General features: G+C 60.8%; 49 protein-coding genes (2 of these 49 only partly in view). 23 read left to right on the forward strand and 26 right to left on the reverse strand.

The window, feature by feature from the left end; translation table 11 throughout:
• Window positions 1-101, forward strand: the final stretch of a protein-coding gene (locus BLW21_RS13255; RefSeq protein ID WP_092740794.1) for a matrixin family metalloprotease. The gene continues 1,999 nt to the left of window position 1, outside the view; the window shows 101 of its 2,100 coding nt (coding positions 2,000-2,100); its start codon lies beyond the left edge, outside the window; it ends in the stop codon at window positions 99-101.
• A 73-nt stretch (window positions 102-174) separates the two neighbouring features.
• Here BLW21_RS13255 and BLW21_RS13260 read toward each other — a convergent pair whose 3' ends face one another.
• Window positions 175-1,122 carry a 3-oxoacyl-ACP synthase III family protein gene (locus BLW21_RS13260; protein WP_092740796.1) on the reverse strand — a complete coding sequence of 316 codons (948 nt, stop codon included), beginning with the start codon at window positions 1,120-1,122 and terminating at the stop codon, window positions 175-177.
• A gap of 160 nt (window positions 1,123-1,282) precedes the next feature.
• Between BLW21_RS13260 and BLW21_RS13265 the strand changes: the two genes are divergently transcribed.
• Window positions 1,283-1,870, forward strand: a complete 588-nt coding sequence (locus tag BLW21_RS13265; protein ID WP_092740798.1) for a hypothetical protein — start codon at window positions 1,283-1,285, stop codon at window positions 1,868-1,870.
• 8 nt (window positions 1,871-1,878) lie between these two features.
• Here BLW21_RS13265 and BLW21_RS13270 read toward each other — a convergent pair whose 3' ends face one another.
• The 3 genes from BLW21_RS13270 to BLW21_RS13280 form a co-directional block, all read right to left on the reverse strand.
• Window positions 1,879-3,069, reverse strand: a complete 1,191-nt coding sequence (locus tag BLW21_RS13270; RefSeq protein WP_092740800.1) for a hypothetical protein — start codon at window positions 3,067-3,069, stop codon at window positions 1,879-1,881.
• Window positions 3,070-3,185: 116 nt separating this feature from the next.
• A complete protein-coding gene (locus BLW21_RS13275; RefSeq protein ID WP_092740802.1) occupies window positions 3,186-3,902 on the reverse strand; it encodes a head GIN domain-containing protein in 717 nt (238 codons plus the stop codon).
• Window positions 3,903-4,000: 98 nt separating this feature from the next.
• Window positions 4,001-6,055, reverse strand: a complete 2,055-nt coding sequence (locus BLW21_RS13280) for a M13 family metallopeptidase (protein WP_092740804.1) — start codon at window positions 6,053-6,055, stop codon at window positions 4,001-4,003.
• A gap of 114 nt (window positions 6,056-6,169) precedes the next feature.
• Between BLW21_RS13280 and BLW21_RS13285 the strand changes: the two genes are divergently transcribed.
• On the forward strand, window positions 6,170-6,592 hold the full coding sequence (locus BLW21_RS13285; protein WP_092740806.1) for a hypothetical protein: 423 nt from the start codon (window positions 6,170-6,172) through the stop codon (window positions 6,590-6,592).
• A 66-nt stretch (window positions 6,593-6,658) separates the two neighbouring features.
• Entirely contained in the window at window positions 6,659-7,066 is a 408-nt protein-coding gene (arfB, locus tag BLW21_RS13290) for an alternative ribosome rescue aminoacyl-tRNA hydrolase ArfB (protein WP_092740808.1), read from the forward strand.
• 95 nt (window positions 7,067-7,161) lie between these two features.
• Here the strand turns inward: arfB and BLW21_RS13295 are convergent, their stop codons facing one another.
• Both BLW21_RS13295 and mgtE read right to left on the reverse strand, forming a co-directional pair.
• The gene (locus tag BLW21_RS13295) at window positions 7,162-7,524 is read right to left on the reverse strand and encodes a hypothetical protein (RefSeq protein WP_092740810.1); all 363 of its coding nucleotides are present in this window, start codon (window positions 7,522-7,524) and stop codon (window positions 7,162-7,164) included.
• A gap of 165 nt (window positions 7,525-7,689) precedes the next feature.
• On the reverse strand, window positions 7,690-9,075 hold the full coding sequence (mgtE, locus tag BLW21_RS13300; RefSeq protein ID WP_092740812.1) for a magnesium transporter: 1,386 nt from the start codon (window positions 9,073-9,075) through the stop codon (window positions 7,690-7,692).
• A gap of 269 nt (window positions 9,076-9,344) precedes the next feature.
• Between mgtE and BLW21_RS13305 the strand changes: the two genes are divergently transcribed.
• The 3 genes from BLW21_RS13305 to BLW21_RS13315 all read left to right on the forward strand — a co-directional run bounded on the left by BLW21_RS13305 (window position 9,345) and on the right by BLW21_RS13315 (window position 13,044).
• A complete protein-coding gene (locus tag BLW21_RS13305) occupies window positions 9,345-10,157 on the forward strand; it encodes a cyanophycinase (RefSeq protein WP_092740814.1) in 813 nt (270 codons plus the stop codon).
• Window positions 10,158-10,326: 169 nt separating this feature from the next.
• Window positions 10,327-11,592: an OmpP1/FadL family transporter gene (locus BLW21_RS13310; protein WP_092740816.1), complete on the forward strand. Its 1,266-nt coding sequence runs from the start codon at window positions 10,327-10,329 to the stop codon at window positions 11,590-11,592.
• Window positions 11,593-11,619: 27 nt separating this feature from the next.
• Entirely contained in the window at window positions 11,620-13,044 is a 1,425-nt protein-coding gene (locus tag BLW21_RS13315) for an SGNH/GDSL hydrolase family protein (RefSeq protein ID WP_217633870.1), read from the forward strand.
• 83 nt (window positions 13,045-13,127) lie between these two features.
• On the opposite strand, the gene BLW21_RS13320 is transcribed toward BLW21_RS13315, so the two are convergent.
• The 6 genes from BLW21_RS13320 to polA form a co-directional block, all read right to left on the reverse strand.
• Window positions 13,128-14,150: a YpdA family putative bacillithiol disulfide reductase gene (locus tag BLW21_RS13320; protein WP_092740820.1), complete on the reverse strand. Its 1,023-nt coding sequence runs from the start codon at window positions 14,148-14,150 to the stop codon at window positions 13,128-13,130.
• A gap of 31 nt (window positions 14,151-14,181) precedes the next feature.
• Complete coding sequence (locus BLW21_RS13325; RefSeq protein WP_092740822.1) at window positions 14,182-14,610, reverse strand: DoxX family protein; 429 nt, start codon at window positions 14,608-14,610, stop codon at window positions 14,182-14,184.
• 145 nt (window positions 14,611-14,755) lie between these two features.
• Entirely contained in the window at window positions 14,756-15,235 is a 480-nt protein-coding gene (locus BLW21_RS13330) for a DinB family protein (protein WP_092740824.1), read from the reverse strand.
• Window positions 15,236-15,358: 123 nt separating this feature from the next.
• Window positions 15,359-16,036: a DUF3226 domain-containing protein gene (locus tag BLW21_RS13335; protein ID WP_092740826.1), complete on the reverse strand. Its 678-nt coding sequence runs from the start codon at window positions 16,034-16,036 to the stop codon at window positions 15,359-15,361.
• Window positions 16,037-16,048: 12 nt separating this feature from the next.
• Window positions 16,049-17,161: an AAA family ATPase gene (locus BLW21_RS13340; RefSeq protein ID WP_175470968.1), complete on the reverse strand. Its 1,113-nt coding sequence runs from the start codon at window positions 17,159-17,161 to the stop codon at window positions 16,049-16,051.
• A 72-nt stretch (window positions 17,162-17,233) separates the two neighbouring features.
• Window positions 17,234-20,140, reverse strand: coding sequence for a DNA polymerase I (gene polA, locus BLW21_RS13345; protein ID WP_092740831.1), 2,907 nt, complete (start codon window positions 20,138-20,140; stop codon window positions 17,234-17,236).
• A gap of 91 nt (window positions 20,141-20,231) precedes the next feature.
• On the opposite strand from polA, the gene BLW21_RS13350 reads away from it, so the two are divergent.
• Complete coding sequence (locus tag BLW21_RS13350) at window positions 20,232-22,769, forward strand: T9SS type A sorting domain-containing protein (RefSeq protein WP_092740833.1); 2,538 nt, start codon at window positions 20,232-20,234, stop codon at window positions 22,767-22,769.
• 175 nt (window positions 22,770-22,944) lie between these two features.
• Here BLW21_RS13350 and BLW21_RS13355 read toward each other — a convergent pair whose 3' ends face one another.
• Both BLW21_RS13355 and BLW21_RS13360 read right to left on the reverse strand, forming a co-directional pair.
• Window positions 22,945-23,502 (reverse strand): carboxymuconolactone decarboxylase family protein, encoded by a 558-nt coding sequence (locus tag BLW21_RS13355; RefSeq protein ID WP_092740835.1) that lies wholly within the window; start codon window positions 23,500-23,502, stop codon window positions 22,945-22,947.
• 177 nt (window positions 23,503-23,679) lie between these two features.
• On the reverse strand, window positions 23,680-24,540 hold the full coding sequence (locus BLW21_RS13360) for a helix-turn-helix domain-containing protein (protein WP_092740837.1): 861 nt from the start codon (window positions 24,538-24,540) through the stop codon (window positions 23,680-23,682).
• Between the two features lie 236 nt (window positions 24,541-24,776).
• Between BLW21_RS13360 and BLW21_RS13365 the strand changes: the two genes are divergently transcribed.
• The gene (locus BLW21_RS13365) at window positions 24,777-25,352 is read left to right on the forward strand and encodes a ferritin-like domain-containing protein (protein WP_092740839.1); all 576 of its coding nucleotides are present in this window, start codon (window positions 24,777-24,779) and stop codon (window positions 25,350-25,352) included.
• A gap of 90 nt (window positions 25,353-25,442) precedes the next feature.
• On the opposite strand, the gene BLW21_RS13370 is transcribed toward BLW21_RS13365, so the two are convergent.
• The 5 genes from BLW21_RS13370 to BLW21_RS13390 form a co-directional block, all read right to left on the reverse strand.
• Entirely contained in the window at window positions 25,443-27,878 is a 2,436-nt protein-coding gene (locus BLW21_RS13370) for a hypothetical protein (protein ID WP_092740841.1), read from the reverse strand.
• A 31-nt stretch (window positions 27,879-27,909) separates the two neighbouring features.
• Window positions 27,910-29,091: a DUF4249 domain-containing protein gene (locus BLW21_RS13375; RefSeq protein ID WP_092740843.1), complete on the reverse strand. Its 1,182-nt coding sequence runs from the start codon at window positions 29,089-29,091 to the stop codon at window positions 27,910-27,912.
• 43 nt (window positions 29,092-29,134) lie between these two features.
• On the reverse strand, window positions 29,135-30,343 hold the full coding sequence (locus BLW21_RS13380) for a DUF4249 domain-containing protein (RefSeq protein WP_092740845.1): 1,209 nt from the start codon (window positions 30,341-30,343) through the stop codon (window positions 29,135-29,137).
• Complete coding sequence (locus BLW21_RS13385) at window positions 30,344-33,136, reverse strand: TonB-dependent receptor (protein WP_092740847.1); 2,793 nt, start codon at window positions 33,134-33,136, stop codon at window positions 30,344-30,346. It abuts the gene before it with no gap.
• Window positions 33,137-33,245: 109 nt separating this feature from the next.
• Window positions 33,246-34,013 (reverse strand): hypothetical protein, encoded by a 768-nt coding sequence (locus BLW21_RS13390; protein ID WP_092740849.1) that lies wholly within the window; start codon window positions 34,011-34,013, stop codon window positions 33,246-33,248.
• 169 nt (window positions 34,014-34,182) lie between these two features.
• Here BLW21_RS13390 and BLW21_RS13395 point away from each other — a divergent pair, with 169 nt between their 5' ends.
• On the forward strand, window positions 34,183-34,779 hold the full coding sequence (locus tag BLW21_RS13395) for a 3'-5' exonuclease family protein (protein ID WP_092740851.1): 597 nt from the start codon (window positions 34,183-34,185) through the stop codon (window positions 34,777-34,779).
• Between the two features lie 148 nt (window positions 34,780-34,927).
• On the opposite strand, the gene BLW21_RS13400 is transcribed toward BLW21_RS13395, so the two are convergent.
• From BLW21_RS13400 to BLW21_RS13410, 3 genes are all read right to left on the reverse strand, one after another.
• Complete coding sequence (locus BLW21_RS13400) at window positions 34,928-35,743, reverse strand: TPM domain-containing protein (protein ID WP_092740853.1); 816 nt, start codon at window positions 35,741-35,743, stop codon at window positions 34,928-34,930.
• On the reverse strand, window positions 35,740-36,195 hold the full coding sequence (locus BLW21_RS13405) for a TPM domain-containing protein (RefSeq protein WP_092740855.1): 456 nt from the start codon (window positions 36,193-36,195) through the stop codon (window positions 35,740-35,742). Before BLW21_RS13405 ends, BLW21_RS13400 begins: the two co-directional genes overlap by 4 nt.
• Before the next feature lie 169 nt (window positions 36,196-36,364).
• On the reverse strand, window positions 36,365-36,943 hold the full coding sequence (locus BLW21_RS13410; protein ID WP_092740857.1) for a LemA family protein: 579 nt from the start codon (window positions 36,941-36,943) through the stop codon (window positions 36,365-36,367).
• A 186-nt stretch (window positions 36,944-37,129) separates the two neighbouring features.
• Between BLW21_RS13410 and BLW21_RS13415 the strand changes: the two genes are divergently transcribed.
• The 13 genes from BLW21_RS13415 to BLW21_RS13475 all read left to right on the forward strand — a co-directional run bounded on the left by BLW21_RS13415 (window position 37,130) and on the right by BLW21_RS13475 (window position 53,596).
• Complete coding sequence (locus tag BLW21_RS13415; RefSeq protein ID WP_092740859.1) at window positions 37,130-38,131, forward strand: sugar phosphate nucleotidyltransferase; 1,002 nt, start codon at window positions 37,130-37,132, stop codon at window positions 38,129-38,131.
• 71 nt (window positions 38,132-38,202) lie between these two features.
• Entirely contained in the window at window positions 38,203-39,549 is a 1,347-nt protein-coding gene (locus BLW21_RS13420; protein ID WP_092740861.1) for a hypothetical protein, read from the forward strand.
• Between the two features lie 136 nt (window positions 39,550-39,685).
• Window positions 39,686-40,078 carry a hypothetical protein gene (locus BLW21_RS13425; RefSeq protein ID WP_092740863.1) on the forward strand — a complete coding sequence of 131 codons (393 nt, stop codon included), beginning with the start codon at window positions 39,686-39,688 and terminating at the stop codon, window positions 40,076-40,078.
• A gap of 221 nt (window positions 40,079-40,299) precedes the next feature.
• Window positions 40,300-41,748 (forward strand): hypothetical protein, encoded by a 1,449-nt coding sequence (locus BLW21_RS13430; RefSeq protein WP_092740865.1) that lies wholly within the window; start codon window positions 40,300-40,302, stop codon window positions 41,746-41,748.
• Window positions 41,749-41,871: 123 nt separating this feature from the next.
• Window positions 41,872-42,300 (forward strand): IS200/IS605 family transposase, encoded by a 429-nt coding sequence (gene tnpA / locus BLW21_RS13435; RefSeq protein ID WP_092740867.1) that lies wholly within the window; start codon window positions 41,872-41,874, stop codon window positions 42,298-42,300.
• Window positions 42,301-42,480: 180 nt separating this feature from the next.
• Window positions 42,481-45,948, forward strand: a complete 3,468-nt coding sequence (locus BLW21_RS13440; protein WP_092740869.1) for a hypothetical protein — start codon at window positions 42,481-42,483, stop codon at window positions 45,946-45,948.
• 66 nt (window positions 45,949-46,014) lie between these two features.
• Window positions 46,015-46,392 carry a hypothetical protein gene (locus BLW21_RS13445; RefSeq protein ID WP_139255208.1) on the forward strand — a complete coding sequence of 126 codons (378 nt, stop codon included), beginning with the start codon at window positions 46,015-46,017 and terminating at the stop codon, window positions 46,390-46,392.
• 33 nt (window positions 46,393-46,425) lie between these two features.
• Window positions 46,426-47,856, forward strand: coding sequence for a hypothetical protein (locus BLW21_RS13450; protein ID WP_092740873.1), 1,431 nt, complete (start codon window positions 46,426-46,428; stop codon window positions 47,854-47,856).
• Window positions 47,857-47,928: 72 nt separating this feature from the next.
• Window positions 47,929-49,389: a hypothetical protein gene (locus BLW21_RS13455; protein ID WP_092740875.1), complete on the forward strand. Its 1,461-nt coding sequence runs from the start codon at window positions 47,929-47,931 to the stop codon at window positions 49,387-49,389.
• Window positions 49,390-49,503: 114 nt separating this feature from the next.
• Window positions 49,504-50,181 (forward strand): hypothetical protein, encoded by a 678-nt coding sequence (locus BLW21_RS13460; RefSeq protein WP_092740877.1) that lies wholly within the window; start codon window positions 49,504-49,506, stop codon window positions 50,179-50,181.
• Between the two features lie 205 nt (window positions 50,182-50,386).
• A complete protein-coding gene (locus tag BLW21_RS13465) occupies window positions 50,387-52,579 on the forward strand; it encodes a prolyl oligopeptidase family serine peptidase (protein ID WP_092740879.1) in 2,193 nt (730 codons plus the stop codon).
• 141 nt (window positions 52,580-52,720) lie between these two features.
• On the forward strand, window positions 52,721-52,936 hold the full coding sequence (locus BLW21_RS13470; RefSeq protein WP_092740881.1) for a hypothetical protein: 216 nt from the start codon (window positions 52,721-52,723) through the stop codon (window positions 52,934-52,936).
• A gap of 150 nt (window positions 52,937-53,086) precedes the next feature.
• On the forward strand, window positions 53,087-53,596 hold the full coding sequence (locus tag BLW21_RS13475; RefSeq protein WP_092741065.1) for a GNAT family N-acetyltransferase: 510 nt from the start codon (window positions 53,087-53,089) through the stop codon (window positions 53,594-53,596).
• 70 nt (window positions 53,597-53,666) lie between these two features.
• On the opposite strand, the gene BLW21_RS13480 is transcribed toward BLW21_RS13475, so the two are convergent.
• The 4 genes from BLW21_RS13480 to BLW21_RS13495 all read right to left on the reverse strand — a co-directional run.
• Window positions 53,667-53,969: a DUF4286 family protein gene (locus BLW21_RS13480; protein ID WP_092740883.1), complete on the reverse strand. Its 303-nt coding sequence runs from the start codon at window positions 53,967-53,969 to the stop codon at window positions 53,667-53,669.
• A 156-nt stretch (window positions 53,970-54,125) separates the two neighbouring features.
• Complete coding sequence (locus tag BLW21_RS13485; protein ID WP_092740885.1) at window positions 54,126-54,575, reverse strand: DUF6526 family protein; 450 nt, start codon at window positions 54,573-54,575, stop codon at window positions 54,126-54,128.
• A gap of 102 nt (window positions 54,576-54,677) precedes the next feature.
• Window positions 54,678-55,058: a hypothetical protein gene (locus BLW21_RS13490; protein ID WP_092740887.1), complete on the reverse strand. Its 381-nt coding sequence runs from the start codon at window positions 55,056-55,058 to the stop codon at window positions 54,678-54,680.
• Between the two features lie 108 nt (window positions 55,059-55,166).
• Window positions 55,167-57,174, reverse strand: the 3' portion of a protein-coding gene (locus tag BLW21_RS13495; RefSeq protein WP_092740889.1) for a TonB-dependent receptor. It continues 446 nt past the right edge of the window; the window shows 2,008 of its 2,454 coding nt (coding positions 447-2,454); its start codon lies off the right edge, out of view; the stop codon is at window positions 55,167-55,169.

The following is a 57,174-nucleotide window of genomic DNA, read 5'->3' on the forward strand; positions in this document are numbered from 1 at the left end:
CGCTCAGCCCCGTGCTGCCCGACCTGCGCCCCGGCCTCTACCTACTCCGCTGGACCGACTCGAACGGTCCCAGCGGCACCACCCGCCTGGTAGTACAGTGAATGAGTGACCCGGTGAGTGAGCGGAATGCCATGCCGGCATTCCGCTCACTCACCGGGTCACTCATTCACCGTTTCACCGCTCCAGCAGCATGGCCCCGTAGGAGTAGCCGCCACCGAAAACCGTGACTACCACCTGGTTGCCGGGCTGCAGCGCCGGCCAGGTGCTGCCCAGGGCAATGGCCGCGCCGGCGCAGCCGGTGTTGCCCAGTTCCTCAATATTCGATACGGCCCGCTCGTTGGGCAGGCCCAGCTGCTGCAGCACGTTTTTGGTGATGCGCAGGTTAGCCTGGTGCGGAATCAGGTAAGTCAGCTCCTCTACCGGTACCTCATTGCGGGCCAGAATTTCCTGGGTTACCCGCGTCATGTAGGTGCAGGCGTGGATGAATACGTCTTTGCCATAGGGCATCACGATGCCGCGTTCCACAGGCTTAAGGGTCACCGATTCGTCGGCTTTGCCGATGTTGCCGGCCCCGCCAGTGCGGATGTCGCGCACCCGCAGGTCGGCGGGGGCGAGGCGGTCCTTGGAAATCAGCAGTGCCGCCGCGCCGTCGCCCCACAGGTGGCCGGCTACGGTGTCGTCTTCGTTGTTGTAGGCCGTGTTGTGCTCACTTACAATAACCAGCGCCCGGCGGGCTTTGCCCAGGGCAAAGTAGCCCTCCACAATTTCAATAGCGTTCAGCAGCGACGAACAGGCCGACGAAATACTGACTACCGGAATATCCGATACGTTGATTTCGCGCTGCACGGCGTGGGCCACGGTGTAAATCGTGTCGTGGGGCGTGTAGGTGCCAGCCACAATCAGATCCACATCAGCGGCCGCAAAATCGGTGGTCTGGGCCAGCACCCGGCGGGTGGCCTCAATGGCCATGGTGTTGGTGTTTTCGCCGGGGGCTGCTTTACGGCGCGTCCGGATACCGGTGCGCTCAGTAATCCACTCGCTCGAGAGGCCGTTGAGACGGGTGAAGTGGGCGTTGTCGATGACGTCGGCGGGCAGGTAGGCCGCGACCTGATGGATATACACGGGTGAGTGGAGCGGTAGGGGGCGGGCGAAAAATAAAGTCCGCAAGGTACGCGGTTTGGACAGAGCGCGACGTTATTGCACCCTACCGACGTACTTTGTACCTCGTTGGTTGCCTCAACGCGCAGCCTCACGCCGGGTTCAACTACCCCTTTATAAGATTATGACCTTTCCCTTTTTTGTTGGTTCGGCCGGGCCCCGCGCCGGTCTGCTGGCCGCTGCGCTGCTAACGGCCGCGGCCCTGGCGCCGGCAACGGCCCACGCCCAGAAATACATTACCGCCGCCGGCCTACGGGTGGGCGGGGGGCAGTACGGCCTCACGGTGCAGCAGAAATTTCTGCCCAAAGCCACGCTGGAGGGCCTGGCGCTGGTTAGTTCGCGCGAAGTAAGCGGCACGGTGCTGGCCGAGCGCCACTTCGGTATTCTGGGGCCCAGCCTCAACTACTACCTCGGCGCGGGCGGCCACCTCGGCCACCACAAAGACGACGGCACCTTCGGCGGCTTCGATGCCATTATCGGGGCCGAATATAAAATAGCCTTCATCCCGCTCGTGGTCAGCGTCGATTTCAAGCCCACCGTCGAAATAAACTCCGCCGACTGGGCCCGCTTTCCCACCGCCTTCTCGGTGCGCTACATTATCATCAAAGAGAAAACCAGCTTCCTGGGTGGCGTTTTTGATGGCAAGGACAAGAAGAAATCCAAGAACAAAAAGAAGGACAAGAACAAAGGCGGCGGGCTGTTCGACTTTTAAATGCGCGCCTACTTCTGCGTTGGTGTCGGGTAGAAAACCAGTTGGTTTTCGCCCTGCAGCCAGGTAATTCCGCGCTGCCAGGGATGCAGCTTCCGGATGGCCCTGCTCCCCGCCAGCAGGTGCCACTCGGTGCCATTGGTGCGGGTTTCCAGTACTTCGCCGGTTGCGGCCAAAAGGTAGCCGGTGGAAGTTCCGGGCACAAAGGCTATTTGCTCGAAGCTGGTGTAAGGAGGGACAGTGACGGGCTGCCACTTCCCGGCCGTAAAGCGGAGCAGCCGTTTGGTGGGCAACGGGGCGTACACTAAGTTTCTGTCGCGAAGCTGCGGTTTGCGGTCGGCCATGGTCACCCAAAGCTCGCCCGTTTGCGCCTGCGAGAGCGAGTGCACATCCACCGTATCGGGCGTGTCGATGAGCCGGGAGGGCGCCTGCAAGGTGGCCGGTAGCACGTATATGTTGCCGGGCGTCCCGCTCATCACGCTGTTGGGCAGGGTGGGCATTCGGTCGCTGCCAAATACGTAGAGGGCCGAATCCAGCGCCGACACCAGCAGACCGGTTATGCCCCGGCTCATGCTAATTCCGTAGGGCCGCTGATTGGAATTGTTGGCCAGCCGGGGCGTGTGCCTGGCATCGGTGCCGTAAATAAAAAGGTCGCCGTCGCCGTGCAATGCAATGGGGCCTTCCTGCGCGTTGGCGTAGGTGCCAACCAAAAAATTACGGCCCATGCTGGTTAGCGCCGTTGGGTAGAAGTTGGTGGGCAGTTGCTGCGTTTCCCAGCTACCGCCCTGGTTGTCGGTAAGGGCTACAAAGGACTTTTGGCCCTTGTTAGGGCTATATATATGGGAGAAGGGGCCCAAGGCAGAGTAGCTCAGCAGCGATGCGTGGGGCGAGGTGGGGTCGGGGGTGCGGTACTGCTGCCAGCCGGTACACGAAACCAGCAGGCCCCCGCCCAGCAATAGCCCGCTCAACCCAGAAAATAGCGACCGAACCAGCGGCCGGTGCCGATGCTGCCAGGCCAGCCACAGCAGTAAAAGCAGCGGCAGGGCCGCTACCCCAATCGAGCCTTGTCGGAGCGACGGCTCCGGGGTTTGCGCAACGCCCACCACCGCGCCGTGGGTCTGGTCGCGGAAATAGAAGTGCGAAATGGTGAACTCCGGGGGCGTGGCTATCAGCGTCGTGCGCTCACCCGTAAAGCGGTGCAATTGCCCCGTTTGGGTAAGAACGTAGCCGGAAGAATCGGTTAAAAACTGAAAATCCCTGAGCGGAGGAAGGGTGCTGAATGTGAACGTTCGGGTGGTGGCCATACTTCGCTAAGCGCTTACAGCTTGTGCACCCGGCCGCTGCCGGCCGTGGAGCTGTTCACGCGAGGGTTGCCGCGCACGTACACGCTGCCCGAGCCGGCAATGCGGGCGTCGAGCGTTTCGGTGGCCTGCACCCGGCAGCTGCCCGAGCCGGCCACGCGCACGTCGCAGGTTTTAGCGGCCAGCGCCTCGGCTTGCACGCCGCCCGAGCCGCTGATGCTGATTTCCTGACTTGTGACCGAGCCGCTGCTGATTTTGAGGCTGCCCGAACCCGCCACCGACGAATCGATGCTTTCGGCCGTTACGCCGGCCAGCACCAGGCTGCCCGAGCCGCCCACGGCCAACTTCAGCTTGTTGGCCCGGATGGGCTCGGCGGCCCGCAGGCTGCCCGAGCCGCCTACGCTCAGGGCCGTAACGGTGGGCGCCGTCACGTAAATCACCACTTTGCTTCTGAAATTGTAACCGCTGAACAAGCCGCTTTCCCGCACGGTGTTGATGCGGAGCTTGCCGTTTTCGACTGTGGTTTCGATATGGGTTAAATCTTCCGTGTCGCCCTGCACCTCCACTTTCTGGGGGCTGCCCTGGCGGAAAACGACCTGCATCGAGCCGCCCAGGCTTACGGCGGTAAAGGGCGCCACGGTGCGGGTTTCGCGGGTGTCGGCGGCGAAGGTCTGGAAGGCGGTCAGCAGCAGGGCAAGCAGCAAACCGGGCAGCAGAAGACGAAGCTTTTTCATGGCGTAAAGAGGTAGGGTACGTGGCGGTAGATGCGGGCCGGCTCGCTGCCGTTGCCCGGGGCCGAAAATAATCCGGGCGGAACAACGGCGCAGGCGGCTTACCAGATTTTCACCCGGGCCGAATCGGGCCGGTAAAACTTGTCGCCGGGCGTTACATGGAAGGCCTCGTAGAAGGCGGGCACGTCGGCGAAGGGGCCATTGATGCGGTACTGGGCCGGTGAGTGCACATCGGTGAGCAGGGCCTGGGCCAGCCGCTCGGGGCGCTGGTGGGTTTGCCAGCCCAGCGCGTAACCTAGAAAGTAGCGTTGCACCGGCGTCAGGCCGCCAATTTTCTCGCCCTTCTTATACTGTTCAGTTTTCTTGAACGCATCGAGCCCAATGATGATACCGCCCAAATCGGCAATGTTTTCGCCGGCCGTTGCCTTGCCGTTGATGTGCAGCGAATCGAGCACTTTGTAGCCGTTGAACTGGCGCACGATGCCGCCTACGCGCTGGTCGAAGGCTTTACGGTCGGCCTTGGTCCACCAGCTGCGCAGGTTGCCCTTGTCGTCGAACTGGCTGCCTTCGTCGTCGAAGCCGTGGGTGAGCTCGTGGCCGATGGTGCTGGCCCCGGCATAACCATAAATAATGGCATCATCGGCATCGGCATCCAGCAAACCCGGGATGGAGAAGATGGCGGCCGGCAACACAATTTCGTTGTTGCTGGGGTTATAGTAGGCGTTGTACGTCTGCGGCGTCATGCCCCACTCGGTGCGGTCGACGGGCTGGCCGAGCTTGCGCGCCTCGTAGCGGTAGCGCCACTGGTTGGCCCGCATCACGTTGGCCGCGTACGAGTCGCGCTTGATTTCCAGCGACGAGTAGTCCTTCCACTTGTCGGGGTAGCCCACCTTGCGCGTAATTTTGCTCAGCTTCACCAGCGCCTTCTGCTTGGTCGAGTCGCCCATCCAGTCCAGCGCCTCCATATGCTCGCGGAACGAGGCCGTAATGTTTTCGGTGAGCTGCTCGTAGCGCTGCTTGGTTTCGGGCGTAAAGTACTCCTTCACGAACTGCTGCCCCAGCACCTGGCCGAGAGCCTCTTCTTCGGTGTCGAGCACCCGTTTCCAGCGCGGCCGCTGCTCGGTAGCGCCCTGCAGCACGGTGCCATAAAAGCGAAAATTTTCCTGGTCGAAATCCTGGCTTAACGTAGCGGCGTAGGCGTGCACCAGTTGCCACTGCAGGTAGGCCTGCCAGTCGGCGAGCGGGGCGGTGCGCAGCAGGCGGCTGGCTTCCTGGTAGAACTCGGGCTGGCCCACAATCACCGTGTCGGCTTTAGCAAAGCCCATTTCGGCCAGCCAGGGCTTCCAGTTAAGGCCGGGCGTGAGGCCATCGAGCTTGGCCAGGCTCATCTTGTTGTAGTTGGCGTAGGGGTCGCGCAGGGCTTCGAGCTTGCGCGAGGCGCCGGCTAGCTTGGTTTCCAGCGCCAGCACGCGCTTGGTGCTGGCCTGGGCCGTGGCCGCATCCTGGCCCAGCAGCGTAAACATCTTGTTCAGGTGCTGCTCGTACGCTTGGCGGATGTTAGCCGTGCGGGCATCTTTATTGAAGTAATAGTCGCGGTTGGGCAGCCCCAGGCCCGCCTGCCAGAGCTGCAGGGCCATCTTTTCGCTGTTCTTGGCATCCTGGCCCACGTAGCCGCCAATCAGCGCATTTACGCCCAGCTGCTGCAGCCGCGCAATGGCTGCCTGCACGCCCGTTACAGTGCTGATGTTTTGGATGCGCGTGAGTTCGGCCTGCAGCGGCGCCAGGCCCTGCCGGTTTACGGCGGCGCTGTCCATACCCGTGGCCCAGAAGTCGCCGAGCTTCTGCTCCGTCGAGCCAAGGGCGGCGCTGGCTTTGGCCGCGTCCTCGTTCAGTTTGCGCAGGCGGCTGTAGATTTCGTTCTGGACTTCCTTACCGATGCCCCAGTTGCTTTCGGAGGCCGGAATCGGATGCTGCCTGAACCAGGCGCCGTTGGCGTAGTTGTAGAAGTCGTCGCCGGGCCGCACGGTGGTATCGAGGTTGGCGCTGAGCAGATCGGGCTTGGCGGCGCCGGCTTTATTGTTGGGGCCGCAGGCCGCTACGGCCAGCCCCAGCAGCGGTACTGCCAGTAGCAGGCCCGGACGAAAGAAATGATGCATGGCTTGTTTCCGGTTGGTTGTTGCGCGTTGGTTACTTTCCGCTGAAAGGTAGCAGTAAGCGCCGGCTAATCAACCGCTACTGAAAAACGATTAATCAAAAACAAACAACGAAAAGTGAATCACCTGCTCCTGCTCAATTTCGGCCTGGCCGCCTACCTCACCGGCCTTATCTGGACGGTCCAGCTCGTGCATTACCCCGGCTTTGCCCGCGTGGCGCCCGCGCAGTTCGCCCAGTTTCACCGCGAGCATTCCACCCGCATGGGCTGGGTAGTGATGGGGCCGATGCTGCTGGAGCTGGGCGCCGCCGGGTGGCTGGCGTGGCAGGGCACAGAATTGAGCCCGGCCGCCCGCTGGAGCCAGCTGGCGCTGGTACTGGTGGCCTGGGCCAGCACCTTCCTGCTCAGCGTGCCCTTCCATAACCGCCTCGGCCGCGACGGCTACAGCTACGTGGCCATCGACGGCCTCGTGCGCACCAACTGGCCCCGCACCCTGGCCTGGACTGCCCGCCTGGCGCTGCTGGGCTACCTGCTGTGGTAGAGGCAAAACCACCGGCCCGGCAGCACAGTATAGTTACCTTCCCCATTCATCCCCAGTTTCACTTCCATGCTTCCTGCCGCCGCCGATTTCCTGCCCGAACTGCAGTTCCAGACCAGCCGTAGCAGCGGGCCGGGTGGCCAGAACGTCAACAAAGTAGAAAGCCGCGTGGAACTGCGCTTCCGCATCGCCGACTCGCAGCTACTCACCGACGAGCAGAAGCAGACGCTGCTCCAGAAGCTAGCCTCGCGCCTCACTCAGGAAGGCGAGCTGCTGGTAACCGCCCAGGAAGACCGCAGCCAGCTGCGCAACCGCGAAACGGCGCTGCTCAAGTTTCATCAGCTGCTCACCAAAACCCTGCACCGCCCCAAAACCCGCCGCCCCACCAAGCCCGGCAAAGGCGCCGTGCGCAAGCGTCTGGAATCCAAAAAAAAGCACGGTGACAAAAAGGTGAACCGCGGCCGGGTGGATTTTTGAACCGGCTCTTGTCAGCACGCAAAAGCCCCAGCTTTTCCGAAACGGAAATGGCTAGGGCTTTTATCACAATGGGGAACCGGTAAACCGGCAATAGGCTACACCCGCTGGAAGTGCGAGGCCTGGCGCAGCGTCCGCTCGGAGCCTGAGTTGGGGTCGTTGTAGGTGTAGTCGCCCACTTCTACCGACAGCTTTTTGCCAATGAGCTGCTTGGTGTCGAGGTCGTGGCCGGCTTTCGGCTCGATGCCGACCATTTCGTAGAGGCCCATAATAACGGGCCGGCCGGCATCGGAGAGGTAGAAGCGCTGGAGCACGAAGCCCTCCTCGTTTTCCATGCGAGCGGCGAAGTACGGAATGCCCTGGTTTTCGCTTTTGCCCTCTTCAATACCCGTAATTTCGACCGTGTGGCGGCCGTCGGACAGGAAGCCTTTCTCCTGACCTTCTTCAACTGAAATTTTCATGAGTTCAATGCTAAGTGGATACCTGCATTGCTAACGAAAATAGTCGCGCCAAAGTTGGCTAAATTTTATAGTAGCACCGGATTTAAGCCGTTCTCTTTTAGCTGTTGGCTTCCACCTGAACAAAAGCTAACAGCCAGCAGCTAAAAGCTAACGGCTCAATAAAAGCTACAGCAACGTGCCGCGCAATACCGTGGTAGCTACCGTAAAGTAGATAATCAGGCCCGTCACGTCGACCAGCGTGGCCACGAAGGGGGCTGAGGAGGTGGCGGGGTCGAGGCCCAGGCGCTTGAGCAACATGGGCAGCATGGCCCCGGCCAGTGCCCCCCACAGCACAATGCCCAGCAGCGAGAAGCCGACCGTTACGGCAATCAGCAACCAGAAGGGGCCGAAATAGCCGGGGTCGATGTACTTGGCCCACAGCACGATGCGCAACGAGCCCACCACGCCCAGAATCAAACCCAGCAACAGGCCCGAGAGCAACTCCCGCCGCAGAATCATCCACCAGTCTGATACCGTGAACTCGCCCAGGCTCATGGCTCGGATGATGAGTGAAGTAGCCTGCGAGCCGGCGTTGCCACCTGCCGAAATGATGAGCGGAATAAACAGGCCCAGCACCGCGGCCCGTTGCAAATCGTCTTCGAAATGGTGCATGGCCGACGTGGTCAGCATCTCGCCCAGCAGCAGAATCACGAGCCAGCCGGCCCGCTTTTTCACCATGTTCCAGATGGAGGTGGCCAGATAAGGCTCATCGAGGGCCTCCGAACCGCCCAGCTTCTGAATGTCCTCGGTGTCCTCTTCCTCCCGAATGTCGAGGATGTCATCAATCGTAACGATGCCGAACAGGATGCCTTCGCTGTTGATAACCGGCAGGGCCACCCGGTCGTTGCGCCGGAACTCGTCGATGGCCTCCTCCTGGTCCTGCATGCTGCTCAGCGAAACGAAGCGGCGGTCCATCAGCTCACTAACCCGCACTTCGGGCCCGGCCAGTAGAAACTCGCGGATGCGGATGTCGTCAATCAGCCGGCCCCGCTCGTCGGTTACGTACAGCACGTTCAGCGTTTCGGAGTGCCCGCCGTGGCGGCGGATATAGTCGAGTACCTGCTGCACCGTCCAGGTTTCGCGGATGGCAATGTAGTCGGGCGTCATCAGCCGGCCCACCGAGTACTCGGGGTAGCCCAGCAGCTCCAGCGTTACCTTGCGCTCGGGCTCCGAGAGGGTCTGAATCAGCTCGCGCACCAAATCATCGGGCAGAAACTCCAGCAGCGCCGTGCGGTCGTCGGGCGACATTTCGTTGAGAATGTCGGCCATCTTATCCTGGCTGAGGTTGGCCAGGAAATGCTTCTGAATATCAATGTTCAGGTACTCGAACACCTCGGTGGCCAACTGCAGCGGCAGCAGCCGGAAGATGATGAGCTGCTCGCGCTCTTCCTCTTCCTCCAGCAACTCCACCACCTCAGCGGGCTCAAAATTCTTGAGGGCTTCCTTGAGCTTGAAAAACTCGCCTTCCTGAATCAGGGACGTAATGTGTTCGAGGGTCGGGTGCTGATTCATGAAGCTGAAGGGAAAGAAGCAGTTTCTCGCTAGGCAGAAAGCATTGGTGATGTGGGCCAAACCGGCGCGCAAAAGTACGGCTTTCCGCTAAGGTTGGGATGTAGCGATGGGGAAATAATGAAATGAGGGTGGTGGCTGTGCCGGGATGCGCCCGCCCCTGACACGCCGCCCGCGCCTGCCGCGGCCCCGCCCCGCTTCTTCTGCCTGCGGGCCGGCCGGCCGAATCCGGCGGCGGGGTGTACTTTTGGCCCGTACCTCCGTCACCCGCCATGCCCTACCCGTCCGCCGCCCTGCCGCTTGGCACGCTTGTCGCCCTCGGCGGCGGCTCCGACGATGCCCTGCTGGCGCTGCTGGCCGGCCTGCTGCCCGCGCCCACCACGCCCGTTGAAATTGTTACGGCCGCTTCGTGGCGCAATGCCAAGTCCACTGGGGCGGCCTACGAAAAGTCGTTGCGGGCACTGGGTTGCCGGGCCGCCCGCCACCTGCCCATCAGCGAGCAGCAACCGGCCGATTCGCCCGCCACACTGGCGCGCTTGGCGCGGGCGGGCCTCGTTTTCTTTTCGGGCGGCGACCAAGAGCGGCTGGTGGATTTGCTGGCCGGCACCGAGTTTGCCCGGCTGCTGGGGCAGCGGTTCAGCGAAGAGGAAAGCTTTATGGTCGCCGGCACCAGCGCCGGAGCTGCCGCGCTGCCCGCCCATATGGTTATCGACGGCTACGGCTGGCGGGCCCTGCGCAAGGGCGGCATCCAGACCGGCCCGGCCCTGGGCTTGCTGCCCGACCTGCTTATCGACCAGCACTTTGCCGAGCGCGGCCGCTTCGGGCGGCTGGCCCACGCCCTGCTGGCCCACCCCGAGTGCCTGGGCCTGGGCCTGGCCGAAGAAACCGGCCTGATAGTACGCGGTGGGCGCCACGCCACCGTATTCGGCGACGGGGCCGTAATGGTGCTCGACGCCCGGGAGTTGGCCGGCAGTAACCTGCGTCGCATTAAAAAAGGCCAGCCGGTAAGCGCCCAAAACCTGCGGGTGCACCTGCTCGTGGCCGGGCAGCAGCTCGATTTAATTTCCCGCGAAATCGGGGATTAGGCCTGAATCAGGCCCCCAGCCAGACTCTGGACCCCCGGCCGGGAAGTGGGCCCGCCGGCCCCGGCTACGATGGTTCCGGAAATTTGTTCGGCTTGCCTACTACAACTTGTGTTTTTACTTTACATTTAGGGGCGCTAAGCCCCCAAATTCTCACTTTTTCACTCTTTGTATGAAATTTAAGTCTCTACTTCTAGCAGGAGGTGCGCTGCTCTCGGCAACCGCGGCTTCGGCAGGCGGCTACCAGGTAACGCTGGCCGGCATCAAAAACAACGGCATGGGTGGTGTCGGCGTGGGCCTGTCCCTCGACCAGGCGGCCATGTTTTACAACCCCGGTGCCCTGGCTATGGTGCGCGACCGAGGCGTGCAGATTGGCGCCAACTTCACGTTTGCCCGCAACTCTTTTGTGGCCGAAGGCAGCAGCACGCAGCGCGAACTGCGCAACAGCGTGGTGACGCCGGTAAGCCTGTTTGCCGGTTTCGGCCCCCAAGAGGGTAAGTTTCGGGCGGGTATTGCCGTGTACACGCCTTTCGGTAGCAAGCTGCAGTACGCCGACGGCTGGGAAGGCCGCACCTCGCTCACCGATATCGACCTGAAGTCGGTGTTCGTGCAGCCCACCGTCAGCTACGCCATCACCGACCAGTTGAGCATCGGAGCCGGCCTGGTAGTGCTGGCTTACGGCGCCGTAAACCTGCAACGCGACATTCCGTTGCCCGACTCGTTCGGCCACATTGAGCTCGATGGCAAGGCGGAAACCAAGTTCGGCGTCAACGCTGGCATTTTCTTCAAGCCTTCCGAAAAACTGAGCGTGGGCGTGAGCTACCGCTCGAAAATTGATGCCCGGGTAAAGGACGGCGACGTAACCTTCAGCGGCCTCTCGCCCGCTTTCGCCCCAAATTTCCAAGCTACCAAGTTCTCGGCTACGCTGCCCCTTATTGCTACTACCAGCATCGGTTTCGGCATTATGCCTACCGAAAACCTGACGATTGGCATTGATGCCAGCTTGGCCAACTGGAGCGCCTACAAAACCCTGCGCTTCGATTTCGACCAACCTATCCTCGATTCCAAGACCCGCCTGCCTACTACAGTAAGCGAGTCGAAGCGCGAGTACCAAGACGCCCTGACGTTCCGCGTGGGTGCCCAGTACAAGCTCACCAGCGGCCTGGTAGTGCGCGCCGGCGGCTCGTATGACGAGAGCCCGGTGAAAGACGGTTTCGTAACGCCCGAAACGCCTGACAACGACCGCATTGGTGGTACCCTGGGTGCTTCCTACAACTTCGGCAAATTCGGGGTTGACCTTTCGGCCCAGTACGTCGGCATCAAGAAGCGTACCCAGACCCAGCAGGAGCTGGTGACGAATGGCACCACCGACCGGATTGCCGGCACCTACAAGACCAACATCGTGATTCCCGGCATCGGCCTGAATTACACCTTCTAGTTCTAACCGCGACTCACTCCTGATTCCATGAATACTACTTTGTTTCGTAAATCTGCGCCGATGCTGGCCCTGCTGGGCCTTGGCCTGAGCGCCTGCCAGCCCGACCTGGAAAAGGACTTCGAGCCCAGCAATGGCACGGCCGATTTCTCCAACTACATTGCCGTGGGCAACTCGCTCACGGCCGGCTTCTCCGACGGTGGCCTCTACCTGGAAGGCCAGCAGCAGTCGTTTCCGGCTATTCTGGCGCAGCAGTTCGCCACGGTAGGCGGCGGCGAATTCGTGCAGCCGCTGTTCGGTGCGGGCCAGGAAAATGGTTCGGGCTACCTGCGTCTGGCCAATATCGTAAACGGGCTTCCCGTTACGGCTAGTGTAAACACCAACTTGGCACTGCGCCAGGGCGCTACGGCGGCCCGGCCGCTTTATACCAAGTTCACCGGCCAGATAAACAACCTGGGCGTACCGGGCATCCGCCTGTCGGATATCGAAACGGCGGGCTACGGCAGCGTGCTGGGCAACCCCTTCTTCGAGCGGATTACGCCCGACGCGCAGGCTACCCAAACGTATTTGCAGCGGGTAGCGGCTTCTAATCCTACCTTCTTTACCAACTGGCTGGGCAACAACGATGTGCTGGGCTTCGCTACCGCCGGTGGTGCTGCCAACTCGCTCACTTCGGTAGCCGACTTCACCGACAAGAACTCGAAGGTGATTGATGCGCTGACCGCCACGGGCGCTAAGGGCGTGGTAGCTACCATTCCCGATGTAACGACGATTCCGTTCTTCACTACTGTGGGCCCCAGCTTCCGCACTACGCTGGAAGCGGGCAAGGTATCCGGTTTGGTTATTCAGACGGGTGCTGCCCCCGGCGGCGCTACCTCGGCCAACCGCAAGCCAATTACGACCGGTGACATCAAGGCAGTGGATGGCACGGGCCGGCAGTTGTTCACCCTGCTTTCCTCGCCCTTCCTGCCCCTGGTGGGCACGAAAACGGGCCGCCCGTGGCGCTACGTGTATGGCCAGAGCGGGCAGCCTGCTGCAGGCTTCCCATTGTTCCTAGCTGCCTACGGCATTGACACCACGGCTGCTTTCGGCGTGTCGGCTGGCAACCCCATCCCGAGCCTGTTCGTGCTCGACGATGTAGAGCAGGGCCAGGTAAGAACTGCTACAAACAACTTTAACGCCGCCATCAAAACCAAGGCGGCGGCTAAGGGACTGGCTGTGTTCGATGCCAATGCCTTCTTCTCGACGGTAGCCTCCAACGGCTTGGTAGTAAACGGTGTAAATAACACGGCTGGTTTCGTGAGCGGCAACCTGTTCTCGCTTGACGGTGTGCACCCCACGCCCCGCGGCTACGCTGTTGTGGCCAACGAAATGATCAAGGTTATCAACTCGACCTACGGCGCCAAAGTGCCAACCGTAAACCCGACTAGCTACCGGGGCGTGAAGTTCCCGTAACGGGCTCTTCCCGCTGCTTATCTAAAAGCTCCCGCCTTTACCAAGGCGGGAGCTTTTTTTGTGCAATAAAACAGGGCTGCTGTTTATAGCTGCACCGGTTGCAGTACCTCGGGCAGCGCCGGGGCGGTTTCGCCGGCGAGGCGGGCGGCGATGAGCTGGGCGTGGTAGCGGCCGTTCTCGATAAACCAGCGGCTGGTATTGCGGCCGCCGCACACGGTGCCGGCCAGGTACAGGCCGGGGCGGTTGGTTTCGAGGGTTTCGGCGTCGTGACTGGGCGTCTGGGCAGCATCGCTGCCGCAGTTGATGCCCAGGGCCGCCAGAAACGAGAAGTCGGGGTGGTAGCCGGTGAGGGCGTACACGAACTGGGCCGGCAGCGTGCGCGGCCCCTCGGGCGTGCTGACTTCCACCGCCCCGGGCGTAATGCTGGTGACGGTGGTGTTGAACAGGGCCCCGATGCGGCCCTCCTTGATGCGGTTGACAAGGTCGGGCCGGATCCAGTACTTAACGGATTCGGGAATGTCGGGGCCGCGCACGAGCAGCGTGGGGCGGGCGCCGGCCCGCATCAACTGCAGTGCCGCTTTGGCGGCCGAGTTTTTGGCCCCGATAATCACCACGTCCTGGTCGGCGTGGGCGTAGGGCTCCTTGTAGTAGTGCGACACATGGGGCAGGTCCTCGCCCGCCACGTTCAGGTAATTGGGCAGGTCGTAGAAACCGGTAGCCACAATTACGAACCGAGTTTGCAGACGGGCCTTATCGGTTACGACAGTGAAGCTGCCCTGCTCGCCTTCCAACCCGATTACCCGCTCGTAGAGGCGGAGCGTCAGGTTTTCGGCCTGGGCCACGCGGCGGTAGTAGTCGAGAGCGTCTTCGCGCAGGGGCTTGTAGTGCAGCGTGGCCATGGGGTGGCCGCCAATTTCGAGCAGCTCGGGCGTCGAAAAGAACTCCATGTTGGTAGGGTAGCCCACCAGCGAGTTCACCAGCGCGCCCTTATCTAGCACCACGGCTGAGAGGCCGCGCCGCTGCACTTCCAGCGCGCAGGCCAGCCCCACCGGCCCGGCCCCGATTATGGCTACATCAAAGGAAGAGTTGGTTTCAGAAAGATTCATGCAGCGTAAACGGGCAGCGGCGGGGTTCTGTTTAAAGTGGCCGCCGCGCCATGAGTGCTTTCAGGGCCCCGGTGCTCCACAGGGCCACGCCAATCAGCACAGGCTGGAAAAACAGGCGGCCCAGGCGCTTGGTATCGGTATCGAGGCCGAACGCCGACAGGTGGTGGGTGTACTGGTGAATATTGCCCGGAAACACGGCCGCATAGAATAGCCCCAGCCCCAGACCCATGCGCACCCGGTTGCGGCCCTGCAACAGCAGCAGCCCCAGGCCCAGCCCAATTTCCACCACACCCGAAGCCAGCACGGTCGTGTCCTTGTCAAGCGGAATGAAATCGGGCACCTGGGCCTGAAATGCCTGGCGCTGAAACGTGAGGTGGCCGGTGCCAGCCACGACCATAAAGGTGCCCAGCAGCCCGCGGGCTACATTTTGCAGCGTGGTGGTATGAGGCTGGGTGAGCATGCGAATTGCGGTTGAAGTGGGCTTTGCAGAGAGAGAGTATACGGCCACTTAGCCGGTGCGGGTGCCCACGCCGGTACCCCGTAAGCTCAATCAATTCGTCAGTCCTGATGTGGCCTTAATCGTCTACAACTTGCCGGCGCGGCTGTTACCAAGCGTGTAATAGCCGCCGGATCAGAATAATTTCGCCGGTGTGGTAGGCGGTATGGTCGCCAATCAGTAGGGCCTCCCGCAGGATCGTCTGGCCGTCGCCGTGCGGAAGGGGGGCCAGTAAATCAGTAGTAGGGTGCTGTAGCAGGTCGATGAAGCGCTGCCGGTCAGCCTGAATTTGAGCAAGCGTCTGGTACCATTGTGCTTCGTCGGCGGTAGCGGTTTGGGCAGGCCAGTAGCCCGCGGGCCACTCTGGAGAAGTATGCTCGGCTCCGAGGGAAAACTCTACAATATCCCACTGCGCAATACGAATATGGTCAGCTAGTTGCCAGATAGTATAGGGTGCCTCCGGCGCGTGCTGGTTCCACTGCGCGGGCGTGAGGTCGGCGCAGGCATCCTCAAACGTGACGTGGGCATTACCCTGCGTGAGCAGACTGATAAGTTCGGTGACGATGCCCTTCTTTGTGGTCTGATCCATTGGTTTACCAGAAAACTTAGTGCGCCTGCAACCAGTTCTCGCCCACGCCTACTTCCACTTCCAGCGGCACGCCGTGGGGCAGCAGTAGGGCGGTGGCCATGAGCTCCTTTATTTTGGGCGTAATTAGGACAAGTGCTGATTGAGAAAGTCCCGCAAGGGCTGGATAGCCGGGGCATTCAGGTTCCATAAACTGGGATTCTCAAAAATCTTTTGGCCTCCTTTCTTATGGTGCCGGTCCCATTCAGCGCCTTCCAATGGCATCACATTTACATAGTCGTAGATACGGCGCTTTTTGGAGGGCGTGTTATAGTAATCCTGCCCATTATTGACCAGTTGTTGAAGGCATTGCTCGTAGCCATCGTAGCAAGTCATTATGGCCTGATGGGCTGGTTGCACCACTTGTAGGAGTAAATCTTCCAATTCGCCGGGCTGATTGGGGCTAGGAAAGAGGAAGAGAGCGGGTGCTGGCTCATCAGTGGCAATTTGTTCTTTCAAAATAGCGGCCCGCTGGGCCGGCGCTTCATCAGCATCGAAAACAATCAAGGTTTTGCCACCCGAATCGCGCGCCTGCTGAATCGAGACTGACTGCTTTTTGCCTAAGTTAGCCCAACCGCCGATGCTAGAAATTAAGATGGTGTCAGCGGTATCTTCTACTATCAGATAAGTGGTGACTATCTGCCCTTCGCGAGTGATTTTGATATTGGGATTCGGAACAGTAGCGCGAAGTTGTTTGACTATTACCAAAACTAGGTCGTGGTCGTCTGTACCTTCGACATAGATATTAAATTGCTTGTTTGCCATGTGTAATGCCGGTTAATTGCGAACTTCTACGCCGTGGTCCAGTGCGTAGTCAAGTTGCTCATAGTCGTACCGGTAAGTGCGCACCATATCGCCATCAGCACGGATAAGGGTATAAGCGGCCACGTCGTTACGGTAATCCGCATTTTCCTCGTTATCAAGTACCCAAGTAAGGTGGCGAAGGGCCTCAGCGCTATGGGTGGTAGCAAATACTTGCACATCATATTCACGAGCAGCTTGTAAGATGCCTTTCCATAAGATTCGTAGAGCGGAGTAGTGAAGGCCATTGTCTATTTCGTCAATGAGGACGATACCGCCAGAGCTGTGAGCTACAGCAGCAGCAATGTCTAATAATCTCTGAACACCTTCTCCCATTAGATTCAGTGGGAGTAAAGTGCGAAAATTCGCTCCTAAATCCAGATAAATCTGGCCACTGGTGCTTAGGCTAATATCCTCAATTCTTATATCAATTATTTTCATAATGTCCAATAGTGGGGCATCTATTTTGTTGAATTTAAGATCTTCTAACTTTTGCCCTAAAGTTAAACGGTCTATATTAGTCGTTAAAATTTCGGAAACCATGTATCGGGATGAACCAGGAAAACGTAAACCTGCCAATTCTTTATCAGATTTTATTGACGTTTTTATAAATAAATCGTGCCCATTGTTATCGCGGCCCATAGATATTTCTATAGGTTTTACTGTAGTTGGGGACACAACTGATATCAAGAGCACATTAGCTTCCGGTTTGCGAGTCAGAACAGAACTTCTAGAATGAATCGTTGTATCATGTTCTTTAGCATAAAGACGTTTCCGGATACCCATAGAAGCCCGTAGCGTATGGCTTTCACCTTTTTCATCACGGTGAATCGCAGATAAAACCACAGATAAAGTGGAATCAAAGCCATAGAAAATATATCTAAAATCAAATTCGTTATTTATTAACCCTCGCTCCTTCTCAATTATAGAGAGCCAATTTGCATCTTCTATTCCAGATATAGCAAACAGCGCCTCTAGTACACTCGTCTTTCCTGAGTTATTTTTCCCCACGAGCAGGTTCACCCGCGTCAGTTTCTCCAGCTTCAGGTGCTTCAGGCTGCGGAAATTTTCGACTTCAAAGGAATCCATTAACATAGCAAAGCCACCCCCTGATTAGACAGGAGGTGGCTTAAAGGTCGGACAAAAATGGCAATCCGGTCCCTAGTGCGCCTGCAGCCAGTTCTCACCCACGCCTACTTCCACTTCCAGCGGCACGCCGTGGGGTAGGAGCAGGGCGGTAGCCATCAACTCCTTGATTTTGGGCGTGATGTAGTCCACCTCTTCACGCACGGCATCAAACACCAGTTCGTCGTGGACCTGCAGAATCATGCGGGTGCCGAGCTTTTCCTGCACCAGCCACTCGTGGATGTTGATCATGGCCTTCTTGATGATGTCGGCCGCGGTGCCCTGGATGGGGGCGTTGATGGCGTTACGCTCGGTGTAGCCACGCAGCGTAGCGTTGCGCGAGTTGATGTCGCGCAGGTAGCGGCGGCGGCCGAGCAGGGTTTCGGCGTACTCCAGCTCGCGAGCCCGGTTGATGCTCTCGTCCATGTACTGCTTCACCGATGGAAACTCCTCGAAGTAGGTCTCGATGATGTCCACAGCTTCCTTGCGGCCAATGCCGATGCGCTGGGCCAGCCCGAAGGCCGAAATACCGTAGATGATACCGAAGTTGACGGTTTTGGCCTTGCGCCGCATCTCGCCATCCACCTCACTCAGCGGCACTTTGAACACCTTACTGGCCGTGCTCGTGTGAATGTCCTGGCCCAGGCGGAAGGCCTCAATCATCGTTTTGTCGCCCGCGAAGTCGGCCATGATGCGCAGTTCCACCTGCGAGTAGTCGGCCGCCAATAGCACGTGGTTGGCGTCGCGGGGCACGAAGGCCTTGCGGATTTCGCGGCCCTTCTCGGTGCGGATGGGAATGTTCTGCAGGTTGGGGTTGGTGCTGGAAAGGCGCCCGGTGGCCGTTACGGCCTGGTTGAAGCTCGTGTGTACCCGCCCGTCGAGCTCGCACACCAGCTGGGGCAGGGCCTCGACGTAAGTGGAACGCAGCTTGCTGAGCTGGCGGTACTCCAGAATCAGGCCCGCAATGGGGGCGTCGCCGGCCAGCTGGCTTAGGATTTCCTCGCCGGTGGCGTACTGGCCGGTTTTGGTTTTCTTGATTTTCTTGCCGCCGAGGTCCATTTTATCGAACAGAATTTCGCCGAGCTGTTTGGGCGAGCCGATGTTGAACTCCTGGCCGGCTTCCTGGTAAATCTGGCCTTCCAGCTCCGTGATGTAGCCCTGCAGCTCGGCCGAGTACTCGCCCATGGCCTCGGAGTCAATCTTCACGCCCTCGTACTCGATAGCCGCCAGCACCGGCACCAGCGGGTTTTCCACCTCGTTCAGCAAGTCGAGCAGGCCCACTTCTTTCAGCAGCGGCTCGAACACGTGCTTGAGCTGCAGCGTCACGTCGGCGTCCTCGCAGGCGTAGTCCGACACCTCGGCGGGCGGCAGGTCGGCCATGGTTTTCTGGTTCTTGCCCTTGGGTCCGATGAGGGCCGTAATGGGCACCGGCGTGTAGTGCAGGTAGGTTTCGGCCAGTACGTCCATGCCGTGGCGCATGTCGGGCTCGAGCAGGTAGTGGGCCAGCATGGTGTCAAACAGCGGCCCCCGAATCTCGACGCCGTAGTGCTTGAGAATGGTGAGGTCGTACTTGATGTTCTGGCCGACTTTCAGGATGGTTTCGGCGTCGAAAAACGGCCGAAACTCGTCCACCAGGGCCTGGGCGGCCGCTTCGTCGGCCTGCGGAACGGGCACGTAGTAGGCCTCGCCGGGCAGCCAGCAGAATGAGAGGCCCACAAGCCGGGCCGTCATGGTGTCGAGGCCGGTGGTTTCGGTGTCGAAGCTGACTTCGGTTTGCAGCAGCAGGAACTCCAATAGCTCGGTCCGGAGCGCGGGCGTATCCATCAGGTGGTACTGGTGGGCCACATCTTCCAGCGTGCGGCGCGGGCCGGTGGGCGCGCCGGCCTCGCCGTTGCTGCCTTCCTCGACACCAATAGCCACGGCTGCATCAGACGACGCGCCGAACAAGCTGCCCTGGCCGGCAGTGGCCACTTTGGGCCGCCGGGCGCCGCGCGGGGTGGGAGTGCCGCCGTTGGTCACGCCAGCCGGTCCGGCCCCGTCGCCGAGCACGCGGGCGGCCAGCTGGCGGAACTCCAGCTCGTCGAACAGGCGGCGCAGCTCCTCCATGTCGGGCTGGTCGAGCACGAGCTTGTCGGCCTCGAATTCTATGGGTACATTGAGGTGGATGGTAGCCAGCTCCTTGCTCATGAGACCCTGCTCGGCAAACTCGCGCACGTTCTGCTGCTGCTTGCCCTTGAGCTTGTCCACGTTAGCAATCAGGCCTTCCACCGAGCCGTACTCCTGAATCAGCTTCTTGGCCGTTTTCTCGCCGATGCCCGGGATGCCCGGAATGTTGTCGGAGGCGTCGCCCTGCAGGCCCAGAATGTCAATCACCTGCGCCACCCGCTCAATCTCGAAGCGCTGGAGCACGTGGGCCACGTCGAGGATTTCGGCGGCGTTGCCCATGAAGGCCGGCCGGTAGATTTTTACGCAATCGGTTACCAGCTGGCAGTAGTCCTTGTCGGGTGTCATCATGTACACCTCGCCAAAGCCCTGCTGCTCGGCCCGGCCGGCCAGCGTACCAATCACGTCGTCGGCCTCGAATCCTTCCACCATCAATATGGGGATGTGAAAGGCCTTGATAATCTGTTTGATGTAGGGAATAGCCAGGCCGATGTCCTCGGGCATGGCCTGGCGCTGAGCCTTGTAGTCGGCGTACTGCTCGTGGCGGAAGGTTTTCTTGGCCGCATCAAAGGCTACGCCGATGTGGGTAGGCTTTTCCTTCTGCAGCACCTCGACCAGCGTGTTGGTGAAGCCCAGGATGGCCCCGGTATTGAGTCCCTTGGAGTTCACGCGCGGGTTCTTGCTGAAAGCAAAATGGGCCCGGTAAATCAGGGCAAAGGCGTCGAGCAGGAACAGCTTGCGAACGGGGGCGGTGGCGGGCGTTTCGGCGGAGTCGGTCATAGGATAGCGAAGGTACGGAAGGCGCGAAAAGAGGGCGGGATTACGTCAGGATAAGCAGTACTTTTATTCCGCAAATTTCACTAACTGTCGCATGAATACACTATTACTAAAGATCTTCACCGGGCTATTATTGTTCATTGGACTCGCCATCCCAGCCCACGCCCAAACGCTCGACCCCACCTTCGCGCCGCTGGAAACCTGGCAGTCAGCCACCGTCAACAGCACCCAGGAGCAACCCGACGGCAAGCTGCTGGTGGCCGGCAGCTTCACTCGTCTCAACGGCAGCCCTGCCAGCGGGTTGGCCCGGTTCAATGCCGATGGTACGCTGGACGAAACCTTTGCAACAAGGGTGGCGGTTACCTCCCGAGGCGCGAAGGTGCGGCGGTTTGCGAATGGCCAACTGCTGGTAACCGGCTACCCCTACGTGTTTGTAGGTGGCCCCGGGATAGTTAAACTCAACGCTGATGGGACATTAGTGGCAGGCTTTAACTCTGGCAGTGGACCCAATGGCTCGATTACTACGGTTGCCGTTCAACCCGACAATAAAATATTGCTCGCGGGGGCATTCGAATACTTCAACTCGACAAGAGTAACCGGCCTGGTGCGCCTGAACGCCGATGGTAGTGTCGACCAGAACTTCGTAGTCAATTTGGGCAGTGGCTTTACCGGAGGCAACTACGGCCTGGGCCTGAACGGCGTAGTGTCCGCTATTGTGGTGCAGGCCGATGGCAAAATTGTGGTCGGTGGCCGCTTCGACAAAGTCAGCGGCTACGCCATCCACAGTCTGGTGCGCCTGAATGCCGATGGCACGGTCGATACGAGCTTTATTCCCTTCCCCGGCCCCCGGCCCACGACCACCGCGCAGGTGCTGGCCCTGGCGGCCGACCCGCGCACGGGCCAGTTAGTCGCCCGTACGGCCAGCCTCGGGACCGAAGTAGTACGACTAACTCTGGCGGGGCAAATCGACCCGACCTTTACCGCTTCCGTGCGGACGAATGGGGTAACCGTCGGGTTTCTGGAAAGCGACGGCCTGGTGGCCGTTGATGCGGCCGGGGGCGTGTTGCTGGGCGGCCTCTTCACCTCGCTCAACTCTACGCAGCCCGACCGCGCCTACCTGCTGCGGCTGCTGCCAACCGGGCAAGTCGACCCGGCCTTTGTGCCCCAGCGGCTCAACGACCAGCTGAGAACGGTGCAGGTGTTGGCCAACGGCGAGGTGCTGGTGGGCGGTAGTTTTACCAGCTACGGCGAACTGCCCCAGGCCAGCGTGCTCCGGCTGAACGGCACTACGGCCCAGGCCCTGCCCGGTCTCCGCCCCGCCCTCGACGAGCCGGGAACCGTGACCAGCATAGCCCAGCAAACCGATGGCCGGCTGCTGATTGGGGGCCGGTTCCGGGAACTGAACGGTGCCCCCGCCAGTAATCTGGCCCGCCTCCGGTCCGATGGCAGCCCCGACGCGACGTTTGCCCCAGCCAGCACAAACGGACCAATCGAAAAAATACTGGTGCTGTCTGATGGCCGGATTGTAGTGAGCGGCCGGTTCACTAAATCCGGCAACCTGGGCACGGCCCTGGTGGCCCGGCTGCTGGCCAATGGTCAGGCAGATGCTTCTTTCGAAGCCCCTGGTACATTATTCACCGCTATCAGCTCACGGGTAATAGCCCTGGCCGAGCACACGAATGGCGCCATTCTCATCGGGGGTTCGTCCCTGAGCCCCAATATTACCGCTGTTGTGTACCGCTTGCTGGCTGATGGCAGCTTAGACCAGAGCTACGCGCAGAAGGTGGAGGGGCAGGTGAGTGGTTATCTCCAGGCAATCAAGGTGCTACCCGATGGCCGGCATTACGTGGCCGGATCTATCAACCGTGCCGGCACTACGCCCGCCGGGGGCATTGTGCGGCTGCGGGCCGATGGCAGCCGCGACGAAACCTTCGTGCCCGCCACCACTGGCGGAGGCACCATCTGGCAGTTGGCCGTGCAGCCCGATAACAAGGTGCTCATTGGCGGCCAATTTTACAGCTACAACAACATCGTGCGCCCCAACATAGCCCGGCTCAACTCCGATGGCAGCGTCGACGAATCGTTTGATGCCAACCAAACGGATGGCGGTGGAACCGGCCTGGTGCGCGACCTGGAGTTGCAGCCCAATGGCAAGGTGCTGGTGGCCGGCGACAGCCAGGAGAAGGGCTACCTGCACCGGCTGAATGCCGATGGAACGGTGGATGCCTCCTTCCTGGGCTACGGGCTTTACAACAGCTCCGTAACCGACCTGCTGGTGCAGCCTGATGGCCGCCTCGTTACGGCCGGCGCCTTTACGCAGGTAGACGGACAACCCCGGGCCGGCCTGGCCCGCCTTATTGGGGGCGCCGTGCTGCACGTCGGCGCGTCGCAGTCGGCGGCTACGCTGGAGGCTTGGCCCAACCCCGTCCGCGACCTGCTCCGGCTACGCCTCGATGCGGCGGCGGGCCCCCGGACGGTGGTGCTGCTAAATGTACTGGGCCGGGAGGTGTACCGGCGCGCAGCCACCGGGGCGCAAATGCAGGTGCCGGTTGGCCAGTTGGCAGCGGGCGTGTACCTGTTGCGGGTAGAGTACGCCGACGGCCCGGTAACGCGCCGTATAGTAGTGGAGTAGGCGACTAGCAGGACCAGCGCGTTCGAACTCCTGAACCCGCGCTTACCTGTACTGGCGCAATCGGAAGAGCTTTTTATGCGGCTTCGTTGCCTTCGTGCTGAACCGCACCCATACTGTAAAAGTAGCGCGGGCGCCCCCTCAAGGGCGCCCGCGCTACTTTTACAGAACATCCAACTTAAACCGTAGCGGGCTCCCAGGCGAACTTCTGGAAGGCCGCATCCACTGGCGTTTCTACGAGGTGGTTGGTGTAGTTGCTGATGACTTTCTGCGAGAGGCCCAGCACGATTTCCAGTACCTGGCGCTTGGTGTAGCCAGCCGCGTAAAATGCTTCCAGCTCGGCGCTGCTTACCTGGCCCCGGTTGCGAACCATCGAGAGCGTGGTGTCGTGGAGCACCTGTAGCTTCTCGGTGGGCAGGGCGGTACGGTTGCGCAGGGCCTCCGTGATGGCCGGGTCTACCTGCATCATGTGGGCGATTCCGGTGTGGGCGGGCACGCAGTAGTGGCAGTTATGCTCCACGTTGATGGTCTGCCACACCACCGTCAGCTCGTCCTTGTCGAACGACGATTCGGTGAACAGCTTGTGCAGCATCTGGTAGGCTTCGAGCAGGCCCGGGGCTTCGGCCAGCGCGCCGTGCAGACCCGGAATCATCCCGTATTCTTTCAGGGACTTTTCCAGCAGGGGCTTGCTTTGCTCGGGGGCCGTTTCGAGGGTGTGGATGGGGAAATTACGCATGGTTGTCTGAATTTAAGATGGAATAATCGGGGGCGGATGACGGGCGCCTTCCGTCCCCGTTTTGCCTACGACAAAGGTACCGCCACCCTCCGCCCGAACTATGGACAATGAGCCCGGTCTTATGGACATTCGGTTCAATCCATGGGCCGGACCAACGCCGGTTGGCACTGCTGGCGGCTAACCGGCCGGGTGCGCGGGCTGGGTGTGGCTGGCCCGGTAGGCGCTGGGCGCCATGCCGGCCCGCTGCCGGAACAGGCGGGTGAAGTAGAGCGGATCGTTGAAGCCGGCCTCGTAGGCAATTTCGCCGATGGGCAAATCGGAGCCCGCTAGCAGCGCCTTGGCTTTCTTGAGCTTCTCGGTGATAAAATAGCTGGTGGGGCTGTCGTGGTATATTTTTTTGAACGCTCTTTTAAAGGAGGAAAGGCTCAGATTACACAACTCGGCCAGCTCCGTGGTACTCAGATTGGAATACGTATGCAGGTCAATGGTCCTTTTGATATTGATATCCATGGGAGAATGCAGATGGGTGGCCAACGATAAAACCGACCCGGCGTTACCGGTTTGCACCAGCAGCAGCACTAGCTCCTTTATCTTCAATTCCAGTAAATCATCATTCACCAGCGCCGGATTCTGGAAATAAAACTCCAATGATTCGAGGTAGCGGGCAATAACGGCGTCGTGGCCGATAGCGGCGCTCGGACTGAACGAGGCGGTTTTTCCGATCAGGGCCGGCAACTCGGCGCTGTACAGCTGCTCCAGCACCTCGGGGTAGAGGTGGATGGCCAGCACTTCGACGGTCTGGCCGTTGAGCTTGTCGAGGAAATCGAGGAAGTAAGTGCCGCATTTCAGTAGCACCGATTCCTGACTGGCAATCAGTAAATTATCCTGGGCCGAAAGCAGCCGGGTGCCGGCTCCCGTCAGGTGTACGAAGCAACCCTCATTTTGAAAAATAGCCTCGTGCCGGTGGGGCGAGCGGATGAGTAGCTTTTCGAGGACGATTTTTCCCTTGTAAGTGAAGGTCTTTCGGTCGACAATCATGAGCAGAGCGGGTTGTGCCGGTGTAGTAGCGCGGGAGGTTATTGGCAGTGCGCCAAAAACTGCGGCGGCCGGCAGAAGGTTGCCACGGCGGCCGGAGAGGCAACGGGCCGCGGGCCGCAGAGGATAGTTGGAAAGCCGCCGACTTGAAAAACAAGGCAGCGAGGTAAGCCCGGCCTTAACCAAGTGCCGGCGAATGGCGTAAGCAGGTCGAAACTTGCATCCTATTCTCTTTCCTTATGAAATCTTCTGAAACCAAAACCGAATTCAAAAAAAAGGGCGGCCTGATTGGCAAGCTCGTAGGCGGTGCCCTATTGGCACTGGGCGTAAGCTACCTTGTCAATAAAAAGCAGGGTCAAAAAGCGCCTGTATCCGACAACGAAACCGATGCCCTGCACGAGTTGCTGCTGTTCGTGAACGACCGGATTGCCGGCTACAAGCGGGCCGTAGATGAGAGCAAGGACGCCGAGCTGACCGGCTATTACAAGCAGCTCGTAAGCCAGAGCCAGCAGTTTGCCAACCAGCTCAACCAGCACCTGCGGCAGTTGGGCGGCGGCCGCGAAACCGGCACTACGCTCAAAGGCAAGCTTTACCGCCGCTGGATGGACGCCAAAGCCACCGTTACCGGCTTCGACGAAAAGGCCATCCTCGCCTCCAATGTGTATGGCGAAGAGTGGGCCCTTAAAGCCTACAAAGACGCGCTCGAAAGTGAGAATCTCACCGGCCAGCTGCGTCAGGAAGTAGAGCGCCAGTACGAGAAGTCGCAGCAGACCTACGACAAACTTAAAAAGCTTGAAGGCAAGCAGTCGGCATAAGCTCCGGTATTCGACCAAAAATGCGGCCCGCATAGCTCCTGATTGGAGTTATGCGGGCCGCATTTTTGGTCGAATACCGGAGCTTATGCGTTACAAGACCGGCTGCACCTCCAATACAGTACGGCTACTGCCCGCCGCACCGGTAGCATCGAGGCCCTGTACTTCTATCAGGTAGCGGCCGGGCTGGTCGCCGGTGAAAAAATCTAGTGTTTGTGGGGCCGCGCCAGGGCCGGCTACGGTTACGGCTGGGTTCCAGTAGAGCAGTTCGCGCAGATCGGGGCGGCGGCTGCGTTGTTGCTCGGGCGTATCGTAGCGCGGGGCATAAAACTCGCGCTGCTCCTGCAGGCCCTCGTATTCTTGAATCAATACCCGCGGATCGAGCTGGAATCCTTCGAGGTTGCCCTTGTAGGTGCGTAAGCTCACGAGGCCCTCGTAGGCCGTTTCCCCCTGGAAGTAGCGGCTATTCACCACATCGAGCTGCTGGATTTTGAGCGGGTTCAGGGCCATTATCTTGTTCACATTGAACACTGGCACCCCGTCGAGTAGCACCAGGGGGTTTTCCTGAAAGATGCTCTTGTTCAGGTTATCAACAGTCAGCAGGTGGAACCCGTCGTTGCGGATGCGCACGATAACACCCGGCACGTACTCGCGCATTACTTCTTCCATCACCTTGAAGCGCGTGTAGGTATCGAGCCTGTAGCTGGCATCGGGCCGGCCATAGAAGGGGATGCTGTCGGTCGGCATCACCCGGTATCGGTCGTACTTTCGACCCGCAAACACCGTCTGCACCTGGGCCTGCAGGTGGCGGCGGGCGTAGGCGGGCTGCAAGCGGGTTGCCAGGTCGAGGGCGCGCGCCGCTGGCAGGGCCGCGAACTGCTCCGAGTAAGGGTCGAGCAGCGTGATGCGGGCGGTGCTGTCCTGGCGAGGGTCAGTCTGCAGCATCACTGTCTGGGGGCCGTACAGGTTGCCGGGCTTGAAAGCCACCAGCCCGTTCGCGTCACTCTGGTCGGCGTACAGGCGCACTACCCGGCTCGGCGACGAAAGGTAGGTTGTCAGGTTGGGGCGCGCCTCGTCGGTGCCGGCGCGGGTCAGGCGGGCCTGTACTACGGGGCCATAAAGCTCGGGCTGAAAGGCCGCCGGACCCCCGGCAGGCCGTAGCACATCGGCCCATTTAAAGCGACTCCAGCCCTGCACGAGCAGCAGCTCATCGGTGGCCGCCTCCGCCTCGGGGCCGGTAGCGGCAAAGTAGTAGCCGGGGTTATCCACGCTGCCGCGCAGCTCCGAGGTCAGGCCCAGGTACTGGTCGATGGCCGGGACCGGAGCGGCGTTTAGCGAGTCGAGCCGGTACACGGCCACCGAGAGGCTGGCGGGGCCGGCCGCGTTGGTGGCGGCCACATCCAGGCGCACTTTCGAGCGGAGTGAGTAGTTGGGCTGGTCGGGGCGGGCGGTAAAAGTCAGGCTTCGGCGCGGCCGCTGAAAAAACAGGCGCTCGGCCAGCGGCTGGCGCGCTTCGCTGAACAACGTGAAGCGCGATACGCCGTCGGGCAGCTCGCGCTGGTTGATAGTCAGCTCGGCCCGGCCATTCTGCAGGCGTAGGGGTTGGGCCAGGGCGGCCCGCTGGCGGGCATGGGCCAGCAGCAGCACCGTTTGGGGCTGGCCGGGCGTCGCTTGCACGCTTAGCGTGAGCTGGCCGGGGCTGGCGGCCGGGGCTACGTGCAGCACGTAGCCCTGGTCGCGCACGGCCGGTAACCGGCTGGTAAACGCCGGTGGGCGGGGTTGTCCTGGCTTACTCGGCCGGCTGATAACGGCCGAGTAAGCCGCCGAACCGGTTGCAGCCGGCGTAAGCTCGAAGCTGCCCATACCACCCCGCCGGGTGCTGAAAGTGGCTACCGCCGCCCCCTGGTCGTCGAGTACGGTGCCGGTAGCTGCTATGCCCCGGCCGCGCTTATCGGTAATCTGAAAGGCCACTTTGCTCCGCAGCCCGCGCACCAGCTCGCCGCCTTCGGGGAAAAACCGGGCCTCCAGCGCCGCCGAGTCGGGGGCTGGTACTGCGCCCGAAGCGGCGAAGGTGTTCACAATGGTTACGGTGCCGTGGAAGAAGGCTTCGGGTCCGAAGTTCTGCATCCAGCGGGTGTAAGCCCGCACCGTGTAGCGGCCCGAATGCAGCGACGAAGGCAGCAGAAACGTGCCCTGGCCTGTGGCTTCGCGCAGCGCCACCTTGCTCCGCAGCACCGGCCGACGCGCGGCATCGAGCACTTCCACGTAGGCCACGCTGCTCAGGGCCTGGGGCCGCACCTCGGCCCCGCCGGTGGCATACACCTTAAACCACATGGTTTCACCACTCAGATACAGCGGCCGGTCGAGGTGCAGAAACAGCTCCTCGCGGGGCATTTGCCGGGCGTGGCGGCCCAGCTGGCCGGTAAGGCCCCCGAGCGAGTCGAGCGGGGCCTGGGCCTGCGCCGTAGTGGCCATTGCCAGCAGCCCGGCCAGCAGCAGGCCGCCGGAAGGATTGGATACGTAGCGCATCAAGGGACGAAATAGAGGCATAGAAAGCGTATCAGAAGGATTCTTTGGGCCAGTAGCTGGGCCGTACATCAGTACCCCGCCGGCGGCAGTCAATGCAGGTAGGTATCGACCAGGTGTAGCCCGATATTCCGAAAGGTCCTACGATAATGCCTACCGGAACAATGCCGGGGCTTTTAAAGAGGTAGGCTTCATACACGGACAGGGTATCCAGGCGGGCGCACCGGCCATCGTACTCGCTGGCAATGCGCAACGAGTTACGCAGTTCACTCCGACTGATGAAAATCCGCTTCTCGGTCTGCGAATGGGCACCCACGTACCCCAGCACGGGTTCGGTCGGGTCGGTCAGGGATTGCACGTTGCCCGTGAGCTGCACCGGCTGCGGGTCGAAGAGCGTGCCCAGGCTTTCGGTGTTCTTCTTGAGCGTCGTCCAGTACTGGTGTTCTTCTTTGCTGATGGCGTACTGCTGCACCAGCAGGCTGTAGCGACTGAACAGCGGCTTGGAAAGAATCGGCAGGGAATGGAAAAGCTGGTCGCGCACTACGCTGCTGCTAAGGGCCGTAAGGTCGGCCAGCCGAATAGAGCTGACTTGCTGACCGGTCCAGCACACGCGCGGATAGCGCACCCGGATAGGCCGGATTGTGTCGTTGACGTACTCGATGATGGGAACATGGGTGGGGACTATTTCCCAGGTTTCGGTGCCTTGCCAGCGGAAGTAGCGGGCCTGGCCGGTTTCGTCGTGCGCGTCGAGGCTGATGTTGATTGCCTGATCGTTTTCGCTGCGCCAGCGCACCGAGTCGATGGGGGGCGTCAGCAGAACGGGCACGAAGGCCGACGCGTACGCGGTGTTGCGCTGCGTGCTGATTTGCAGGCGGTACTGCTGCGTTTCGTCGAGCCGAAGCGAGTCGGAAACATAGGTGCCCGACGCAATTTCGCGCAGCAAATACCGGGCGCCATCCTGCTGGCCCTCGATAGTGAGCGAAGCCCCGGTTTCGAGCGGGGTAGCTTTATCGGCAGCCAATACGGTTGTGCGCGAAAGCCGGATGCGGGTGCGGCCCCGGGCATTAAGGAAGCCATCGACTACCAGGTAACTGGTTGTAGGGTCGTTGATAACGTCGGGTGCGTAAGGCTCAACGCACCCTGCCAGCCCCGCCAGCAGCCAGGCACCGCTCCAAAGCTTCCTTGAGCGAAGAAAAGTACCAGGGCGAAAGGGCATAAAACGGATAGTTGGTAGAGGAACAATAGCTGGCGAGTACTTACTACCAGAACGAGGGCTTTACGGCCGTACCGCGGGTGCGGCAGTCGATACAGTCGCGGGCTTTGGCCGTGTAGCCGATAATACTGCCGGGCCCATTACCCGGGATGGAGCTGATGGGGAGTAGCGCCTGACCACCGAACGCTATGTCAATAGCTAGCTGCGGTTCCACGGGTGAGAAAGCGGGTGGGCGGGGCACAATGAAAACCGTATCGGGCGGCAGGCAGGCCTCGTAGCCCGATTGCCGGCGCCATTCGGTGGGCAGCTCCTTATAATCGATGAACAGGCGCTGCTCGGTAACCGAGTGGGTACCTACAAAGCCCAGGACCATAGCGTTGGGGTCGGTCAGGCCGCGCACGTTGCCCGTTACCTGGCTGGGCTGGGGGTCGAAGAGCGAGCCAATGGATTCGGTGTTCTTTCTGAGCTGCTCCCAATACGTGTATTCCTCTTTGGTGAGGCTTTGCTGGCGCACCAGAATGCTGTAGCGGCTGTACAACTGCGGATTCTGGGCGCCTACTCCCTGAATCCGAAAATCCGATACAACATCCTGTCCTAAAGAGGTTGTTTTGGTAAGCACAATGCGGTTCGACTGCTCGGTGCTCCAGCAAACGCCGGGGTAAGGTACCCGAATCGAGCTGACAGCGCGGTTGTAGTACTCGATGTTGGGCTGGTAGGGCGAGCGGATTTCCCAGGTTTCAACATATTCCCAGCGGTAATACTCGGAGGCCCGGGTGTCGTCGTGGGTACTGACGAGGATGTTGACGCTATTGCCCTGGGGTTTCCAGCGCACGGCGTCGATGGGGGGCGTCAGCTTCACGGGTAAATAGGCTGAGGCGTACTCCTGGCCCTTGCTGGTGGCGATGCGCAGCCGGTAGCGGTGGGCCGGGTTGAGGCGGGTGGCGGGCGCAACATACACGCCGGGCGCGGTTTCTGTCAGCCCAAAAACCACCCCCAGTGCCTCGTCCTCCACCTGTAGTCGGGCTTTGGCTTCGGGCGGCGGCGTGGCCTTGGCATCGAGCGAGGCCGTGCGCGACAGGCGGATGCTGGTGGGGCCGTCGGCGTTTATAAAGCCGTCAATTACCAGAAAGCTGGTTGGCGCGTCGATAACCTCGGGGGCATACGGCTCTACGCAGCCGGCCGAACCCGCCAGTAGTAGCAGCAACAGCAGCCGGGAGGCCAACAGGCCAGGGCGGAAAATGGATAACGCTGCCATTTAAAACTTGAAGTTATAGGTAACCGTTGGAATAGGGCGGCCGAAAATCGACAGCTTATAGCCCTTAATCTGCCCGTTTTCCGACTTGAAATAAATCGAATAAGGGTTCTGGCGCCCCGTCAGGTTGTACACCCCTACCGTCCAGGAGCTGTGCGCCAGCTTCTTCACCTTATGGTTGCCCTCGATGTTGAGCGCTAAGTCAGCCCGCAGGTAATCGGGGACCCGGTAAGCGTTGCGGTCGGAGTAGAACACGCGCAGCGAGTTGCCGGCGTAGTACTTGGCGATGGGCAGCGTAATGGGCCGGCCAGTGCTGTAATTGAAGTTGAGCGAGGTGCTGAAGCGGCGGCTAAAGCGGTAGTTGCCCACCAGCGTCACGTCGTGGGGCTTGTCGAAGTTGCTGGCGTAGTAGCGGCCGTTGTTGATCTGGTCGGCGGGCGTGCCGGCGTTGGCCCGCACCAGCGAGCGGGAATACGTGTAGCTGATCCAGCCGTTGACCTTGCCCGTCAGCTTGCGCACCAGCACCTCCACCCCGTAGGCCTTGCCCTCAGCGTTGATGATGTCGGTTTCGATCTGACGGTTGAGCAGCAGCACCGCCCCGCCCTTGTAGTCCACAAAGTCGCGCAACGACTTGTAGTAAGTCTCCACCGATGTTTCAATGGTGTTCGACTTGAAGTTGCGGTAGTACCCCACCGATACCTGGTCGCCTACCTGGGGCCGGATGTTGTTGTCGGCCAGCTTCCAGGTGTCGGCCGGCGACACGGAGGCCGTGTTGGTGAGCTGGGTGATGTACTGGCGGGTGCGGTTGTAGCTGAGCTTCACCGACGAGTTGTCGGAGAGCGAGTAGCGCGCCGATACCCGGTACTCGGGGCCGTGGTAGGTGGCCAGCACCTTGCCCGCCCCGTAGCTCACGGTGTCGATGATCGTATTCTCGGAGCGCGATTCGCCGGGCGCGTACTCGTACACGGTGCGGGCGCCCAGCGCGTTGTAAAGCGAGTAGCGCAGCCCCACCGAAACCGACAGGCGCTGGTTTACGTCCATCTTATCCGACACGTACACGGCGCTCTCCAGGGCCTGCTCGCGGTCCAGGATGTTGGGTACCACCAGCGAGCCAGCGCTCAGGGGCGTAAGGCCGCCGGGGCTCACGTTGTACAGCAGCGAGCTGACGCCGAAATCGATGGAGTGCTTGGGGTTGGGGTAATAATTGAAATCGGCCCGCACACTGGTTTGGTTGATGGAATACTTGAGCCGCGACGAGTTTACTTCGTTGCCTTCGCTGGTGATGTCGTAATCGTAGTGGCTGAAGGCGCCCGTGAGCACGCCGTAGAGCTGGTTGCTGAAGTTGTGCCGCCACTTCAGGCTGGCCGATTTGTTGGCGTAGCGGTACGTGGTATCGGAGGCCAGCCGGAACCGGTCGGAGCTATAATAACCGGTGGCGTACACCGCGTCCCGGTCGCTGAACTGGTGGGTGAGGTGGGCGCTCAGGTCGGAGAAGGCGGCCGAACTCTGCCGGAATTTTTTGTCGGAAAGCCGGCGCAGAATCCAGTCGGAGTAGCTGGTGCGGGCTCCAATCAGAAACGAGCTTTTCTCCTTGATAATCGGCCCTTCCAGCGTCAGGCGGCTGGTAAGTGGCCCAATGCCGCCGGCCCCGCTGAACTTCTTCTTGTTGCCCTCGCGGGTCGTAATGTCGAGCACCGACGAGAGCCGGCCGCCGTACTTGGCCGGCATGGCGCTTTTGTACAGTTCCACACCCTGCAGCATATCGGGGTTGAAGGCCGAGAAAAACCCGAACAGGTGCGAGGGATTGTACACGGTCATGTCGTTGAACAGAATCAGATTCTGGTCGGTGGCCCCACCGCGCACGTTCAGGCCGGTGCTGCCTTCGCCCACCGATTTTACGCCCGGCAGCGTGAGCACTACCCGCAGAATATCCGCTTCGCCAAAGGCCGTAGGTACCTGCTTAATGGTCTTGATATCAAGCTTTTCGAGGCCCATCTGGGTGCTCGATACATTCTTGTCCTTCTCGCCCTCAATTACGACTTCCTTCAGCGTCGTAATGTCTTCTTCCACCTCAATTTCGAGGCGCCCGCTACCGCGCAGAATTACCTGGCGGCGGGTATTTTTGCTGCCCACACTTCGGACTTGCAGCGTGTAGCGGCCGGCCGGCAGCGTAAGCGAGTAGAAACCGAACTGGTCGGTGCTGGTGCCCACGCTCGGCGATTCGGAGAAGATAGTGGCCCCAATAACCGGCTCGCCCGTTTTCACGTCGCGGATGTGGCCGGCCAGCGTAGCCGGGCCGTTGCCGCCGCCCATCCCAATTTCGTACACCTTATACTCGGCTACCGTTACGTAGCGCGAACGGCCGGGCGTGGCCGTAGGGGCCAGCTCGTCGGCGGGCGCGGCTACCACCGGCCCCTCGGCCAGCGTGCCGGTCGGCCGGAAAAACAGGCCCGGCAACTCGGCCTCAATACTGACGCCGCTCGTGATGAAGGCGCGGCCATCGGCAGTGAGGGCGAAGCGGTAAGGCGTGCCCTCAAACACGCGTTGCAGCACTGTGGCCAGCGGCAACGCGCGCGCCGCCAGGCTCACCCTAAAGCTGTCGGGCGGGGCCGTAGCATCATAGTAGAAGCGGTAGTCGGTCTGGGTTTCCAGCTCGCGTACAAACTGCCCGAACGGCACCCGCGTAAAGTCGCCGGTAACGGTTTTGGCCGGGGGCGCCAGCTGCTGGCCGTAACCGCGCGGCCCGATCAGCAGCAAGAGCGACAGCAGAAAAAGTAGACTGTATAAGTGCTTCATACCAGAATAAAAGCGCGGGCGGAAAGGAGGTGCCAGCCGCAGGCAGCCAGCTTTAAGATGAATTGCAGCAAGTGCAGAAGCGACAGGCCGGCTTAGGGCCGGCCCGCAGCTAGCGGGGTAGGAGCTGGTTGTAATAGTTGACCAGCGTCAGCGCGTCGTTCTCGAACCGTTTCTTGTTCAGCTTCAGCTTGTTCTGGCGCACATAAGCACGCACCTCCGGCTCGCGGTCGGCCAGCAGTTTCTGCACTGCCGATTTGGAGTTGAGCGGATAGTAGCGGCCATCCCGGTGGGCATACAGCCGGTCGGCAGTAACATATTCAGCCCTTACTACGCGGCTTTCGATGCGCTCCAGCTGGCGCTTGGCGCGGCGGGCCAGTAGCTGCACCGGGCCCTCGGCCAGCACTTCGTAGTAGCCGGTAGCCGCTAGCCCGCCGGCCGTGGTATCGGCCTGTAACTTCTCGAAGAGGTGGCCGGCTATGGTAAACCGATCCAGCTTCTCGTTCACCAGCCGGAGGGTTAGGGGGCTGGTGGGTTGTTTAATCACCACCTGGTCGAGCACCACATCGTACTGCAGCTGAAGGTTATCGAACGGCTGGGCACGATAAAGTGCGCTACCGGGCTGCGGATCTGGTGTCAGGAAAAACTGATGCCCCACCCGGGCGGCGTAGCGCATGGCATAGTTCACATACTCGGGGCCGTTGTAGAGTAGCGACGAAATAGGGTCGGCGGCGCTATAGACCTGCCGGGCGGCCGCTGGAGCTGGGGTGGCGTAGGTGGTGGCTAGCGGCGGCTCTAGCTGGCTTTGGGCCTGGCTGGCATTACCGGCCAGCAGCAGGGAGGTAGTCAGCAACGAGGCGAGGGGTAGTTTTAACAGCATAGCGTAACGGAGCAATAGGTAAGTAAGCATAAGGATAATAGTGGAAGCAAAAAACGCAATAATCCAGCAGATAACAGCAGGCCTGATGAAGGCAGTCCGAAATAAACTGCCGGGCTGCCTGTGAGCTAGTCCCCAACAGTGACCGGGATGTTCCGTACACGGTTGCATTATGCGTTATATTTCTCTCGACCTCGAAACCACCGGCGGCCGGCCCACCCGCCATCAGGTACTGGAGTTGGCTGCCGTGGTAGAAGACACCAAAAACCTGCGGCCATTGGCCGAGTTGCCCTATTTCCGGCGCGTGGTGCGCCATTCCGATTACGTGGGCACGGCCGGGGCGCTGGCCCTCAATGCGGGCCTGCTGCGCGAACTGGCCCAGAAAGAGCCCAACCCCGAGCTGTGCGAGCCCGCCGAACTACTGCCGCAACTGCGCGAGTTCCTGCTGGCTCAGGGTTTCAAAACCGACAAAAACGACTGCGTAGCCGTAACGATGGCCGGCAAGAACATTGCCTCCTTCGACCTGGGGTTTCTGCGCGAGCTGCCCGGTTATGGCACCTTGGTGCGGGCTGAACCCGCCATGCTCGATCCGGCCGCCTTCTACCTCAACTGGCGCAAAGACACCCGCCTGCCCACCATGCAGACCTGCAAGGCCCGCGCGGGCTTCACCGACGATACCGTGGCCCACCAGGCACTGGCCGATGCGCTCGACGTCATCGAGTTGCTGCGCCCGTTTTATGAGCGGCCGGTCTATCGAATGAGTGAATGAGCGACTCAGTGAATGCGTGAAAAAAGACCGTCATTCTGAGCGAAGCGAAGAATCTCGCGTGCCATAGTAACCCCTGATGGTAGGATTACTATGGCACGCGAGATTCTTCGCTTCGCTCAGAATGACGGTCTTTTTCAACCACTCGCCGCTACCAGCTGCCGGAAGCCCCGCCGCCGCCACTGCTGCCCCCGCCGAAGCCCCCGAAGCCGCCGCCGCCAAAGCCGCCGCCGCCGCCACCCCCGAAGGTGCCGCGCCCGCCGCTAAAGTCGCCGAAGATGAGTGGCGGAATCATGCTGCCGCCGAAGCCGCGGTTGCGCCGGCCACCGCCGCTCCCACCACCGCGGTTACGGAACAGGATGAACAGAATCAGCACTGCGATAATAATCCAGAACAAGAAGCCCGAGCCACTATCGTCGGCCGGGGCGCGCTGGCGGGTGGTTTGGTCGGCTTTGTACTCGCCCTGGGCCAGCGAAATCAGCTGGTCGGTAGCGCGGTCGAGGCCATTGTAGTAGCGTTCCTGCTTGAATGCGGGAACGATGGTGTTGGAGATGATACGCTTGGAAATGGCGTCTGGAATAGCGCCTTCGAGGCCGTAACCGGTATGAATGCGGGCCTTGCGCTCCTGCTTGGCTACCAGTAGCAGCACCCCGTTGTTGTTGCCCTTCTGGCCAATACCCCAAGCCTGATAGAGCTTCTGGGCGTAGTCGAAAATGTCGTAGTCGCCCAAGCTGGGCACGGTTACCACGGCAATCTGCGACGAGGTGGAGTCGTTGTAGGCTACTAGCTTTTGCTCCAGGCTGGCCACCTCGTCGGGCCGCAGCATCCCGGCTAGGTCATTGACAAGGCGGGGCGGGTTGGGGCGGGGCGGCACGTCCTGGGCGGTGGCCACCAATGTCAGCAGCAGCAGCCCAAAGGCCAGCAGCCAGCCGGCCGGCCGCCGCAAGTTCAATAGCAAATACCTCATGAGCGCTTGGGGGTCGGGTCGCCGAACGAAATCGAGTCGTCCAGTTCGTTCTGGTCGGTAGCGGCATCGTAGGGGAAGTAATGCTGCAGCTGCTCGCCCGCCAGCCGGATACCGGTTTCCAGGCCCAGCACGTATTTTTCGGTGCGAAAATGCTGCAGCACGTTCTCCTTGGCCGTTTCCCAGAAATCGTCGGGTACGGCCGAGTTGATGCCCGCGTCGCCGATAACGGCGAACTGCCGGCTCTGCCAGGCCAGGTAAAACAGCACACCGTTGCGCTGGGCCGTGTGCTGCATCCCCAGTTCGGCAAACACCTGCGCGGCGCGGTCGAGCGGGTCGGGCGAAGGGCAGGTGTCTTCCAGATGCACCCGGATTTCGCCCGAGGTGCGCAGCTCGGCCTGCCGGATGGCTTCTACCAGCGCCGCTTCCTGATCGGGGGTGAGGGGATTGGTCATGTCAGTTGCCGGTTTAAACTGTAAAAACTATCATGCTGAGCGAAGGTGCAGCCACAGTCGAAGCATTTCTACCGCATTAGTAATCATTACTATGGCAACGGAACGGGAGAGATGCTTCGACTGCGGCTGCGCCTTCGCTCAGCACGATAGTTCTTTGGCTAATGCCAATTTAAAACTGTACCGTCGGAGCTTTCTGCGAGGCGGCGTCGGCTTCGAAGTACGGCTTCTCAGCAAAGCCGAACAGGCCGGCAAACAGGTTGTTGGGGAAGCTCTTGATGTAGGCGTTGTAGTCGTTGACGAGGCCGTTGAACTTGTTGCGCTCTACGTTGATGCGGTTTTCAGTGCCCTCAATCTGCGCCTGCAGCTCCTGGAAGTTGGCGTTGGCTTTCAGCTCGGGGTAGTTTTCCGATACGGCCAGCAGCCGGCCCAGTCCGGCACCTACCTGGCTCTGGGCAGCCTGGAATTTCTGCAGGTTCTCGGGCGTCAGCTGGTCGGCGTTGATTTGCACGCTGGTCGCCTTGGCCCGGGCCTCAATCACCTCGGTCAGGGTCGATTTCTCGAAGTTGGCCGCGCCCTTCACCGTGTTCACTAGGTTCGGAATCAGGTCGGAGCGGCGCTGATAGGAACTCTGGACGTTGGCCCACTGGCCCTTCACGGCCTGGTCCTTGGTTACCATCGAGTTATAGCCGCACGACGACTGAGAAAGCATCAGCACGATGCCGGCAAAATAGAGCAGAAAACGTTTCATGGGAGAGAGAGGTTTAGGGAAATGGAAGAAAGGGAGAGGGAAAACCAGTTGTAAAGTGCCCGCGCCGAAAGTTATTGGCTGGCGCGGGCTGCGCTGCAAAGTACGAATTCGCGGCCCGGCGGTTGTGTTGTGGGCCGCTCGGCGGCTATTGTGTATTTTGCGCTCCGGCGCTTCCCGACTCTGTTTATGAAAGTAGTAATTCCTGTAGCCGGCATCGGCTCCCGCTTACGCCCCCACACGCACACCCAGCCCAAAACGCTTGTGCCGGTGGCCGGCAACACCATCCTGGGTCATATCATCGACCGGCTGGTAGAGGCCGACGTACACGAGTTCGTCTTCATCATTGGCTACCTCGGCGAGAAGGTGGAGAACTACGTGCGCCGCCAGTATCCCGATCTGAACGTTACCTTTTTGGTGCAGGAGCCTCGCGAAGGCATTGCCCACGCGTTGTGGCTGGCCCGCGAGCAGTTCCGCTACGAGCCCGACGGCGTGCTCATCCTGCTCGGCGACACCATTGTCGATGTGGACCTGCGGGCACTGATAGCCATGCCGGGCAACGTGCTGGCCGTGAAGGAAGTGAAAACGCCCGCCCTGTTTGGTATCGTGGAAACCGGCCCCAGTGGCCGCGTGACCAAAGTGGTCGAGAAGCCGCGCATCCCCAAGTCGAACTTCGCTTTGGTCGGCCTCTATAAGATTGCCAACGCCGACTGGCTGGCCTCGGCCCTGGAGCGCATCGTCGAGCAGGGCCAGCGCACCCACGGCGAGTTCCAGCTCACCGATGCCCTCATGCTCATGATTGAGGATGGGGCCGAAATGGTGACTGTGCCGGTGGATAACTGGTTTGACTGTGGCCGCAAAAGCTCGCTGCTGGAGGCCAATGCCCGCCTGCTCAACCGGCCTGAGTTCCTGCGTCGCCACGACTACCCCGAGTTTCCCGACACCATCATCATCCCGCCCGTCAGCATCGGCCAAGATTGCCAGATTGCGGGCTCCATCATCGGTCCCAACGTGGCCATCGGCGACCGGACCATCGTGCAGAACGTCATCATCAGCGAGTCCATTATCGGCTCCTACTCCGAACTGCGCTCCGCCGTTATGCACGACTGCATCGTGGGCTCCGACGCCCTGTTCAAAGGCACCAAGCACAGTTTGAATATCGGCGACAACACCGAAATCGACTACAGCTAAGTACTTGGGAGCCTGCGGAGCGCTCCACGAAGGTCCCAACCCTCCCGCAAGATTGTCGTTACTTTAACCCGATGCGCTACCCAAACTCCCTCTCCTGCCTGCTGCCCGCCCTGGGCCTTTCGCTGCTGCTGCTGCCCGGCTGCTACTCCCGCTCCGATATAAAAGAGGAGGGAGGTAAGGCTGGCACAATGACTGAAGCAGTTGTCGGCGACGGCCCGGATGCCTCGTCCGCTGCATCTGAAACGGCTGCTACCGATCAACCCTTGCAGCGCGTGAACGTGCTGCTGGAAGTGTCGGGCTCGATGGAGGGTTTTATGCCCAAAACGGCCGCCGATGGGGGAAATACCCGGTTTCAGCAGCAGGTAGCACAGTTTCTGTCGGAAGTGAACCGTATGCCGGCGGTGAAGCAGAAGTCGTTTTTCCTGCTCAAAGACAAACCGTACGCCGAGTCGTACGCGGCTATGTCGACGACGGTGCGCGCGGGCATCCGGCAGCCGGCCAAGAGCACCGAGTTGCCCGCCGTGCTCGATACGCTGATGACCCGCTACTACCAGCCCGGCACCGTGAACGTGCTGATTTCGGACTTCATCTACTCGCCCAAAAACACTGGGGCTATTCCCTACATCAAAACCGATATTACCGACGCCCTGCAGCGTAACGGCGCGCAGTCGGACTTGGCCGTATCGGTGTACGGCTTCACCTCCGACTTCCGGGGTACCTACTACCCGGCATTGGTGGCGGGGGGTAAGAAGGCTAACTGCTGCGACACCGATATCCCGTACTACTACTGGGTTATCGGCCCAACCAACGCTGTGCGACAGTTTGACGCCGCCCTGCTAACTGCCGAAACAGCTCGTCAGGCGCACTTCGGCGTAACGTACCCACGCCCGGCCTACTCGGTGCTCGATAAGTTTGAGAACCAGGGCAGCTGGTACTACGGTGACGCCGGGGCTAGCAAGCGTGCCGCCGACAGCTACCGCGTGGTAGCCATCAGCGAGGCTTCGGCCCAGCAGCCGGTGGAGTTTGTGGTGGGCCTCGACCTGCAGAACCTGCCCGCCCAGTACCGCGAGCTGGCTTATCTGCAACAGAACCTGCAAGTGCAAACCGTGGACACCGATGCCAAATTACTCGGTGTAACCGCCGCCACCGCCCAGACCCGCGGTAGCAGCGGCCCGCAAAGCCGGTTCACGCACTTTGCCAAACTCCGCCTGACCAAAGTACCGCCCGCCTCGCGCCCGCTGGTGCTCAGGCTGCAAAACCAGCGCCCGGCCTGGGTAAGCCAATGGACGACGAAAAACGACGCCGTGCCGGCCGCCAAAACCTTTGCTCTGAGCGGCTTGCTTGATGGTCTCCAGGCCTCGGTGCCGGCTCAGCCCACCATCTTCGAGCTTCCCCTGACGCTGCAGCCGGCCAAGTAAGCGGCCGGGTTGGCACGATAGTCGTTTGGGGGGGCGGTGCCGATAAGTGCTTTGGTCTTTCAGTTCGGGCCGCAATTTCATTTCTGTTGTATCGTTTCACGAGTTGCCGGGCCGGTGCCGGGCGTTAATCTTCTGCATGAAAGCATTCTTCCGCTTCCTCTACGAAATCATTGGCAACCCTCAGCCCCCAGCCGATACGCCGGTGTACCGCGACGTGGTGTTCCCCAATATCGGCCTGCTGAACATCGGGTTGTCGCTGGGCTTGGTCGTAGTGTTCTACCTGCTCATCAACCGAGCCATGGGCGTGGCTACCTTCAACAAGGGCCGCCATTGGGGCCTTTTTCTGGGTCTGAACGCCTTGCTGGCCTTCGTGATAGCCATCTGGCAGGCCCACTCCCAGCAGGTCGCCGACCACAGCTACATCTACTGGCTGGCCACCTGGAACGCCATTCTGAGCCTGTTCTGGTTCTTCGTTCTATCCCTGATCTTCAAGCGTGGCTCGACCAACGCCAGCACCACGCCGTTTTAAAGCTAGAAATTAAAATTAGCTCCCCTCCTTGAAAAGGAGGGGCTGGGGGTGGTTGATTCGTTGCACAAGGCTACCATAAAATGCTGCCAACTGAACGACACCATTATGGCTTGTTCAGCCAAACAACATCAGCAACGAGCCAACCACCCCAGTTCAGCCTTGCGGCTGAACGTCCCCTCCTCAGCTGAGGAGGGGAGTTTCGTTCAACACCAGCAATAATCATGGCTAAACTCTTCTTATTCGGCATTGGCGGCACGGGCTCCCGGGTCATTCGTTCGCTCACGATGCTGCTGGCGGCCGGCGTCGAGTTGCCCAACTGCGACCGGGTGGTGCCCATCATCATCGACCCCGACGCCCACAACGGCGACATGAACCGCACGGTGCAGCTGCTCCAGAACTACCAGCAGATTTACAAGCACCTCGGCCCCCGCGAAGAAGGTTTCTTCCAGACCGATATCAGCACGCTGAGCGGTATTTCGCAGGATGTGAACGGCTCGGTGAAGGACACGTTCATCTTCGATTTTGGCGGCATCAACCAGAGCTTCCGCCAGTACCTGAGCTACGACGGCCTGTCGGTGGACTCCAAGGGGCTGGTGGATTTGCTCTTTACCCAGGACAACCTGGAAAGCCCGCTCACCATCGGTTTCCGGGGCTCGCCCAACGTGGGCAGCATCGTGCTGAACAAGCTGGTGGAAAGCCCCGAAATGCGGTTTTTCGCCGATAATTTCCAGGACGGTGACCGGGTGTTCTTCGTGTCGAGCATCTTTGGCGGCACGGGCGCGGCGGGCTTCCCGCTCATGCTCAAGAACCTCAAGGACCCCAACACCCGCCTCAGCAACGCCCGCTATCTGCGCGACGCGCCTACCGGGGCCGTGACGGTGATGCCCTACTTCGCCCTCCAGAGCGAGGACAACGCCGTCATCGACTCCAACAACTTCCTCACCAAAACCAAGGCGGCGCTCAGCTACTACGAGCACAACCTGCCGGGCCTCGACGCGCTCTACTACCTCGCCGACACGCCCGACACACCCTACGAAAACCAGCCCGGCGGCACCCAGCAAAAGAACAAGGCCCACGTAATTGAGCTGCTGGCGGCCCTGAGCATCGTGGATTTCATGCGCTACTCGCCCGCCGAGCTGCGCACCGGCGGCCCGCACTTCCACGAGTACGGCCTGGGTTCCGATGCCCCCGAAATCCAGTTCAGCCACCTGCCCGACGAAACCCGGGAAATCGTAGCCAAGCAACTCACCCAGTTCCTCTACTTCACGCGCTACCACAAGCAGCACCTGCCCACCGACAAGGCGCCCTATCACGACAACCTCAAGCTCGATTACGCTCTGCGCAACGAGCCCATCTTCAAGGAGCTGAACACCTTCCTGCACAACGCGGATTCGGGGGTGGATCAGTGGCTCCAGGAGCTGGCCCAGAACCGCCGCGCCTTCCGCCCTTTCGACCTGCAGACCGATGATTTCAACGCCATGATTCTGGGCAAGCCGGTGGAGAAGAAGTGGAACGACTTCTTCAACAAGGGCCTCGGCCACAACTACCTGCTCGACAACCTCAACAAAACCGAAAAGTCCCTGGCCGAACCCGACAGCTTCCGCAAGCTGCTGGAGCTATTTTATCAGGTGACCGATAAGGCGTTTGAGGAGAAGGTGAAGGTGGTGTAAAGCCCACGCGGCCCAGTGTCCCAGGGTTGAAACCCTGGGCTAATCAGCGGATACGTTGAACACGCTTTCCATAGCCCAGGGCTTTAGCCCTGGGAATCTAGAACAAGACGTTAAAACAGCAGCATGAGCCACGTTTTTCAGTCGTTGTGGGTGCATGTAACGTGGGCAACTAAAAACCGGCAGCCTTGGCTGACGGCTAAGTTGAAACCGTTGGTATTTAATCAGATTCGGCATATTGCTGAAAAGGATAATATCCACCTCGACTTTCTGAACGGCATATACGACCATGTTCACTGTCTGCTTTCGTTGCGTACTACTGACCGGCTCGACTTGGTGATGCAACAACTCAAGGGCAAAAGCGCCCACTGGGTGAACGAGCAGCAACTAACGGATTTCACCTTTGGCTGGCAGAATGGCTACGGCGCATTTTCTGTGAGTCCGTCGCACGTGGAGCGCGTACGCAACTACATTCGTAATCAGGAAAAGCACCACCAGGAACAGGATTACTGGCAGGAAATGGAAATGCTGGAAAAGATGGCGCGGGTGTCGTAGCCTACTCCTGAATTCTCCAGATGTCCCAGGGCTGAAGCCCTGGGCTACGGAGCGAAACGAACTCGTTTAGCCTCCCGCTGACTAGCCCAGGGTTTCAGCCCCGGGACATCGGCCAATAAGAACAGAACCGCTAACTAGCCCAGGGTTTCAACCCTGGGAACTTGGAACCCCGGAAACGATATGGCCAAAGTCCTTCGCTTACACAACAACGGCTCCCAGCAGGTACAGGGCTGGCAGAAAACCGCCCCCGTCACCAGCACCGAAATCAACACTGTGACCGACCCGGCGGGCGGCAAGTCGCGCAACTTGGCGGTGAGCATCCCGACGCCGTTTGCGCGGATGCACCTGTTCGAGACGGCCTTCGACTTTCTGGCCCGGGAGGGCAAGAACAACCCCGGCTCGGTGTACCACGAGCTGACGACCCACTTCTGGGATTTGCTGGAGCTGCTATACAACTACCACCTCTACACCCAGGCCGGCCGCAAAATCACGCTGCGCCGCTGGAACGCGGAGGCCGAGATTCAGCGGATGCGCCAGAACGAGGGCACGCGCCTGCTGGGTGAAACGCTGCAGCTGTACCTGCAGGACGACCGGTTCCGCGACTTCTCCGACATGTACCTGGTGTACTACGAGTCGCCGGAGTTGGCGGGCGGCACGCGCCTGCTGGGCGGCACTTCGCCGCTGACGCTACTGTTCACCGGCCCCGGCGTGGGCGCCCTCGACCTGGAGCGGCCTCAGGCCCGTGGCCACTACTTCGACCAGCAGACCGTGCTGCTCGAAGACCGCGACCCGCAGTTCCGGGAGTTTGTGTACGAGCTGTTTCTGGCCTACCCGCAGTTGCAGCGCCGCGAGTTTGCCGGCAGCGTGTACGCTGGCCTCGACCGCGCAAAAATCAACCAGCTCCAGATGCAGGGCGACCGGACGGCCCAGCAGTTCGCGGCCCGCTACCCGGCCCTGGCCGACGTGCAGGGCAACCTGGTGAGCGTGAAAGGCGTGCCCCTGCCCGGCCGCGCCGACCAGTCGGCCGTGACCAGCTCCGACCTGTTCATCCAGCCCACCCGCGAATCGACCAGCGGCCGGCCGCGCCCGCTGGTGCTGCGCCCCAACCTGACCATGCCCGGGGCCAATTACCTCAACGGCCAGCCCTGGGACGACCGCACGCCGGTGCCCTACTACGATGAAGTAGCCCTGGAAAGCCGCGTGCTGCCCGGCAAAGGCTTCAAGTACCCCTACATTACGGTCGGCGATTTGCTGGAAGATTCCCTGGTGGAGCTGCCCTACGAGCTGAACACCCAGCGTTTCCACACCGGCAAAGTCACGTTCCAGTACGGAGCCGACGGCCAGGGCCGGGCCCGTTTCCCGTACCTGCTGCCGCTGAAACAGGCGTTTTTCGAGTATTTTACCGAGCACGAGCTGGCCGAGCTGCTCACCTTCACCATCGACCTGAGCCACGTGCGCGTGCAGCTGCGGGTACCGGTGCAGGCGGGCCGCTTCATCACCTTCGAGCGCAGCTACTACACCAACCCCCAGAACCCCAAGGATGCGCAGGGGCGCGAGATTCTGGAGAAGGGCCGCATCGTGAAGGCCAACGTGGGCGTGGGCGTGTTCCCCTTCTACAAGGTGAGCTACCAGCCCGAGTTCAACGACCTTTACAAGGTGATGCTGGTGGATGCCGACAACGCGCCCACCATGCTCAACCGCCGCTACGACCTCACCTTCTTCGTGAACGGGGAGCGGATTACGGAGCAGGGCGCCGCCCGCCGCGCCACCCGCTACGAGCGCACCCAAAAAAGCGTGGCCACTGCCGGCAGTACCTACTACGAAATCACCGGCACCCACTTCGACCTGGCCGAGCTGACCTGCCCGCCTACCACCATTGGGGCCGAGCCGGCCCGGGGCTTGTTCGTGCCGCGCTGGCGCGAGCTCGACCGCGGCACCCGCCGCTTCACCTTCGCCGTCGATTTCGGTACCACCAATACCCACGTGGCCTACGCCGATTCGCCCTCTGCCCACCCGCGCCCGCTCACCATCGGCGAATCCGACGTGCAGGTAGAGTGGCTGAGCGCCCCGCTGGCCGATGCCGGGCAGTCGGCGGCCCAGCGCTACCGCTTCGGGGCCGGGCAGCTGAACTCCGACGTGGCCACGCTGCAAAACCGCGAGTTCGTGCCCAGCTTTATCGGCGAAGGCGGCTCGGTGTACGAGTTCCCGATTCGGACCGCCGTGTGCGAAACCACCTCGTTTGCCAACGAGCCGGCCAAGGTGCTCAGCAACATCAACATCGGTTTCAGCATCAACACCGAAACTACCGCCGAGCTGCCCCAGAACCGCTTCATCACTAACCTGAAGTGGAGCGCCGAGCTCGACCCCCAGGGCGTGTCGCGCATCGAGGCCTTCTTCAAGGAAATTCTGCTGCTGCTGCGCCACAAGGCGGCGTTGCACGGCGGGATTCTGGAAGACACCCGGGTGGTGTGGTTCGCACCGCTGAGCTTCGACGGCTTTTTGCGCAACCAGTTCCAGCAGGTCTGGGACGAGGCGTTCCGGCAGGTGTTCAAGGCCAACCGCCCCACCATCTGCCTCACCGAATCGGTGGCGCCCTACTACTACCTCACTGCCACCAACCAGGTCGTGCCCAACCGCGATGAGAACGTGGTCAACATCGACATCGGCGGCGGTACCACCGATTTGCTGCTCTTCGCCGACCAGAAGCCGGCCTACAGCACCTCGTTCCGCTTCGCCGGCGACGACCTCTGGGGCGACGGCTACGCCCGCGTGCAGGGCGCGCCCAAGCAGAACGGCCTGCTCCGCCTCGGCGTGAGCCACGTCGAAAGCCTGCCCGACTCCGAGCAAAACCAGGAGTACAAGGGCTACCTGCAGGCGGCCCTCAAAAACACCGATTTCGGCTCCGCCGACGTCACGAGTTTGCTCTTTAAGTACGATGATGCGCTGCGCTTCACCCAAGCCCTCGGCCTCGGGCGGGGCCGGCAGCTGCGGGTGCTGTTCTATCTGCACTACACCAGCATCATCTACCACACGGCCCAGCTTACCAAGCACCTCGGCCTGAAAACGCCGCGCTACCTCTGCTTCTCGGGCAAGGGCAGCCTCTACCTGCGCCTGCTGGCTGGCGGCAGCTCGTTGGTGGCCATCGAGAAGATTACCAAAGCCATTTTCCAGGCCGTAACCGGCACCGAGCCGCCCCACAACTTCCGCGTTATCCTGGCCGATAACCCCAAGGAAGCCACCACCAACGGCGGCGTGCTCTACGAGGAAAAGTCCAACCACAGCGACTACGACAGCATCCAGTCGGTGAAATACAGCGGCACCGTAGAGGGCGGCGAGCTCAACCAGCAGCGCCTCAAGCTCAACCAAGTAGATGCCGACCTCAAGGACCAGGTGCTGGCCAACGTCCGCGACTACCTCACTCTCGTGCTCGAAGGCGATGAAGTCGCGCCCTACCTGCGCGAAGTTGGTGTCGATGTGGACCGCCAGCGCGTAAAGGACATTCTGCTCCGCGAAATCGAGGACAGCCTGAGCCTGGGCCTGCACCAGTTCCAGCGCCAGCTCTCCGCCGATGAAACCCTGCCCGAAACCCTGTTCTTCCTGCCCCTGAAGCAGGCGCTCTACAACCTGAGCCGGGAGTTGCAGGCGTAAGGTTTTAGTAGTACTAGGCCTATGAATGCTCGTAGAAGTTTTTGGTTGCTTCCAACACTGCTAAGTTTGACCGCTTGCTTTTGGGGCGATGAATACGATGAGCAACAAATAGTAGGCAGCTACTATGTTTCTGGTCTGGATGGAGGATGGGAAGAACCGATGAAGGACGCTTACCTACACTTCCGTGATGAAGAATTTGGCTTAGCTGATGCTCTCTTGCCTCGTACTTTAGGTAATGTTGGGTTCAGCAAAAAATGCGTTATTATGTTGACCTCTGCCCCAAGCAAGCAGTACTATATTGCTCGAATAGTGCCTGGGGCTGACCGGGAAGTAGCTCGCAAGAACATACTCGGTCCGTTCAACAGACAAGACTTTACCCGAAGGCTTGAAGAGGTGAACGGCGACACACTGGTGAGTTTTACTTACTATTTTGATAATCTCTAGCTAAGCTGAAACATTAATTTTCCTTTGCTCCCTATGACCCTTTCCCGCCGCGCTGCTTCCTTGTTCACCGGCCTGCTGCTACTGGCGGCCGGCAGCCACGCCCAAACGGCCCCCGGCCAGCCCACGCTTGACGAGCAGAAGGTGCAGGTCTGGTGCGCCGCCGTGCGCTATGTGTATGACGACAACGGCCGCGGCAACCTCAAGGACAAGCTCAACTGCGGCGGCTCGCTCAAGGCCTTTGAGAACAGTATCAAGGCCGACAGCCAGAAGGTGTACAGCCTGCTTTACCAACCCCTCGAAGGCCGCGGCACGATGTACAAGGGCCTCGGCAGCAACGAGTCGCGGCTGCAGAAGCTGACGTCGGAAATTGTGGCCCGGCTGAAATCCTCGGCCGCCCGCCGCGGCGACCCGGCCCGGATGGAGCGTCTGACTACGCTCGAAACGGCCCTTAATAGCTACGTCAACAGCGGTACGCCCATCGGCAACCTCGCTGGGGCCGAACCAGCTGCCGAAAACGCTGGCACGACCACTGACCTCGACGAAACCACTGCCGCCGCGCCTGCCGATGCTGGTCCGGCCGAAGCGGGGCTGGATGCGGCCGCGCCGACTGCCAGTGGGGTAGGGGAGAGCGTGATGGGTAAGCTGTTTGCCCCGCTGGCCCTGATTCTGGGCCTGCTGGCGCTGGTGCTGTTCTGGCTGCTCAACCGCAAAGTCAGTGCCCTGGCCGACCGCGTAGGCCGGCATCGGGCCGATATCGATGCCGTGAAGCTGGGCGGCGGTGCCGGTTCGGGTAGTGCCGACCACCTCACGCCGGCCCAGCGCCGGGAGGTGGAAAAGCTGGTAACCCAGCGCGTAGCCGAAGCGGTAGGCCAGAACCGGAACAAACCCGCCGGGACTGCCGCCGCTACCCCGGCGCGACCTGAAGCCGCCGCTCCGGCAGCCCGCCCCGTCCCAGCGGCCGCGCCCGAAACACGGGTAGCCGAAGCGCCGGTGAGTCTCTCGGAAGTGTCCGCTCCGCCAATGGCGACCCCAGCTGGTTCGCCCGCGGCCGCCCCGCGCGACGAGTTCGAGAGCCTGGTGCCGCCCGTGCAGCTGCCGCAGCCCATTGCCGCCCCGGCGCCCCCGGTGGAGCCGGCCGGCCCGGCCCAGTACACGCGCTACGTGAAGGTTCCCGTGAACGGGGCGTTCAGCGAGTACGACCTCTCCGACGAGCCCCAGCACGACAGCATCTACGAAATCCACTTCGACCCGCAGTGGCCCGAGCTGGCCACGTTCAACGTCACGCCCAACCCCGCCATTCACGCCTACGCCATCCAGAGCGCCCAATATTCCCTGCGCGAGGCCTGCCGCTACCAGCAGCCCAGTAGCCCGGTCACCCGCATCGTAACGGAGGAAGAAGGCGTGTTGCGCAAAGTAGCCGGCAGCTGGCAGATTGAGCAGAAAGCGGCTATTCGGTTTGAGTAGAACGGGAGCTAAAAACTACTTCCCCTCCTTGGAAAGGAGGGGAAGTAGTTTTTAGCTGTAGCTTCGTCACCTATGCTTGAAATAGCCCTCGAAATACTGGTGGTGGCCGTGGTGGTGGGCCTGCAAATTCGCACGTTCCTGCAAACCCGCACCAAAACCCGCCAGCTCAGCCTGCTTTATCCGCCCCGCGAAGCCCTGCGCGTGGAGCAGCGCCTCGTGCTGCCCGACGGCCGCGACCTGCCCGAATACGCCGCCGACGCGCCCCCCGAAGCCTATCCGGCCACCATCCTCAAGGCCGATGATGCCTCGGCCGAGTTCGAGGAAATCCTGCTTGATACCAACGATTATCTGCGCCACAACAAGGGCGCGGCGGCCGATTTTGGGATTCTGAAGGACATTTCGGAACGCCGCAGCCAGGTGCTCGACAACGAGGTGCAGGCCAACGTCTCGACTCCCCTGTACCTGGGTCTGCTCGGCACGTTCCTGGGCGTGATTCTGGGCCTCGTGGGCATTGCCCGCAACGGCGTATCGGACGACAGCGCGCTGACGCCCTTCCTGACCGGGGTGCTGATTGCCATGACCGGCTCGTTTGTGGGGCTGCTGCTCACGCTGCTCGGCAACGGCCTGCTGCGCGAGGCCCGCCGCCAGCTCGATGGCCGCCAGAACCAGTACTACACCGTGCTCCAGGTGCGGCTGCTGCCCATTCTGCACTCCGATATGGCCGGCAGCCTGAGCAACCTAAAGTCGGTGCTCGATGCCTTCAACCAGCAGTTCGTGGGCCAGGTGGATTTGTTCAATCCGCTCATGGACAAGGTGACGGAGAACATCCGGGTGCAGAGCGACTTTCTGCAGCGCCTAGATACCATCGGCTACGATAAGATGGCCGCCGCCAATATTGCCGTGTTCGAGAAGGTGCGGGAGTCGGCTGACATGTTCGCGGCTTTCACTGGCTACCAGCAGAAGCTCAACCAGATGCTCGATACCGGCTACCAGTCGGCCCAGAGCGTGAACGGGATTCTCGACCGGCTGCGGGGCTTCGAGAAGGGCATCAACGACCTGGGCCAGTACGTGGGCGGCAACAACAACTCGGTGCAGCTGATGCTGGATTTCTTCCAGAAGCACCAGACCGAGCTGCGCAACCTGCGCGACCGGGCCGAGCAGCACATCGACCAGGCGGGCGTCAACCTGGCCGACATCCTCACCCAGCGCCAGGCCCAGAACGAGCGCCAGGCCCAGCTGGCCTACGAGAAGTGGCAGCAGTACTACCAGCAGCTCAACGCCGACAATGTGTTCGAGAAGCTGCTCAAGCAGTTGGAGCCCTTCCAGAACCTCAACGCCCAGCAGGCCGACCTCAGCCGCGACGTCACCGCCACCCAGCGCGAGCTGCTGCGCAAAGTGGAGCTGGATTCCCAGATTCAGGCCAAGCTACTGGCCGAAATATCCAACCTGAACACGGTGCTGGTAAAAGCCACGTCCAAGAACAGCTTCCAGCGGTTTATGGACAAACTGTTTGGGGGCGTGAAGCCGGTGTAATTGTTGACTGTCATCCTGAATGGAGCGAAGGATCTTGTCAGGTCTGAACAACAAGCAGTATAACGTAATAAGGTCCTTCGCTTCGCTCAGGATGACAGTGTCTCATCAACAAGTATGAACAACCCCTCCAACAACAACCGCCAACACAACGACTTCTTCTGGCCCAGCTACGTGGACCTAATGACGTCCTTGTTCGTGGTGATGCTGGTGCTGTTCGTGTACAGCTTCAAGCTGTTCAAGGACCGGGAGGGGGAGCTGAAACAGGCCAACGGGGAGCTTAAGGCCAAGGCTGTGGAGCTGGAGCAGATTACCAAAATCCGCCGCTCGTTGCAGCGGCTGGAGGGCAAATACTTCCGCTACGACCCCACCAATGAGCGCCACGAGCTACTGGTGCCGGTGCAGTTCAAGGCCGGCCGCGACGAAATTCAGGATGCCTACAAGCCTGCCCTGCTGCAGGCCGGCCGCACGTTGCGCACGGTGCTCAAAAGCATCAAAACCGACCAGCCCGTGCGCTACCTCGTGATTGTGGAAGGCATGGCCGCTCGCTACCCCGCCGGCGACCCGCGCAACGCCCGCGAGGAGCAGATAACCTACCAGCTCAGCTACCGCCGGGCCCTGAGCCTGCTCAACTTCTGGAAGCAAAGCGGCCTCGATTTCGGCCAGGACCGCAACATCGAGCTCATCATCGGGGGCAGCGGCTTCTTCGGCACCGGCCGCTACCAGGACCGCCGCGAAGGCGACAACAAGCGCTTCCTGATTCAGGTGATTCCGAAGATAGGTCGGATGCAGTAGCGTTCTAGTGTTGATGCCCCGGTTGCCTTGGTTGCCCACGCCGTCCCAGGGCTGAAGCCCTAGGCTATTGAGCGGTTGTCGTTGAGCGCTGCGTAGCCCAGGGCTTTAGCCCTGGGGCGGCGTGGCCAACTGGGGCAGCTGAACAATTGAGCGCGTTTCCGCCGCAGGGGTTATCTTCGGGCTCTTTCCCGCCTAATCCTCTCCGATGCGTAAACTCACTATTCCCGTGCTGGCCCTGGCCAGTCTGGCCGCCTGCCGCTCCTCGCAGCCCACCACGCCGACTACCGCCGTGGCCGAGTCTAAATCTATATCCGCTCCCGCCGCCAAATTCGTGCTCAACTACCCCGACACCAAAAAGACCGACCAGAAGGACGACTACTTCGGTACTTCCGTGGCCGACCCCTACCGCTGGCTCGAAGACGCCGACGCGCCCGAAACCAAGAGCTGGGTGACGGCCGAAAACAAGGTGACGTTTGGCTACCTGGAGCAGATTCCGTTCCGCGAAAAAATCCGGGAGCGGCTGACGACCCTGTGGAACTACGAGAAATTCGGGATTCCGCACCAGGAGGGTAACAAGCTGTATTTCAGCAAGAACGATGGCCTGCAGAACCAGTCGGTGCTGTACGTGCAGCAGGGCGACGGCACCGAGGGCCAACCCGATGTGCTGCTCGACCCCAACAAGTTTTCGGCCGACGGCACTACGGCCCTGGCCGGCGCCTACTACTCCAACGACCAGCGCTACATGGCCTACGCCACCAGCGGCGGCGGCTCGGACTGGCAGACGATGAAGGTGCTCGACCTGAAAACCCGCCAGACTACGTCCGACCAGCTCGATTGGGTGAAGGTGTCGGGTGCGGCCTGGTACAAGAACGGCTTCTTCTATAGCCGCTACGACGCGCCCAAGGCCGGCGAAAGCAAGCTGGCCGGCAAAAACGAGTTCCACAAGGTGTACTACCACCAGCTGGGCAAGCCCCAGAGCACCGACCGGCTGGTATATGAAGACCCTAAAAGCCCGCTGGGCTTTCGCACCGTGGGTACCACCGACGACGAGCGGTTTCTGGTGCTTTACCTCACCGATGGCAAGGCCGACGGCAACCGCCTCTCGGTGCGCGACCTGACCGACCGGCGGCAGGAGGGCAATTTCACTTCGCTCATCACCAACTACGAGCATAACAACTCGGTGGTCGGCAACGTGGGCGGGCAGCTGCTGGTGCTCACCAACAACGGCGCGCCCAACTACCGCGTCGTGCTCATCGACCCCAAGAAGCCCCAGGAAAAGAACTGGAAAACCGTGCTGCCCGAAACCGGGCAGAAGCTCGAAGGCGTCGACCACGTGAGCGGCTACCTGGTGGCTTCCTACCTCAAGGACGCCAGCAGCCTCATCAAAGTCTACACCGAAAAGGGCGAGTTCAAGCATGATGTGGCCCTGCCGGCCATCGGTACGGCCTCAGGCTTCGGCGGCAAGCGCGGCGCTAAGCAGGTGTACTACGCCTTCACCTCGTTCACTTACCCCACTACCATCTACAAGTACGACCTGGCCACCAACACCAGCACCGTGTTCCGGGCTCCCAAAGTGGACGTGAACCCGGCCGACTACGTGACGACCCAGGTGTTCTACCAGAGCAAGGACGGCACGAAGGTGCCCATGTTCATCACCCACAAAAAGGGCCTTAAGCTCGACGGCCAGAACCCGACCTACCTCTACGCCTACGGAGGCTTCAACATCTCGCTCACCCCCAGCTTCTCGGTAGCGCGGATGCTGTGGCTCGAAAACGGCGGCGTACTGGCTATTCCGAACCTGCGGGGCGGGGGCGAGTACGGCGAAGCCTGGCACCAGGCCGGCATGACGCCCAACAAGCAGAACGTGTTCGACGACTTCATTGCCGCCGCCGAGTACCTGAAAGTGCAGGGTTACACCAGCACCGACAAGCTGGCCATGGCCGGCGGCTCCAACGGCGGTCTGCTGGTGGGCGCTACCATGACGCAGCGCCCGGACCTGTGCAAAGTGGCCTTCCCGGCCGTGGGCGTGATGGACATGCTGCGCTACCAGAAGTTCACCATCGGCTGGAACTGGGCCCCCGAGTACGGCACCTCCGACAACTACGAGCAGTTCCAGAACCTCTACCGCTTCTCGCCTCTGCACAATCTGAAGCCCGCCACCTACCCGGCCACCATGATTACCACCGCCGACCACGACGACCGGGTGGTGCCGGCCCACTCGTTCAAGTTCGCCGCCGCCCTGCAGGCCGCCAACGAGGGCTCCAACCCCCAACTCATCCGCGTAGACGTGAATGCGGGCCACGGTGCGGGTAAAAGCACCAAGCTCCAGATTCAGGAGTGGGCCGACATCTGGTCCTTCGCCTTCTACAACATGGGCGTCAAGCCGTTCGGGAAATAGGTTGTCAGTGGTTAATTGATAGTGCTTTGTGCTTAGGTAGCCCAGAACAACCTAAGCACAAGGCACCATCAATTAAGCACAAAGCGCCGTATCTTCGCAGCCGCAACGCACGTAACTGCCTTTGTATTTTTGCTTTCTGATATGAAAAAAATGTCCCTGCTCGGCCTGCTGGCCGGTTCGCTGCTACTCTCCGCTACCTCCTGTAGCGACTCCGACTCCAAGGCAGACGCTATGACGGTTGAGCCTCTGACTTACCCGGCTCCGGTTGATACCACGGGTGGTAAAACCGACGAAACCCGCGAAGTCAACGCCGTCAACGCCACCGAATCAATTAAGAAAATGCAGCCGGTAATGTAATTTCCACTTCAGTGGCTACTAAACGCAGAAAGAGCAGCGCCCATCGGGCCGCTGCTCTTTCTGCGTTTAGTAGCCTTCCGGTAACTCTGGCCGGCCCAGCCTGTCGTTCGTATGTTTACGCACTTTCCATTATTTAGTAACCAGACCGCCATGTTTATTCGCCGGGGCCGGGAGGCCGATTTGCCGCAAGTGCTGGCCCTGATTCAGGAGTTGGCCGAATACGAAAAGGCCGCCGACCAGGTAACCAACACGTTGGCCGATATGCAGCGCGATGGGTTCGGCCCCGAGCCGATTTTTGGCTTTTTTGTGGCCTTGGAAGTACCCGAAGGCCCCATTGTGGGCATTGCCCTCTACTACACGGCCTATTCTACCTGGAAGGGCCGTATGCTGTTTCTGGAGGACCTAGTGGTAACCGAGCCTATGCGCGGTACGGGCCTGGGCCGGCGGCTGTTCGAGGCCGTAGTGGCCGAAGCCCGCCACAGCGGAGCGCATCGCCTCAAATGGCAGGTGCTGGAGTGGAACGAACCGGCCATCGGCTTCTACAAAAAGTTAGGTGCCAACCTCGACCCCGAGTGGCACAACGGCAACCTTACCGCCGAGCAAATCCAGCAATTTCCCTGCGACCCGGCCATAGAAGCTGCCGTGCGGGAGGTGGCTTAACATGCAAATGGGCGGACGGCTGGTTGAAAAGCCAGCCGTCCGCCCATTTGCATACTACCAAACGAGTGCCTTAGCCCAACACTTCCAGCATGGTGCGGAATGAGGCGTAGCGGCCCCCAAAATGCCGGTCCATATCGGCGCGCAGGGCGGGGGCAGCCACCTCCTGATAGGTTTCGAGCTGCTCCCGGCTTACGGCATAGTATTGCGAGGCGTAAGTGATGCCTCCTTCTTCTTCATCGAGCATGCGGCAAAGCTGGCTTTTTACGAAGAAGCCGGTGGCCATCACCTCCGGCATGTGCGTGTCCTGCATATAGGCCAGCCACCGCTCGGCAATTTCGGGGTCGAGGCTGGTAGTTATGTTGTATAAAATCATGGGCGTTAAATTCCGGGTTGGTTAAGGGGCCGGGAAGCTAGTTTATAAAGGGGAAGAGTGGACTGTTTCAACGCAAAATCCACCAAAAAAGGTTGGGCTTGGTTGAAGCGGAACCCCGGTTGCCCGGGCCCCGGCCAGCTTTTCCTGCTTCGTTTATCAAACCCGCATATCATCGAAGTGAAAGTCCTGAATGCGGGCCTGAATGTCCTTCGACGACAGGTTCTCGCGGATGGCGGCCTGGGTGAGGTCGGCCAGTTCGGCGTCGCCGGCGAAGCGCAGGGCCAGAATCTGGCCAAGCTTGAGCTGGCTTTCGAGCGGGCGCAGGCTCTGGCCGGTTACCTCGAAGTAGCGCTGGCGCACCTCCAGGCGCAGTAGCCGGTCCTGGAGCGTGAGAGCGTAGTGCTGGCGCAGCATCAACAGCACCCCGAAGCCCACCACGGCCAACGCGGCCACCGTAAACCAGAGGCGCGAAACTTCGGAGTCGTCGCCGGCCACGGTCAGGTAGCGCCGTACGCCGTAGATGGCTAGAATCAGGGCCGCCGGCAGCAGTACGAAGTGATGCCAGGGGTAAAACATGAGCGTGTTCTTGGTCGGTTTGGCGGCCATAGGAAGCGGGTTGAGGAGAGAAGGTATGAACTGCTGATACGCAAAAACTCCGGCCAATGGCCGGAGTTCTGCACGTAGGATTGCGGCTGAAATACGGCTGAGCTACACCTGGGCTGCCTTCTTGGCCTCACGGCTCCGGCGCTTTTCATCGCGTAGGGTCTTCTTGGCCTCGCTTTCCTGGCGGCTGGCTTCCTTAGCGGTGGCGCGCTGGCGCTTCATGTCGAGCTTCTGCTCCTTCAGCTGGCGTTGCTGCTCGCGCATGGCCTGCTTCTGGTCCTTGAGCTGCGATTTAGAGTCGTTGACGCTGCTGCGGGCAGCGGAACGCTGCTGCTTTTGGGCGTCTAGAGTGGCTTTGGCGTCCATCGTGCGCTGCTCCTGCATCTGGCGGCGCATTTGGGTCGAATCAGTGACTACCTGGGCCTGGGAAGCGTGGCTGCCGAGCAGGGTGAGGGTGAAGGCGGTTAGTATGAGAAACGTTTTCATGGGAAGGTCGAAAGTGAAATTCGCTGCTCTTACGTCAGCGCGTTGCGAACGGCCACAATTCCGGTCATTATTCTTCCACACGCTTCTCCTGCTCAAGTAAAAACAGCCCTACTTAAACGACAGCGGGACAAGGAGTTTTACGCTCAGGTTGCGGCCCATATTGAACGCGCCCTGCCGGCCAGTGGTGTAATTCACATCGGTGTATTTGAGGCGGCTCAGGTGGTTCTGGTAGGCCACATCGAACACGTTGTTAAGCGTCAGATAAAGCGAAAACAGCGTGCGGTCTTTGGCCGACACCACATCGGAGCCCAAGCCCAGATTTACCAGCGTGTAGCCGGAGGTGCGGGTTTCGGTATCGAAGGCCGAGAAAACGCGGTTTTGGGCGAAGTTGTGTTCCAGCGCCGTGCGGGCATACAGGTTGCGTAGCCGCGAGCGGCCCACCTTGGTAAAGTTCACCCGCAACTCCGACTGAAAACGGTCGGCCGGGATGAAGGGAAGGTTGCGCTGGCCCGCAGGCTGGTCGAGTTGCACGGCCCGCACCATTGAAAACGAGTTTTCGAAGTGCAGCCAGTCGAGCGGGTGGGGGTGCAAATCGAGGCTGATTTCGCCCCCGGCCAGCCGTGCATCACCCTGCCCGTAGCGAAATACCCGGTCGCCCTCCACCGACAGCGAGTCGCCGCCGCCGGGCGCCCCCAGCACGCTTGGGAAGATGTAGTTGCTGATGCGGTTGCGGAACGCATCAACCGACAAATCCACATGCTCGGACGTGAAGGCCAGGCCGCCATCAAGCTGGAAGCTGGTTTCGGCCTTCAGGTTCGGCTCCCCGATTTCGTAGCGGACGGTGCCCTCGTGCTTGCCGTTTGAGCCCAGCTCGGCAATGTTGGGTGCCCGGAAGCCGCGGGCCGCATTGGCCTTCAGTACCAGCTTTTCGCCCAGCAGGTAGGCCCCGCCCAGGCTGCCGCTCACGTTGCGGAAGTTGCTCGTGAAGCCCCCGAACTTCGTTTCGCCCTGCCCCGCCGGTACCGGCTGTTCGTCGGCATCCAGGTACAGCGCATCGGCTTTAATATGGCGCAAGTCGTAGCGCAGGCCCCCGCTCACATCGAGCCGGCCAAAACTCTTCTTGGTCACTCCGAACACGCCGCCGTCGAGCAGCCGGTAGGCCGGAATCAGGAACTCGACGCCCTTATTCTGGTTTTCCTGCTGCATCCCGCTCACTCCAAACGTGGTGTTCCAGCCGTTTATTTCGGGCAAAAACCAGCGCACGGCGTAATCCACGGTGCGCAGTTGAAAGAAGAGCGAGGTCTCATCCGCGTCGGCGGGGTTGCCAAACTCGCGGCGCAGGTTCTGCTGCCAGCCCAGGTTGGCCGTGAGGCGGTGCTGGCCCAGAATAAAGCTGTTATCGAGGCCCACGCGCAGGTGGTTGACCTGCTGGCGGGGCACGGCCAGGCCGTAGCCGCGCAGGTCGGCGCCGGTTACCGGCACGTCGGCCACGTCGCCATCCAGCGTGGGCACGGCCTTCAGAAACCGGCCCGTCAGCGAGTCGCGCGCCCCCTCAATCAGGCCCAGTTGCTGGTTGAAGGAGTTGAAGGTGAGGTGCGAGTAGCCCCAGCTTTTGTTTACGCCCACGTAGCCGCTACCGTCCAGCTCCCGGAAGCCCGAGTTGTACACCCGGCCATCGTAGCGGTTGCGGTAGTTGCCCGCCAGCTTGCCCGAGCCGCGCAGCTGCCAGTTGAGGCCGCCCAGGTTGCCCGCATTCCAGAGTGAGTAGCCCTGCTGCTGGTTGTTGGTTTGATAAGTAGCGGCCGCCGCGCCCAGCACCCGGCCTTCGGCTACCGGCTCGGGGGGCAGAAAGTTGATGACGCCCGCCAGTCCATCCGAGCCGTACAGCAACGAGCCCGGCCCCTTGATAATCTCGGCCCTATCAATGCTGAACTCGTCGATTTCGATGCCGTGCTCGTCGCCCCACTGCTGGCCTTCCTGCTTGGCGCCATTGTTCAGGGTGATGACGCGGTTGGCCCCCAGGCCCCGGATAACGGGTTTGCTGATGGCCGCGCCGGTCGTAATCTGGCTCAGGCCGGGCACGTGCGCCAGGGCATCAACGGCGTTGGTAGCTGCC

The sequence above is a fragment of the Hymenobacter psychrophilus genome, from assembly GCF_900107135.1.
Taxonomy (GTDB): domain Bacteria; phylum Bacteroidota; class Bacteroidia; order Cytophagales; family Hymenobacteraceae; genus Hymenobacter; species Hymenobacter psychrophilus.

Excerpts from the sequence above, each read along its gene's own strand:
- BLW21_RS13460 (WP_092740877.1), top strand. The coding sequence starts at position 49,504 with ATGAACAACCCCTCCAACAACAACCGCCAACACAACGACTTCTTCTGG.
- BLW21_RS13280 (WP_092740804.1), bottom strand. The coding sequence starts at position 6,055 with ATGCATCATTTCTTTCGTCCGGGCCTGCTACTGGCAGTACCGCTGCTG.
- BLW21_RS13305 (WP_092740814.1), top strand. The coding sequence starts at position 9,345 with ATGCCCTACCCGTCCGCCGCCCTGCCGCTTGGCACGCTTGTCGCCCTC.
- tnpA (WP_092740867.1), top strand. The coding sequence starts at position 41,872 with ATGAGCCACGTTTTTCAGTCGTTGTGGGTGCATGTAACGTGGGCAACT.
- BLW21_RS13485 (WP_092740885.1), bottom strand. The coding sequence starts at position 54,575 with ATGGCCGCCAAACCGACCAAGAACACGCTCATGTTTTACCCCTGGCAT.
- mgtE (WP_092740812.1), bottom strand. The coding sequence starts at position 9,075 with ATGAATCAGCACCCGACCCTCGAACACATTACGTCCCTGATTCAGGAA.
- BLW21_RS13320 (WP_092740820.1), bottom strand. The coding sequence starts at position 14,150 with ATGAATCTTTCTGAAACCAACTCTTCCTTTGATGTAGCCATAATCGGG.
- BLW21_RS13360 (WP_092740837.1), bottom strand. The coding sequence starts at position 24,540 with ATGATTGTCGACCGAAAGACCTTCACTTACAAGGGAAAAATCGTCCTC.
- BLW21_RS13330 (WP_092740824.1), bottom strand. The coding sequence starts at position 15,235 with ATGGATCAGACCACAAAGAAGGGCATCGTCACCGAACTTATCAGTCTG.
- BLW21_RS13390 (WP_092740849.1), bottom strand. The coding sequence starts at position 34,013 with ATGCTGTTAAAACTACCCCTCGCCTCGTTGCTGACTACCTCCCTGCTG.
- BLW21_RS13405 (WP_092740855.1), bottom strand. The coding sequence starts at position 36,195 with ATGACCAATCCCCTCACCCCCGATCAGGAAGCGGCGCTGGTAGAAGCC.
- BLW21_RS13455 (WP_092740875.1), top strand. The coding sequence starts at position 47,929 with ATGCTTGAAATAGCCCTCGAAATACTGGTGGTGGCCGTGGTGGTGGGC.
- BLW21_RS13295 (WP_092740810.1), bottom strand. The coding sequence starts at position 7,524 with ATGAAAATTTCAGTTGAAGAAGGTCAGGAGAAAGGCTTCCTGTCCGAC.
- BLW21_RS13365 (WP_092740839.1), top strand. The coding sequence starts at position 24,777 with ATGAAATCTTCTGAAACCAAAACCGAATTCAAAAAAAAGGGCGGCCTG.
- BLW21_RS13425 (WP_092740863.1), top strand. The coding sequence starts at position 39,686 with ATGAAAGCATTCTTCCGCTTCCTCTACGAAATCATTGGCAACCCTCAG.
- arfB (WP_092740808.1), top strand. The coding sequence starts at position 6,659 with ATGCTTCCTGCCGCCGCCGATTTCCTGCCCGAACTGCAGTTCCAGACC.
- BLW21_RS13275 (WP_092740802.1), bottom strand. The coding sequence starts at position 3,902 with ATGAAAAAGCTTCGTCTTCTGCTGCCCGGTTTGCTGCTTGCCCTGCTG.
- BLW21_RS13450 (WP_092740873.1), top strand. The coding sequence starts at position 46,426 with ATGACCCTTTCCCGCCGCGCTGCTTCCTTGTTCACCGGCCTGCTGCTA.
- BLW21_RS13430 (WP_092740865.1), top strand. The coding sequence starts at position 40,300 with ATGGCTAAACTCTTCTTATTCGGCATTGGCGGCACGGGCTCCCGGGTC.
- BLW21_RS13385 (WP_092740847.1), bottom strand. The coding sequence starts at position 33,136 with ATGAAGCACTTATACAGTCTACTTTTTCTGCTGTCGCTCTTGCTGCTG.
- BLW21_RS13335 (WP_092740826.1), bottom strand. The coding sequence starts at position 16,036 with ATGGCAAACAAGCAATTTAATATCTATGTCGAAGGTACAGACGACCAC.
- BLW21_RS13370 (WP_092740841.1), bottom strand. The coding sequence starts at position 27,878 with ATGCGCTACGTATCCAATCCTTCCGGCGGCCTGCTGCTGGCCGGGCTG.
- BLW21_RS13350 (WP_092740833.1), top strand. The coding sequence starts at position 20,232 with ATGAATACACTATTACTAAAGATCTTCACCGGGCTATTATTGTTCATT.
- BLW21_RS13310 (WP_092740816.1), top strand. The coding sequence starts at position 10,327 with ATGAAATTTAAGTCTCTACTTCTAGCAGGAGGTGCGCTGCTCTCGGCA.
- BLW21_RS13415 (WP_092740859.1), top strand. The coding sequence starts at position 37,130 with ATGAAAGTAGTAATTCCTGTAGCCGGCATCGGCTCCCGCTTACGCCCC.
- BLW21_RS13470 (WP_092740881.1), top strand. The coding sequence starts at position 52,721 with ATGAAAAAAATGTCCCTGCTCGGCCTGCTGGCCGGTTCGCTGCTACTC.
- BLW21_RS13465 (WP_092740879.1), top strand. The coding sequence starts at position 50,387 with ATGCGTAAACTCACTATTCCCGTGCTGGCCCTGGCCAGTCTGGCCGCC.
- BLW21_RS13410 (WP_092740857.1), bottom strand. The coding sequence starts at position 36,943 with ATGAAACGTTTTCTGCTCTATTTTGCCGGCATCGTGCTGATGCTTTCT.
- polA (WP_092740831.1), bottom strand. The coding sequence starts at position 20,140 with ATGACCGACTCCGCCGAAACGCCCGCCACCGCCCCCGTTCGCAAGCTG.
- BLW21_RS13480 (WP_092740883.1), bottom strand. The coding sequence starts at position 53,969 with ATGATTTTATACAACATAACTACCAGCCTCGACCCCGAAATTGCCGAG.
- BLW21_RS13375 (WP_092740843.1), bottom strand. The coding sequence starts at position 29,091 with ATGCCCTTTCGCCCTGGTACTTTTCTTCGCTCAAGGAAGCTTTGGAGC.
- BLW21_RS13355 (WP_092740835.1), bottom strand. The coding sequence starts at position 23,502 with ATGCGTAATTTCCCCATCCACACCCTCGAAACGGCCCCCGAGCAAAGC.
- BLW21_RS13265 (WP_092740798.1), top strand. The coding sequence starts at position 1,283 with ATGACCTTTCCCTTTTTTGTTGGTTCGGCCGGGCCCCGCGCCGGTCTG.
- BLW21_RS13475 (WP_092741065.1), top strand. The coding sequence starts at position 53,087 with ATGTTTATTCGCCGGGGCCGGGAGGCCGATTTGCCGCAAGTGCTGGCC.
- BLW21_RS13420 (WP_092740861.1), top strand. The coding sequence starts at position 38,203 with ATGCGCTACCCAAACTCCCTCTCCTGCCTGCTGCCCGCCCTGGGCCTT.
- BLW21_RS13490 (WP_092740887.1), bottom strand. The coding sequence starts at position 55,058 with ATGAAAACGTTTCTCATACTAACCGCCTTCACCCTCACCCTGCTCGGC.
- BLW21_RS13325 (WP_092740822.1), bottom strand. The coding sequence starts at position 14,610 with ATGCTCACCCAGCCTCATACCACCACGCTGCAAAATGTAGCCCGCGGG.
- BLW21_RS13340 (WP_175470968.1), bottom strand. The coding sequence starts at position 17,161 with ATGGATTCCTTTGAAGTCGAAAATTTCCGCAGCCTGAAGCACCTGAAG.
- BLW21_RS13440 (WP_092740869.1), top strand. The coding sequence starts at position 42,481 with ATGGCCAAAGTCCTTCGCTTACACAACAACGGCTCCCAGCAGGTACAG.
- BLW21_RS13315 (WP_217633870.1), top strand. The coding sequence starts at position 11,620 with ATGAATACTACTTTGTTTCGTAAATCTGCGCCGATGCTGGCCCTGCTG.
- BLW21_RS13380 (WP_092740845.1), bottom strand. The coding sequence starts at position 30,343 with ATGGCAGCGTTATCCATTTTCCGCCCTGGCCTGTTGGCCTCCCGGCTG.
- BLW21_RS13395 (WP_092740851.1), top strand. The coding sequence starts at position 34,183 with ATGCGTTATATTTCTCTCGACCTCGAAACCACCGGCGGCCGGCCCACC.
- BLW21_RS13400 (WP_092740853.1), bottom strand. The coding sequence starts at position 35,743 with ATGAGGTATTTGCTATTGAACTTGCGGCGGCCGGCCGGCTGGCTGCTG.